This window comes from Mycobacteroides chelonae, from assembly GCF_016767715.1.
Lineage (GTDB): Bacteria > Actinomycetota > Actinomycetes > Mycobacteriales > Mycobacteriaceae > Mycobacterium > Mycobacterium gwanakae.
In genome coordinates this window covers 3,035,561-3,093,231 of sequence record NZ_CP050145.1, presented here as the reverse complement: position 1 = coordinate 3,093,231, position 57,671 = coordinate 3,035,561, and the positions used below count along the sequence as shown (strand labels likewise).

Sequence of the window (57,671 nt, the reverse complement as noted above, 5' to 3'; positions counted from 1 at the left end):
CGAACAGACCGGCATCACATCGAAAGTGGAATCCGTTGCACCGCTGTATTTTTCGGCAACCGCAGATCCGGTCGACAGAGTCACTCTGGACGACGAGGTACGAGGCGCCCTCTGGGAGGTATTACGAGCGCTCAGTCCCGGCGAGCGGGTCGCGTTCGTCTTGCATGACGTATTCGGAGTCCCGTTCGAGGAGATCGCGTCTACGGTGGGCCGCCCGGTGGGCACGTGCCGTCAGCTTGCCCGGCGCGCCCGGATCAGGTTCCAGCAGTCCCCATCGCGCACCGGTGATGTCACCGGTGCCGAGCACCGGGAACTGATCGAAAAGTTCGTGACCGCCTGTGCCAACGGCGATCTGTCCGGGCTGATGGGGGTGCTGGATTCCAGCGTCTGGGGGGTCGGCACCATCATCGGAGACTCCGCACCGGCGCCGCAGGTCAACCACGGACGCACCGATGTCGCCACGAATCTGCTCATGTACCTGGGTCATGGCGCCACCCTGGTGGGTGGGCCGTTCGGGCAACCAGTTCTGCTGGCCTTCATGCAGCGCAGGCTCTTCGCGGTCGTCACCTTGACGGTGCGTGACGGCCTGGTGCTCAAGATCGAGGCCACGGCCGACCCGGCGGCACGAGGACTCTGACTCAAATATCGCTCAGCGCACCGACGCAGGCCTGCCCCAGGCAGGACGGGTCCGCGCCCAGCTGATCGAGGGTGAATGTGCGCAGTGCGCCGCGCGGTGCCCAGGACGCCCAGTCCTGGCCGACAGCGAGGGGATGTATCGGATCATCGGTGGCCGCCGCCACCGCCAGCGGCACGGCCAATCCGCGGATGTCGTCGGCAGTCGGGTTCACAAAGGCCGACACCGCATCCATGGCGTTGGGCAGGCCGGGCCACTGGGCGGCCCATGAGCGGGCGAGCTCAGCGCCCAGCCAGGCGGGGCTGCTGGCCTGCATTGCGGCTGTCACCGCCGTCAACCCGTCGGCGCGCAGCGATTCCGCGGTGACCCGGGCGGACACCGAAGCAGGCGAGTTTTCCGGCTTGCCCGTCCACGCGGGCATCGCCGCCAGCACCGCCACCGTGGCCCCGGGGTTTTGCAGCGCCCACGTCAGGGCCACGGCGGTGCCGATGGACATCCCGCCGACAACGATCGGGCCTTTGCGGGCTGCCCGATCAAGTACCCGCAGGTAGCCGTTGACCAGGTCATTCGGCTCCGGACGTACCGCGATCAGGGCGGCACCCGCGTCGCTGAGCGCGGGGCCGAACGCCCGGGTGATGAAGTCGTCGTCGGAGCCGGTGCCGGGCATGAGAACCGCCGTGTGGCCCTGAAGTTCGGGGGATAGGCCGCGTGCGGCAATACCGTTGATGGGCGTCACGCACCTGATCTTGCCCGGTGTGCGGGACACCCCGGGGGCCGCCTGGCATCGGGGCGTGCAAAGGTCTACCGTGGCGGTTGCACCGATGAGCTGCTTGCGCCAAAGCAGCTCCACGAGCGATCACACGATCGGGCATGTTGAGAGGCCAGGACGACAAGTGGCTACCACAGGCGGTTATCTGCGTCGACTAACTCGTCGGCTGACAGAGGACCTGGAGCAAGTAGACGCCGAGAAAATCGGTGACGACGCCGCCGCCACCGGTGCTCAGCGCGTCATCGATTGTCAGCGTGGCCAAGAGGTCACCATGTGTGGGACGTTGCGCACGGTGGAAACCAACTCCAAGGGCTGCGTGGCCGGCGTAAAGGCCGAGCTGTTCGACGGCACCGACACCGTGACGCTGGTCTGGCTGGGCCAGCGCCGCATTCCGGGGATCGAGTCGGGCCGCACCCTGCTGGTGCGCGGCCGGCTCGGCAAGCTCGAGAACGGCGGCAAGGTGATTCACAACCCGTACTACGAGATTCAGCGCTAAGTGCCGGAGACCCCATCACACGAGCCTGAGGAAGGCTCGGCTGATTCCGACGCGCACGAGGGCCCGCATCTGAGGATCAGCGTGCCCGGGACCAAGCCCGAGGAGCCGGGAAGCTCACCGCTGCACGAAATGTGGCATCAGGCCGGGGGTTGGCAGGGAATCGTCTACTCGTCGATTCCGGTCATCGTTTTCGTTGTCGCGGTCAGCGTTTCCTCGCTGATGCCCGCGATCGTCTCGGCCCTGGTCGCGGCGACCCTGATCCTGATCTGGCGCCTGATCCGGCGCGAGTCACTGCAACCGGCGTTCTCCGGGTTCATCAGCGTTGGTATCAGCGCGCTGATCGCCTACCTGCTCGGAGAAGCAAAGGGCTACTTCCTCATTGGGATCTGGGCCAACTTCTTCTGGGGCACGGTCTTCCTGGTGTCGGTCATCATTCGCCGACCGATCGTCGGCTATGCGTACAGCTGGGCGACCGGCGGTGACATGTCGTGGCGCGCGAACCGGCGCATCGTGATGGCCTTCGATATCGCCACGGTGTCGTGGATCGTGTTGTTCGCCACTCGATTTGTGGTGCAGCAGTGGCTGTACCTCGCGGGTAACACGGCCTGGCTGGGCGGCACCAAGATCGCGATGGGCTGGCCACTGACGGCCGTCGGCGCATTGATCACGCTGTTGGTGATCCGTTATGTGCGCCGCCACACCGACAACGCGCTCGAGGAATCCCCGAGCAGCCCCTAACCGAGTACGACGCGGTGGAGCTCGTCCTCGATATCCGCGGTAGCGACCAGGATCAGCTCATCGCCGCCTTCGAGGGGCTCGTCGGGCTGTACCGGAATGACCCGTGACCCGCGCAGAATCGCCACCAGCACCGCGTCGCGGGGGAGTTCCAGTTTTCGCACCGGCTTACCGGCCCACGGGGTGTCATCGGGGAGGGTGATCTCCACCAGATTGGCCTGCCCGCGCCGGAACTCCATGAGGCGCACAACGTCACCCACGGCGACGGCCTCCTCGACCAGGGAGGCCAGCATGCGCGGGGTGGACACCGCAACATCGACGCCCCAGGCATCGTCGAAGAGCCACTCGTTACGTGGATCGTTCACGCGGGCCACCACGCGCGGTACCGCGAACTCGGTCTTGGCGAGCAGGCTCAGCACCAGATTGGCCTTGTCGTCACCGGTCGCGGCGATCACCACATCAAAGGTGTGCAGCTCTTCGGCTTCCAGCAGGCTGATCTCGCAGGCGTCACCGAGCCGCCAATGGGCCTCGGGTACCGCCTCGGGGTCGATGTGCTCGGGGTTACGTTCCAGCAGGGTGACCTCGTGCCGGCTCTCGATGAGCTCACGCGCGATCGAGCGCCCGACGGCCCCTGCGCCTCCGATAGCGACCTTCATCGGGCACCCCCGTGGTCGTCGTCGGCATCCTCGCCGGGTGGCTGCGCCGCGATCGCCATCGCCTCGGCGGCCCGTCCCGACACCGCAGAGACGTACACCTCGTCGCTGTCCTGGATGACCGTCTTGGCGTCGGGAAGCAGGCCCGTGCCGAACCGGATGATGAAGGCCGCGCGCGCACCGGTGGCAGTCTCCAGCGCCGTGATGCGCTTACCGATCCATTCTTCGTGCAGAGCCAGTTCGGTGACCACGACCGAACCGGACGGATCACGCCACTTGGTGGTGTCGCTTTCCCTGGTGAGGGCGTGCAGCAGACGATCGGTCGTCCACGGCACGGTGGCGACGGTGGGGATGCCTAGCCGCTCGTAGACGGCGGCACGCTTGGCGTCGTAGATACGGGCCACCACACGCTCGACACCGAAGGTCTCACGGGCCGCCCGGGCCGAGATGATGTTCGAGTTGTCACCGGAGGAGACCGCGGCGAAGGCCTGTGCCCGCTCGATCCCTGCCCGTAATAGAACGTCGCGATCAAAACCCATGCCGACGATGCGTTCGCCGGTGAATTCGGGGCTGAGGCGGTTGAAGGCGGAGGCTTCCTTGTCGATGATCGCCACCTCGTGGCCGATTCTGGCCAGGCCTCCGGCCAACGCGGCGCCCACGCGCCCGCAGCCCATCACCACTACTCGCACCGGAAGACCTTTCTGGGTAGGCGTTCGTCTTAGTACCAGTCGCAATACTGAACGCCGCGTCACGGCACCCGACACAGCGATGTCAAGTGAGACCGTACCGCGATTGCTCGCGTGGCCTAATGTTGGCGTTCGTGTCTACGCTTTCCAAGCTGTCGACGGCGGCTCGGCGCCTGCTAATCGGCCGACCGTTTCGTAGCGACAGCCTTGGCCATACCCTGCTGCCGAAGCGCATCGCGCTACCGGTTTTCGCCTCCGACGCGCTGTCCTCGGTGGCGTACGCGCCCGAGGAAATCTTCCTGGTGTTGTCGGTCGCGGGGATGTCCGCCTATGCGATGACGCCGTGGATCGGGCTCGCGGTCGCCGCCGTCATGATGGTGGTGGTGGCGAGTTACCGGCAGAACGTGCACGCCTACCCGTCCGGTGGTGGTGACTATGAGGTGGTCACCACCAATCTGGGGCCTACCGCGGGCCTGACAGTCGGCAGCGCCCTACTGGTGGATTACGTGTTGACCGTTGCCGTTTCCATGTCCTCGGCGATGTCGAACATCGGTTCGGCCATTCCGCTTGTCGCGCAGCACAAGGTCACTTTCGCAGTGGTCGCCATCGTGATCCTGATGTCGATGAATCTGCGCGGAGTCCGCGAATCAGGCGCCGCGTTCGCGATTCCCACATACGCCTTCATGGTCAGCATGTACCTCATGTTGGGCTGGGGGCTGTTCCAGATCTACGTACTCGGCACCCCGCTGAAGGCGGAGTCGGCATCCTTTGAGATGCATGGCGAAGGCAGCGGCATCCTGGGCTTCGCGCTGGTCTTCCTTGTCGCGCGGGCTTTCTCGTCGGGTTGCGCGGCACTGACGGGTGTGGAAGCGATCAGCAATGGCGTGCCCGCCTTCCGGAAACCCAAGTCACGCAACGCGGCCACGACGCTGTTGCTCCTCGGCGGCATCGCCATCACCCTGTTTATGGGCATCATCCTGTTGGCCGAGCGCACCGGAGCCAAGATCGCCGAGGACCCTGCCACGCAATTGGTGGGTGCGCCAGCCAACTACCACCAGAAGACCCTGGTCGCCCAGCTGGCCGAGGCGGTGTTCGGTGACTTCCGGATCGGCTTCTTGTTCATCACCGTGGTGACGGCGCTCATCTTGGTGCTGGCCGCCAACACCGCATTCAACGGTTTCCCGGTGCTCGGATCGATTCTGGCGCAGGACCGTTACCTGCCGCGCCAGCTGCACACGCGCGGTGACCGGTTGGCGTTCTCCAACGGCATCATCTTCTTGTCGGCCGTCGCCATCCTGTTCGTGGTGGCGTTCAAGGCCGAGGTGACCGCCCTCATCCAGCTCTACATCGTCGGTGTCTTCGTGTCCTTCACGCTCAGCCAAATTGGCATGGTGCGGCACTGGACCCGGTTGCTCAAGACCGAGACCGACCCGGCGGTGCGCGGCAAGATGATCCGCTCGCGCATCATCAACACCATCGGTTTCATCATGACCGGGGCGGTGCTGCTGGTTGTCCTGGTCACCAAATTCCTTGCCGGAGCATGGATCGCCATCCTGGCGATGGGTCTGCTGTTCGTGCTCATGAAGATGATCCACAAGCACTACAACACGGTGGCGCGCGAGCTGGACAATCACGAGGGTGAGGTGGTGCTGCCCAGCCGCACCCATGCCGTCGTCCTCGTCTCCAAGGTGCATCAGCCGACGCTGCGCGCTTTGGCCTATGCGCGGGCCACTCGTCCCGACGCACTGGAAGCGGTCACCGTCAGCGTCGATGATCGAGACACCCGGGAGCTTGTCAGGGATTGGGAGACAAGCGATATCAGCACCCCGCTGAAAGTGATCGCGTCCCCGTACCGCGAAATCACCCGGCCGATCCTGGACTACGTCAAGCGCATCAGCAAGGAAGCGCCGCGCACAGTTGTCTGCATCTTCATCCCCGAGTATGTGGTGGGGCACTGGTGGGAGCAGGTGCTGCATAACCAAAGTGCGCTGCGACTCAAGGGCCGCTTGCTGTTCGTCCCCAATGTCATGGTGACATCCGTTCCGTGGCAGCTTGACTCGTCCGAACGTCGCCGCGAACTCGACAGGCAGTCCGCACCCGGCGACTCGCGGCGAGGGTTCGACTCCTAGATGGCAATCGGCGAAATTCTCGAAGTCCAGACTGGCGGGCCTGCTAACGGGGGCAGCGTGGTGGCCCGGCACGACGGGCGCGTCATCTTCGTCAGATACGCGTTACCGGGCGAGCGGGTACGTGTCCAGATCACCGATGATCGGCAAGCCAGCTTCTGGCATGGCGCCGCCATTGAGGTCCTCGACCCGTCACCGCACCGCATCGACCCGATATGTCCCATCGCGCACGGTAGTGGCGAATCTGGTTGCTGTGACCTATCTTTCGTCGACCCGGTGTATCTGCGTGAACTCAAGGGCGATGTGGTGAGCCAGCAGCTGGCGCGCCTGGGCAAGTACGAGTGGCAAGGCGTGGCCGAACAGCTGGGAGATGGAGATTCCACCGGCTGGCGGACTCGGGTGCGTTTGGATGTGAATGCCCTGGGCCAGCCCGGTTTTCACCGGTATCACAGTGACGAGCTGGTGACCGACCTGCGCTGTGCCCAGGTTGTGCCGGGGTTGCTCGATGGGCTCGATGAACCGGCTCTCGGCGCGGAGGGGCCGCTGCACGCGGTGATGGACGATCAGGGGCGCCGGCATGTTCTGCGTGGGCGTTCGGTGGTCGAGGGTGAAGACGTCGCGGTTCAGAAAGTGGGGGACCGGCACTGGTTGGTGCCGGTGACGGCTTTCTGGCAGGCGCACCGCGACGCGGCGAACACCTACAGCCAGCTGGTCTCGGAATGGGCCGAGCTGGAACCGGGCATGACCGCTTGGGATTTGTACGGTGGCGTCGGGGTTTTCGCCGCGTCACTGGGAGAAACAGTGGGATCCAAGGGGCGTGTGTTCAGCGTCGACACCTCCCGGCCGGCATTCCGCAGTGCCAAGAACGCTTTGGGAGATCTGCGACAGGTCAGCATGATCTGCGGATCGGTACGCCACGCCCTGCGTGACCTGGGTAAGGCCGATGTCGCGGTGCTGGACCCGCCCCGGGCGGGCGCCGGTCGTGACGTCATCGGGCGAATTGCCGAGGCGGGCGTACCCAGGGTTATCCATATCGGTTGTGAGGCAGCGGCATTCGCCCGCGATGTGGGTTTGTACCTGGAGCGTGGATATCAGGTGCGTGAGTTGCGGCTGTTCGATGCGTTCCCACTGACTCACCACATCGAAAGCTTTGCGCTGCTCACCCGCTGAGACAGCGGCAAGTGTAAAGATCTTATAAAGTAGGTCCCTAGGTGTGCCGGGAAGTCTGGTCGGCGGAACTTTGCCCTGCCACGAGGAACGGACACCGAGCCATGCGCCTGCGCCAACGCGTCTTCACCCGCGGATCGTGGGCGGAGTCCTCTCGGGCCGCGGAGATCCTGCGCAAGGAAACCGTCGGCGGTGTGCTGCTGGTGGTGGCCGCGGTGACCGCACTGCTGTGGGCCAACTCGCCGTGGAGCTCCTGGTACTACCGGCTGGGGGCCATCACGGTCGGGCCGGAGCGCTTGCACCTGAATCTCACCCTGGCGGGCTGGGCGACCGACGGGCTGTTGGCCATTTTCTTCTTCGTTGTGGGGGTCGAACTCAAACGCGAGTTCGTGGCGGGCGATCTACGCGACCCGGGACGAGCGGCCTTGCCGATCGTCGCGGCGGTCGGCGGCATGCTCGTTCCGGCCACCATCTATCTGGCGGTCAACGCACCGGGCGGTGGAGAGGCCGTGCGTGGCTGGGCGATACCGACCGCCACCGATATCGCCTTCGCGCTCGCTGTGCTCGCCGTGATTTCTACCCATCTGCCCTCGGCGCTGCGCACCTTCTTGCTCACCCTGGCGGTGGTTGACGACCTGCTGGCCGTCATCGTGATCGCGGTGTTCTACACCGATGAGCTGCACTGGGCGCCACTGGGCCTGGCGCTCATCCCGCTCGCGCTGTTCGCGGTGGCGGTGCAGCGCCGCCGCCGGGAATGGTGGCTGCTGGTACCGCTGGCGCTGGCGACCTGGGCGCTGGTACACGCCTCGGGGGTGCACGCGACGGTGGCGGGTGTGCTCTTGGGATTCACCGTTCCTGTCCTCAGGCGTGATGGCCGTACCGATGTACATGGGATGGCCGAGCGATTCGAGCATCGGATGCGACCGGTGTCCGCGGGTGTGGCGGTACCGGTGTTCGCATTCTTTGCCGCGGGTGTCACCCTGGGCGGCTTCGCCGGGCTGTGGCAGGCGCTGCGGGATCCGGTGGCGCTGGGCGTGGTGCTGGGCCTGGTGGTGGGTAAACCTATTGGCATCTTCCTCACCACCTACCTGCTGGCGCGGTTCACGCGCGCGAGTCTCGACGACGACCTCAGCTGGCTCGACATCGCCGGCGTGGCGCTGCTCGCGGGCATCGGATTCACGGTGTCCCTGCTCATCGGCGAACTGGCGTTCGGCACCGGGTCGGCTGCCGAGCACGTCAAGGTCGGTGTATTAGCCGGATCGTTGACCTCGGCGGCAGTCGCCTCCGTGGTGCTGCGGCTGCGTAACCGCGCGTATCGGCGGATCGAGGCCAAGGAGACCCTTGACGCAGATCACGATGGAGTACCCGATGTTTTTGGCTCCGCTCCAAGCGACCGAATCTGAATCGCTGCGTAGACTGTCCTGATGCTTGACGACATCAGAGGACCGGGTGACCTGCAGGGTCTCTCGAAGCGAGAGCTGGACTTACTCGCCGACGAGATCCGCGAGTTCCTGATCCATAAGGTCGCCGCGACCGGCGGCCACCTTGGACCCAACCTGGGCGTCGTCGAGCTGACTCTGGCCCTGCATCGCGTCTTCGAGTCCCCGTATGACCCGATTGTCTTCGACACCGGTCATCAGGCGTACGTGCACAAGATCCTCACCGGGCGTTCTGGTGACTTCGACACGCTGCGGCAGAAGGACGGCTTGTCCGGATATCCATCGCGTGCCGAAAGCGAGCACGACTGGGTGGAATCCAGCCACGCCTCGACCGCGCTGTCGTACGCCGATGGACTCGCGAAGGCATTCGAACTGACCGGCCAGCGCCGCCGACATGTGGTCGCGGTGGTCGGCGACGGCGCGCTCACCGGCGGCATGTGCTGGGAGGCCCTGAACAACATCGCCGCCGCCGCGCATCGGCGCATCATCATCGTCGTCAACGACAACGGGCGCAGTTATGCGCCGACCATCGGTGGGCTCGCCTCGCACCTGGCGGGGCTGCGGCTCACCCCCTCGTACGAGAAGGTGCTCGACGAGAGTAAGAAGCTGCTGCGCGGCATGCCGGTGGTCGGACCGCTGGCGTATGCGTTGATGCACAGCCTCAAGGTCGGGGTCAAGGACGCGGTGTCACCGCAGGTGATGTTCACCGATCTGGGCATCAAATACGTTGGGCCCGTTGATGGCCACGACGAGCAGGCGGTGGAGGACGCGCTGCGCCGCGCCCGTGGATACGGTGGCCCGGTCATCGTGCACGTGATCACCCGCAAGGGGATGGGGTATGCGCCGGCCGAGGACGACGAGGCCGAGCAGATGCACTCCACCGGCATCATCGACCCGAAAACCGGCCGCTCCATCAAGGCGTCGGCGCCAGGCTGGACATCGGTGTTCTCCGACTCACTCATCGAGGTGGCGAGCGAACACCGCAACATCGTGGCGATCACCGCGGCCATGCCGGGCCCGACGGGGCTCAGCAAGTTCGGTGAGCGTTTTCCCGATCGGCTGTTCGACGTCGGTATCGCCGAGCAGCACGCCGTCACCTCCGCGGCCGGGCTCGCGATGGGTGGCCTGCACCCCGTGGTCGCGATCTACTCCACCTTCCTGAACCGTGCGTTCGATCAGGTGATGATGGACGTTGCGCTGCACAAGCTTCCGGTGACGTTCGTACTGGACCGGGCCGGTATCACGGGAAGCGACGGGGCCAGCCACAACGGCATGTGGGACCTGTCGATTCTGAACGTGGTGCCCGGCATGCGGGTCGCGGCGCCGCGTGATGCGTCGCGGCTGCGTGAGGAGCTGACCGAGGCGCTGGCGATCGATGACGGACCGACCGCGCTGCGGTTCCCGAAAGGCGAAGTCGGGGAGGATATCCCGGCGGTCGAGCGACGCGATGGTGTCGACATACTTGCGCGGCCGCTTAGCGGATTACACGCCGATGTGCTGTTGGTGGCGGTCGGCTCGTTCGCCTCGACAGCGTTGGCGACGGCCGAGAGGCTCGGCAAGCAGGGAATCGGCGTGACCGTCGTCGATCCGCGCTGGGTGCTTCCGGTGCCCGGCCATGTGATCGAGCTGGCTCGCCAGCACCGGTTGGTGGTGACGCTGGAAGACAGCGGCGTGCACGGCGGAGCGGGTAGCGCGGTGGCTGCGGCGATGCAGGATGCCGATGTGGATATTCCGGCCCGCAATATTGGTGTGCCGCAACAGTTCCTGGATCACGCATCGCGCGGGCAGGTCCTTGAGCAGCTCGGTTTGACCGATCAGCACATTGCCCGCAAGATCACCGGTTGGGTGGCCGCGATGAGCCGCGAGATCGGGGAGAGCACCGTGAACCCGGCCACGCAGCAGGTCGACTAACTCTGAGTCCCGCCTTTCGGCGCGTTCAGCCGGTCAGTGCTTCGGTCAGTATCGGGACGGTCAGTTCCCGCTGCCATGGGCGGGCGCCGTGGCCGGCGAGTAGTTCCTCGACGTCTCCGTTGCCGTCCCAGTCCCAGCAGAGCCGCCGCACGATTTCCGGGGTGACGATGTTCTCCACGGGTACCGAGATCTGCTCGGAGAGCGCCGACAGGGCCGTGCGCGCGGCTTCCAGGCGGGCGTAGGCCTCGGGCTTGCGTCGCGACCACCGCGATACCGGCGGTGGCCCGGTGGTGGGTTCATTGACCGGCGGCGGGGCGTCCGCGTTGCGTGCCTTCGCCAGCGCTGCGAGCCATCGGTCGGCCTGCTGTTTCTGTCGGGGACCGCCGAAGACCGGGAGAGCGATCAGTTCGTTGCGTGTCTTCGGATCTGCCATGGCAGCTTCCACGATTGCCGAATCGGGCAGTGTACGTCCAGGGGCCACATCGCGTGCCCGGGCCAGTTCGTCACGGCTGAGCCATAATTCGCGTACCGCCGCCAACTGTCCGGGCTTGCGAACCTTGTGGATTCCGGAGGTGCGACGCCAGTTGTCCCGTCGGGTCGCCGAGGCCGGTGTGTGCGCCAGGTACTCGAATTCCTGCCGGGCCCACTCGGTCTTGTCTTGTTCGGCCAGAACCTCGGCGATCTTCTCGCGTAGCTCGACGAGCACCTCGACGTCCAGCGCCGCGTAGTTGAGCCAATCGTCCGGTAGCGGACGTTTAGACCAGTCGGCGGCGCCATGTCCCTTGGCCAGGCCCAGTCCCAGCAGTCGATGGACCATCGCGGCCAGGTTCACCTTCTCGAAACCGGCCAGCCGCCCGGCTAATTCGGTGTCATAGAGCGACGGCGGTCTCATTTCCAGTTCGGCCAGGCAGGGCAGATCCTGGTCGGCGGCGTGCAAGATCCACTCGTCGGCACCCAGCACCTCGACGATTGGCCCGAGTGCGTCCGGAACGTTGGTCGGATCCAGCAGCACGGTTCCGGCTCCGCGGCGGCGTATCTGGATCAGGTAGGCCCGGTTGGAGTACCGGAATCCCGAAGACCGCTCCGCGTCGACCGCAAATGCGCCCGTCCCGGATGCCAAACGTTTAGCCGCCATACGGATCTCATCCGTTGACGCGGTGATTGGCGGCACCCCTTCGGCGGGGCGAAGCAGTGGTGTCGGTTCGGGAAGCTCGGAGTCGTTGTCCATATCTGAGTCAGCAGCGTAGGCGCTAAGCGCGGTGGCGCGACCCCAGGTCGGTCACACCTACCGGTGGCAGGCCCGCCGCATGCTCCAGCACCTCGCAGAATGCCTCGACGTGGGTTTCGATATCGGTACCGGTGGCGGTCCAGGACGCCCGCAGCTCCAACTGGTGAGCGCGCCCCGGGCCGGCGATATCGCCGTAGCGGACCGAGGTGGTTGCGGTCACGGTTCCACCCAACGCCGTCAGATCTGTGGTGCGGGTGTTCAGGGCGTCCACGAGCCAGCTCCACGCAACTTCCGGTAGCAACGGGTCCACGGCCTCGGTGGCGTCCAGATCGGCCTGGATGTAGGCGACCAGCCGCATCGTGCCGTTCCACGCCTCATCACCCTCCGGGTCGTGCAGCAGGATTAGCCTGCCAAACGCATCACCTTCGGATTGTTCGGGCACGTTATCGGTGTCGAGGTGCTTGATTTCCGCGCCGAGCGCATAGCTGAACGGAGCCAATCGTTGCGGGGGACGAATAGTGCCCAGCTCGATCTCCGGACGCACGGTCACGGAGTTCATCGCGTCGACCGCCGCGCGGAACGGGGCTGGTTCGGCAGACGTCACAGCAATGGACGGTAGCGCGCTGGGCCGACATGCTCCCGCAGGCGCGCCGTGCAAGGTTGCCATGGCAGCATGGGCAGTGATGACCGGATTGAATGAAGATCGCGCGACGGAGGCAAAAACCCGTCGTGAGCTGCCGCTTTCTCCCTATCTGGCGGCTGCCGCCGGAAGAGCCCCCAGCCGCCCCCCGGTGTGGTTCATGCGGCAGGCCGGGCGTTCGCTGCCCGAGTACCGCGCGGTGCGCGCCGACCACGCCATGCTGGACGCTTGTTTTAATCCTGAACTGGTTTGCGAGATCACGCTCCAGCCGATCCGCCGGCACCAGGTTGATGCCGCCATCTTGTTCTCCGACATCGTGGTCCCGCTCAAGGCGGCCGGTATCGATCTGGACATCGTTCCCGATGTGGGGCCCGTGATCGCCAACCCGGTGCGCACCACCGCCGATGTGGCGAAGCTGCCCCGCCTGGAGCCCGGACAGGTCGAGGCCGTCAGTGATGCCGTGCGACTGCTGCTCGCCGAGCTGGGCGCGACGCCACTGATCGGTTTTGCCGGTGCCCCCTTCACGCTGGCCTCCTATCTGGTCGAGGGCGGCCCGAGTCGTCACCATCAGCGCACCAAGGCGCTGCTGCAGGGCGACCCGCAGACCTGGCATGCCTTGATGACCGCGTTGACCGATGTCACCATCGCCTTCCTGCGTGCACAGCTCGACGCCGGTGTGGACGCGCTGCAACTGTTCGACTCGTGGGCCGGTGCGTTATCGCTGGCCGACTACCGTTCAGCTGTGTTGCCGCACAGCACAAGGATTTTCGATGAATTCGCGCATGAGGGCGTACCCATGACGCACTTCGGAGTGGGCACCGCCGAGCTATTGGGCGCCATGGGAGAGGCCGGCGCTACCGTGGTCGGTGTGGACTGGCGCACCCCGCTGGATGTGGCGGCGGGTCGGGTCGGCGCTGGAAAAGCCTTGCAGGGCAACCTCGATCCTGCGGTACTGCTGGCCGGGTGGCCGGTGGTGGAGCGTGAGGTGCGCCGGATTGTCGCCGAGGGCCGCCAGGCAGTGGCTGACGGTGCCGCGGGACATATCTTCAATCTGGGACACGGCGTGCTGCCGGATACCGATCCGGTAGTCCTCACCGATGCGGTGGCGCTGGTGCATTCGTTGTGACCTCAGTGGCACGGTCGTCCTCATCCTCCATTGCCGTTGTGGGGGGCGGTATTTCGGGGTTGACGGCGGCATATCGGCTGCGGTGCGAACTCGGCGATGGTCCGCGCATCACCGTGTACGACCCCGCCGAGCAGCTTGGTGGAATTCTTCGCACCATCACCCTGGGTGAGCATCGAGTCGACATCGGCGCCGAGGCATTCATCACCCGGCGCCCCGAGGTACTGGATCTCCTGGATGAACTGGGACTGGCCGACCGCAAGATCGATACCACCGGTGCGCGGCCGCTCATCTACGCCGGCGGCAGTCTGCACCCGCTGCCCGCGCGAACAGTGAACGGCATCCCGGCCTCGGGGTCTTCGGTGGTGGGCCTCGTCGACGAGGAGACCGTGGCGCGCATCGACAGCGAGCCTGAGCGCGATATGCACTGGACCGTGGGCGCCGATCCCACCGTTGCCGACCTGGTCTCGCTGCGATTCGGGCCGCAGGTGGTCGCGCGGCTCGTCGACCCCCTGCTCGGTGGGGTGTACGCGGGTTCGGCCGCGACGACCGGCCTGCGGACCGCCGCGCCCGGGATAGCCCGGGCCCTCGACGAGGGGGCCGGCAGCCTGCTGGTCGCCGCCCGGCAAGCATTGCCGCCGATATCGGCCACCGGCATCTTCGGTGCCATCGACGGCGGCTACACGGTGCTGGTGGAAGAACTGTGGCGCCGCGCCCGCGCCGAACACCGGCGGCTCGCGGTGACTGGCATCGCGCGTGACGGTGAGAGTTGGGCGGTCACCGGCGACGGCGCATCTGAGCACGCGGACGTGGTCGTTGTCGCGGTCCCCGCGCCTCGCGCCGCGGATATCCTCGATGCGGTGGCACCCGAATCGGCGGAGGCTGCGCGCGCCGTCTCGGTGGCGTCCTCGGTGGTCGTGGCACTGACGTTGCCCGGCGACGCCCCCATTCCGGCCAACTCCGGCGTGCTCGTCGCATCCGGAGAAGCCTTACACACCAAGGCCTTGACGTTCTCGACCGGCAAGTGGGGGATGCGCGGACGAAGCACCCAGGTGGTGCGTTTGTCCTACGGGCGTTTTGGCGACACCGTGGCGCGAGCCACCAGCGACGAGCAGCTGCTGCACTGGGCCGTCACCGACCTCGAAACCGTGCTGGGCGCGTCGGTGACGCCCATCGATACGGCGCTGGCCCGCTGGATCGACGCCATGCCGCAGTACGGACCCGGCCACGCTGACGTCGCCGACGCCATCCGCGGCGGGTTGCCGCCGGGGATCGCCGTGGCTGGCTCGTACCTGGACGGAATTGGAGTACCGGCTTGTGTGTCCTCCGCCTCTCGAGCGGCACAGGACAGCGTGGCACGATGGGGGCATGGCTAGCCTCGATTTCGACACCCTCAACTCGACCATTCGCTACCTGATGTTCTCGGTGTTCCAGGTGCGCGAAGGAGGGTTGGGCGAGGACCGCGACGGTGCCGCCGACGAGGTGGCCACCCTGATCAAACGGCATGAGGACGATGGTGTCGTGGTTCGCGGCATCTACGACGTGGCAGGCCTGCGCGCCGACGCCGACTTCATGATCTGGTCGCACGCCGAGTCCATCGAGAAGCTGCAGGCGCTGTACAGCGATTTCCGTCGCACCACCGCCCTGGGCCGGGCCAGCACCCCGGTATGGAGCAATGCGGCCCTGCACCGGCCGGCCGAGTTCAACAAGAGCCACATCCCGGCGTTTCTCGCGGGGGAGGAGCCCGGCGCCTACATCTGCGTGTATCCCTTTGTGCGGTCCTACGATTGGTACCTGCTGCCCGATGAGGAGCGGCGCAAGATGCTCGCCGATCACGGTATCGCCGCGCGTGCTTACAAGGATGTGCGTGCCAACACCGTGCCCGCCTTCGCGCTCGGCGACTACGAGTGGCTGCTGGCCTTCGAGGCACCCGAGCTGTATCGCATCGTCGACCTGATGCGCGATTTGCGTGCCACCGAGGCCCGGTTGCACGTGCGCGAGGAGACGCCGTTCTTTACCGGCCCGCGGGTCTCTGCCGAGGAACTCGTCGCCCGGCTTCCCTAGACCATTTCGCCGAGACCGAGGTTATGGCGAATTTGTGCGAGACGAAACCGCCACAACCTAGGTTTCGGCGGGCTGCAGGCGCAGAGAGATCGAGTTAATGCAGTAGCGCTGATCGGTAGGCGTGGGATAGCCCTCGCCCTCGAACACGTGCCCTAGGTGGCTGTGGCAGTTGGCGCACAGCACCTCGACCCGGCGCATGCCCAGCGACTTGTCCGGCTTCAGGATCACCGCATCCGAGTTGGCCGGGTCGAAGAACGACGGCCAGCCGCAATGGGATTCGAACTTCTCGGTGCTGCGGAACAGTTCGGCCCCGCATGCTCGGCAGGCGTACACGCCCTCGGTCTTGGTGTCGGTGTACTCACCGACGAAAGGGCGTTCGGTGCCGGCCCGGCGCAGCACCGCGAACTCGTCAGGAGTCAGTCGCTCCCGCCACTGTTCGTCGGTCAGATTCACCTTCGGGTCGTTCGATGTCGTCATCGTCCGCTGACTCCTTAGTGCCTATCGCCGCGCCCATCCAGTCTGGATCTAGCCCGCTATCCAGTGTGCCAGCGGCCTTGGCATCCCGATACCGAAGCACCAGCACCATCATCACGACGATGAGCAGCAGGCACCATCCGTAGGTGATCTTCAGATACTCCAGGGCGCGACCCGTGGTGGGCCAATGCACCAGCAGCCAGCGGTCCATGGAGAAGAACCCGTAGATCGCCAGCCAGGCCGGCCAATTCCGCAACACCGAATTGGGCAGCACGATCGTCATCACGAACGGGAACAGCGCCATCGAGTAGTAGCCCTGTCCCAGCCCCAGCAGCAGGAACGAGGCCGTCAGCACCACACCACCGGTGGTCAGCGCCCAGAACCGGGGGTCGCGGCGGCGGTAGTACTTGTAGAGGAGCCACACACTCGCCAGGGCGATCAGTAGGAACGCGATGCGCAGCACGGCGGTCAATGGTGCGGGAAGCCCGTAGTACACGGCGTTTCCGGCGATGGAGCTGTTGAAGTAATCGCGGGTTTCGCCCAGGTATTTCACGGTGCGCCGCAAGTAGTCCCAGCCGTCGACGATCCTGACCTTGTGCGGGCCGAACATCGCGACCGCGTTGAAGAACGCGGGGATGCCGAAAGCGGCGACGAACACCCGCCACTGCCGGTTGAGTAGCGGCAACAACAACAGCGGTAACAGCAGCGGTTTGATCACCAGTGTCAGCCCGATCGCGACACCGGCCAGCCAATCGGACTTCGCGTTCCCATTGAGCAGCCAGCGGAAGAACAGCACCTCGAGCAGCAGCATCACACCGTTGATGTTGGTGAAAACCAGTGTGTTGGTGACACTCTCGGTGCAGAACATGGCCAGCAGCAGCGCGGGCGCGGCGACCGAGGTCAGTGTGAAGTTGAACAGCCGCAGCAGGAAGTAGGCCGCGATCACGATGGCGACGGCGTTGATGCTGATGAACCAGTACCGCGACGCGTCAACGGGCAGATACCCGAACGGGGAGAGCAGCAGCGTGCCGCCGGGCGGATAGATGTAATGCGGATCGACGTAGCTGAAGTTCTCGTTGTACACCGGCTGGTGCCGTTTGAAGGCGATGACGGCCCGGTACACCGGCCCGAAGTCGTCGGTGATGTAGCCGTTGGTGCCCAGCACGTAGGCGCGGTGAATGATCGACATGATCGCGACGGGCCACAGCACCGACCGCAGGATCGTCGCGACCGATGGCGGTGCGGTCGGAGGTTTCAACGAGTTCTTGAAGCCCGAAATGAACGTATCGACTGACACCACGCAGGCACCGTACCTTGAGCGCCCGGTGCAGTTCCGGCAAGTACGACTAGGCCGGGCAGAACGTGTCGGTCTCGGGGAGCTTTCCGTCGTTGAGATATGCCAGGGCGGGTGGCTGCGCGCATCCGGTGTAGACAATCGCGCCGTGGCCGATGCCCTGCCACATGACGCGCTTGCTGGCCGCCTTGGCGTTGATGATCACCGCGGCGGTCGCCGAGACGCCCTCGCTACCGGAGATCGGGTCGTGTTGTCCGCCCAGGATGAGCACGTTGATTTTCAGGTCCTGTGGAGGGTTCGGCTTGGATCCGCTGGGCCATTGCAGGCAGTTCACCAGTTCTAGGGCGGACGTGCGCCCGAACAGCGGGTACTGCTTGCCCCAGGCCACCACCAGCTCGCGTACCCGGTCGGGGGTGGGCCGTGCCAGCGAGTCACTGCACGAGTTCACGAACTGTCCGTCGGAATCGCGCAGCGCGTTGGCCCGGTCCACCAGCGGGGTGAGCGCGCCGCTATCGGGACCGCGCGCCGCGTTCAGCGCATTCGCGAGGTTCTGCACGACGGCGGTGCCGTCGCCGACCGGATATGCCAGCGCGGTGGTGATCGCCCTGACAACCGTCGCCCGCGACCACGGCAGTCCGCCGTTCTGAGCGCGGTTCAGCAGGTCGCCGACGGCACCCGCGGGATCGGGTCCCAGTGGGCAGTTGTTCGCCACACACTGGGCCGCGAATGCGTCGAATGCGGATTGCTGGCCCTTGAGTCGCTGCTCGGCGGCGGCCTCGGCGGTGATGTCGGCGGCCACCGGCGAGTCGAGCATCAGCCGGGCGACCTTGTTGGGATGGGATCCCGCGTACGCCAGTGCGACTCGGGCACCGCTGCCGATGCCGAGGAGCGCCAGGTTGGGCACATCCCATTGGGCGCGGAGCGCCTCCAGGTCTTCTGCGGCGTGCGCGTCGTTGTAGGCGGAGTCGCCGGGGGAGATGGTGTCGGTGCAGTTGGTGGTCGCGGTCTCGACGATCTTGCCCAGGCTCGCTACCGGATCGTCTCCGCCACGGTTTTGCGCCAAGTCCCGCATATCCCGCAGATCCCAGGTGTCACGGCACGTGATGGCATCGGATCGTCCGATACCGCGGCGATCGACCGCGACGACGGGACGTTGCCTGAGCACCTGTGCGCCGGGCCCGTTGAGCCATGTCGCCAGCTGCACCGAGGAGGGGAGATCCGAGCCGGTGGTGAACACCAGCGGGCCCGCGTCGGCAGGTGTCTGCGAGGTCTTGGCACGCACCGCGCCCAGGGTCACGCTGCCCGGTGCGCCGTTGATCGGATCCAGCGGGGCCTTGTACTCGGCGCATTCGAGCGTGAATGTCGGCGACGTGGTGATGTTGGCGCTGCCGAGCACCTCACGGGTGCAGTCCTGCCAGGACAGGTCGACCTTCGGTTTGTCGATGGACGGCGGGCCGTCCGGCGGTGCTGTGGTGGCGGGGCCGACATTTCCGTGGCCCTCGTCCATGGCGAAATGCGGTCCCGCCGAGGGGCCGGGAGCACACCCAGCCAGTATCACGGCAACCGCCATCGCCCCCGTCAGCCGTGCACGCATGCCGACCACAGTATCGGGTGAATGTTCCTCAAGCCCGGACGTGCCGCGTGAAGAGGTAGCCGTCCGCATCCGCGAGCAGCAACACCCGCCGCCATGACGTGAGTACTTCGGTGGGGCTGGACACGATCCGGGCCCCACCGCCGCCGACCGTGGTGGGCGCCACCGTCAGGCACAGCTCGTCGACGAGATCGGCCGCGAGCAGGGTGCCGAGCAATGACGGGCCGCCCTCACACAGCACCCGGGACAGACCGCGACGGTGCAGCTCTGCCAACGCGGCGCGCAGATCGACCTTCCCGGCATGCTCGGCGACGAGGACCTGTGCATCGGACACGCGGGAGGCGACGTTCGCTGCCCCGGCCGCTGTGGTCACCACGATGGGCGCGACCTCCGACTCGGTGAACAGGGGAGTGCTTGGGTCTACCGTTCCCGACCCCGTGACCACGGCAATCACCGGAACCTCACCCTGTCCACGGGCCTGGCGGCGCTGGCGCAGCCCGACCGGCAGATGCGCGCCGTGATAGCGCTCGGCCCGCACGGTGCCCGCCCCGACGAGAATCACATCGGCGTTGGCGCGCATGGCCGCGAACACCGCGCGATCGCCGTCGCCGCCAAGTCCACCGGACAATCCGGTCACCGTCGCCGCGCCGTCCAGGCTGCCAATCATGTTGGCGCGCACGCAAAGTGCATTGCCGTTGGGGTAGTCGTACAGGTTGGCCAGCTCGCTGGGATCCTCGGGTGTACCGGTGGTCAGCTGTGTGAGCTGTATCCCAGCTGGGCCCCGAATCGCCTCTTCACCGTCACTGTCGGCCACAAAGAGATCTCAACACGCCGTTACGCTGCCCGTGTGACTGATCCGCAATCCGGTGCCGCTCCGGGCCATTTCCCGTCGCTTCGCTCGCCCGGGAACCCCCAGCACCTTGCTGACCGGCACCCCACCGTCTCCAACGAGCGGCTGATTGCCCAGCTGGTGCCGCCTCCGACGTTCACTTCGGTGAGTTTCGACTCGTACCGGCCCGACCCCAACGAGCCGACGCAGGCCGCGGCGGTGGAATCGTGCCGCGCTTTCGCTCAGGAGGCGACGACCCGCCGTGCGGGTAAGAAGAAGCTGTTCGGCAAGCGCGAGGTACTGCCCGGGGTCGGGATCTATCTCGACGGCGGGTTCGGTGTCGGTAAGACGCACCTTTTGGCGTCGATCTATCACACCGTTCCCGGCCCCAAGGCGTTCGCGAGCTTCGGAGAATTGACGCAGGTAGCAGGAGTCTTCGGCTTCCTGGAGTGCATCGAGCTGCTGTCGGACTACACGGTGGTGTGCATCGACGAGTTCGAGCTGGATGACCCGGGCAACACCACGCTGGTGTCGCGGCTGCTCTCGGAGCTGGTGGCGCGCGGAGTGTCGATTGCCGCGACCTCCAACACGCTGCCCGAGCAGCTCGGTGAGGGTCGCTTCGCGGCACAGGACTTCCTGCGCGAGATCAACACGCTGTCGGCGATCTTCAACACCGTGCGGGTCGAGGGGCCCGATTACCGGCACCGCGACCTACCACCGGCTCCCGAGCCGCACACCGATGACGAGCTTCGTGGGCTGGCGGCATCTATTGATGGCGCTACCTTCGACCAGTTCGACGATCTATGCCGGCACTTGGCGAGCATGCATCCGTCGCGGTATCTGACGCTGATCGAAGGGGTGACAGCGGTGTTCATCGCGGGCGTGGAGCAGGTGCACGATCAGGCGGTGGCGCTGCGGATCGTTGCCCTGACGGATCGCCTGTACGACGCGGGCATCCCGGTCGAGGCCTCGGGGGCGAAGCTGGACACGATCTTCGATGACGAGATGGTGGCCGGCGGTTTCCGCAAGAAATACTTGCGCGCCACCTCACGGCTACTGGCGCTCAGCGCGGCGCCGCTACCGAGTTCTCTATGACCCGCTGCATCACGTAGTCGTTCTCCAGACGCTCGCCCACCTGGAATGTTTTGGTACCGCTGCGGTTGAAGCCGTGCTTGGCGTAAAAGCGCTGTGCGCGTTCATTTTCCTGGTTGACGCCCAGCCAGACTCCCGTCGCGCCGCGCGCGGCGGCTTCGGCAAGGGCCGCGTCCATCAGCGCGCCCGCCACCCCTGCCTGATGGAATTCGGGCAGCACATACATCTTGGAGAGCTGCATCGCGGGCCGCAGGGTGACGGCCCGCTGCACGTCGGGATCCTCGGCGACGCCTTCCACGAGCATCGCGTACCCGACGATGACGCCGTTCTCACGTGCTGCCAGTACCCGGTGCTCTCGGATGTACTCGTCGAAGTTGCTCGTGCTGAGGTTGGCGGCGATGAATGCCGCGATGTCCTCCGGCGTTGAGGAGGGTGGACATGCGAGTGGGAAGGTGCGGGCGGCGACGGCCGCGACTTCTGCGCTGTCGGCAGCCGTCGCGGTGCTGACCTGAATCGGCATGACCGGCACGCTACCTATACTTGGCGCGGTTCCGAGACTGCGACCCATGTTGATGACCAACCCTGAGGAGCACCATATGACGCGGCGCGTGACGGCCTTCGGCGAGATTCGTGACGCCGTGGTGGGGCAGGGCCTGCGCACACTCGCCCGCACCACACCCTGGGTGGAAACCGAGCTGGTGGGTATCGCGCAGGTGGTCAAGCCCGGGGATGTGTGCCTGGACGTGGGTGCGGCTGCCGGTTTCTATACGGCGGAGCTGGCGCGTCTGGTGGGTGCCGACGGTCTGGTGTACAGCCTGGAGCCGCTGCGGTTTGCCCACGCCACCTCGTCGGCGGCCCTGGGTCTGCGCAGTGCGCAGAACGTGCGCCGGCACGCCGTGGCGCTGGGTACCAATCCTGGTGAACAGGTCATGAGCGTTCCGCTGCGCAACGGCAAGCCCATTACTGGCCGGTCCTTTGTCGATGCCGGGGCCGACGGGCTGGGCTCAAACGCCGAGTTCGATGAGCACATCCGGGTGGTTGTCGACACCGAGACGTTCGACGGGTTCTGTGACCGGCTGAGCATCAAGCGGATCGATTTCGTGAAGATCGATGTCGAGGGCGCCGAACTCGACGTTCTGGTCAGCGGCGAGAAGACCCTTGAGCGCACCCGACCGGCAATGATGCTGGAGGTCGAAGATCGCCACATGGAGCGGTTCGGGCGCACCGCCGAGGACATTGTCGCGTGGTTCACGGCGCGGGATTACCGGATGTCGGTGTGGAGCGCCGACTCCTGGCGGCCCGTGGACAAGGTCACTGAGACCTTCCGGAATTACCTGTTCCAGCCCCGCTGAGCAGCTCGCGCGCGATGTCTCAGAGGTCCCACTGGGCCAGGTGAACCTGGGTTTGAGCCGACCGCAGCACGATGTGGCGCACCGGCCCGCGGTAGACATCCCAGTACACCGCTCCGCTCACGGTCGAACCCTGCGGGGCGTTGCGCAGCGCGTAGTTCAGATCGTCAGGCTCATCGGTGCGCTGCGGCTCGTAGGCATCGCCGGTCTCCGGTGAGATGCCGCCCAGCTTGAGTGCCATCAGCAACGCGTACGCGTTGGGCACCTTGGTCGGCCGGATGGTGACGTACGCCTTCCAGATAATGCCGCGCGGGGGAGCCATTCCGGCAGGAATACCGGTGGGTTCGATGTTGTGCACGGTGACGTCGGCGCCGATGGTGCCGTAATCGAAATGCAGCGTCTCGCCGATGTGCCCGATGGGCGCCACGCGCTCGGGTTGCGCAGTCGCGGCCGGTGCCCAGGCCATGGCGATGGCGGCGAGGACGGCGAGGAGCTGGAGAGCGGGGCGTAGACGCACCCAGCGATCTTGGCACACGCCGTACCGGGGACGGTGCCACATGGCTCTTCCGTATTCGCCCGGTAGGAAGTCGCCGACGACCTACCATGTCCTGATTGGAGCGGTCCGCCAAGCCATGAGGGGACGTGAGGATGCGCGTATTGGTCACGGGCGGTACCGGATTCGTGGGCGGATGGACGGCGAAGGCTATTGCAGATGCCGGGCATCAGGTCCGTTTTCTGGTGCGTAAGGAAGCCCGGTTGCACACCACGGTGGCGATGCTGGGGGTCGACGTATCCGACTACACCGTCGGCGATATCACCGACCGGGAGTCGGTCGAGACCGCGCTCGACGGGTGCGATGCGGTGCTGCACAGCGCCGCCATGGTCAGCACCGATCCCACCGAGGCCGATCGGATGATGGCCATCAATCTGGAGGGCACCCAGAACGTTCTTGGCACGGCTGTTGATCGTGGTCTGGACCCGATAGTGCACGTTTCGAGCATCACCGCGCTGTTCCGGCCCGGTCTGCGGACGTTCGCGGCCGACCTGCCCGCGGCGGGAGGCAGCGACGGATACGGGCAGTCCAAGGCGCGGGTCGAGCTCTATGTGCGCGAGCTGCAGGCCGCTGGCGCACCGGTGACCATCACCTACCCGGGCATGGTGCTCGGCCCTCCCGCCGGGGATCAGTTCGGCGAGGCGGCCGAGGGCGTGCGCTGGGCCCTGTTGATGAGGTCGGTCCCGGGACGCAGTGCGGCATGGTTGGTGGTCGACGTCCGGGACCTGGCCGCGTTGCACGCCGCTCTGTTGGAGACCGGGCACGGCCCCCGGCGCTATACCGCGGGGGGCTATCGGCTGGAGGTGGATGAGCTGGTGAATCTGTTGACCGAGGCGGCAGGCAGCACGGTGCTGGCCGTTCCGGTGCCTGATTCCGTGCTGCGTGTGGCGGGAACGGTGATGGATCAGCTCGGCCGGTATGTGCCGCTGGGTACCCCGATGACCGAGGCAGGCATGCAGTACTACACACAGATGCCCGCGTCTGACGACTCGCCCAGCGAGCGTGAACTCGGGATAACCTACCGCGATCCGGGAGAAACTTTGGCGGACACCATCATTGCGTTGCGCAGACAGAAGGCCACCTCGAAGTTGTTTGGCTTATGGCCCTTCTCCGAATAGAGCGCACCACCGCGCTGCCCGTCGCCGAAGCGTTCGCGCGTATCACCGACTGGCCGCGGCATAGCGAGCACATCCCGCTGACAACGGTGTCGGTGACGAGCGATCCGCCGGCGCGGGTCGGCACCACATTTGTGGGGCGAACAGGGCTAGGGGCCATAGGTTTTGACGACCCGATGACAGTTACCCGATGGGAGCCGCCGCGCTCGGGGAGTCCCGGCCGTTGCCGATTGGAGAAGACGGGGAGCCTTATCCTGGGGTGGGCCGAGATCGAGGTACGTGCCCAGGGCAGTGGTGCACGCGTGATCTGGACCGAGGGTGTGAACATTCGAGGTCTGCCCCGGGTCTTCGACCGATTGGCGAAGATGGGCGGGCAGTGGATGTTCGGCCGCGCGATCGACGGATTGTTGCGCTAACGCTCGGCGCGCCACTTGGCGATGGCGGTTCCGATCTCCGTGGCGGGTGGCTCGCCGTAGATCCATTCGCGGGCGATGCGATGCCAGTTGCCGGTGACATTGAGCTGTCCGAGTACGCCGAAGGTGTAGAAATCCGCACGGCGCGAGAAGATGTGCTCGGGAGGCAGGTTTTGGCGGCGCATTCCGGAGAACTCGCCGGAACGCGGGTCGACGGCGAGAATCATTGCACTGGAGGCAATTTCCGGGGTAATGGTCATCTCCTCGTCGACGAGGTTCCACCCCGAAGCCGCGTGGCAGTACTCCAGACAGTCCTGAGGGCTGACGTCTGCATGCGGGTCGATGATCCCGCGCGCCACCATCGCCTGATACATGTCCTCGGCGCGGCCCTCGGTGGCGGCGCGCATGATGTGTCGTTCGAAGTCAACGTGTTCGGGGTTCATCCGGTTGTACAAGCCGAAGTCCACAAATCCCAGGGTGCCGTTGGCCGCCCGCAGGATGTTCCCCGGGTGCGGGTCGCCACAGAAGTCGTTGTCCTGGAACAGCGATCCGATATAGAACCGGAAAATCAGCTCACCGATCCGGTTGCGCTCGTCGTCGGGGAGCGTCTGCAGGACAGGGAACGACTGGCCGTCCAGGAACTCCGTCACGAGAACCTGTGATGTGCACAATTCGGAGACACAGTCGGGGATCACGATGAAGGGGTGTCCGCGATAGCGTTCGGCGATCTCGTGTTGCGTGCGTGCCTCTCGCAGGTAATCGAGTTCGCTTTCCAAATTCATGGAGATCTCTTCCATGAAGGCCGAATTCGACAGCGTCGGTACCGCTTTGCGCCAGAACTTGGTAAAGAGTGCAAGATTCTGCATGTCTGCGCGTACCGCGTCGTCCACGCCAGGGTACTTGACTTTCACCGCGACCTCGCGGTCGTCGTGCAGCACTGCCCTGTATACCTGGCCGATGGACGCCGCGGCGACCGGAGTCTCGTCGAAATCGCGGAAGTTCTTGTTCAGCTTGCCCAGATTGGACTCGATGATCGGCAGCATCACCGTGAAGGGCTCACGTGGAGCCTGATCGCGCAGCCGGGCCAATTTCTGCCGGAAGCGTTCGCGATGGGCCTCCGGCACCATGTCGACTTCCAGCATCGAAAGCAGCTGGCCGAGCTTCATCGCCGAACCTTTGAGGCTGCCGAGCACGGTTACGAGCTGATCGGCAGCCTGCAGGGTGGATCGTTCCGCGAGCAGCGCGCGCGCCTTTTCGGATCGCCCGATCATGGAGATGCGATTGCTTGCGGTACGCACCGCCTGCCCGGCCGCCAGCTTGCCCAGCGCCCGGCCGCGGGTGATGCGTGCCAGGGGTACCCCGTCGGTCATGCGGTGCCCCCGCGTGTGCTGGTGAATGCCAGATGTAGCGGCTGGTCCGGATCAAGCGTCAGGCCGTTGAACTCGGCGATGGAGGCGGCCAGTCCGGACAGCACGGTGGTCAGGTACTCCACGAACCTCTCGATAGGCATTGGTTCGGCACGTTGCTGATTGGGGCCCAGGAACCATTCGGTGGCGGTGCCGATGGCGCCCGCGGCAGAGGTGACTGCAAGGTCGGCATCGTCGATGTCCACCGTCTCGTCGTCGATCGCGTTCGACAGTATCTCCGCGATGTCGTGCGTCATCTGCTGCGCGGTCTCCACCAGACGCTCGGTGCCGTCACTGGAATTGACGAAGTGACCATGCACGATGAAGCGCAACACGTTCGGGTGATCGGAGATCATTCGGGCGTACTCGTTGGCACCATGCTCAACCAACTCGCGAGCCGAGTCGGTCATCAGATTGATCCGGTCCATGGCCGCGTTCCACACCATGTCCTGCACGCGTTCCAGTACGGCGCTGTGCAGATCGGCCTTGTCTTCGAAGTACCGATACAGCTTGGGTTTGGCGACTCCGGCCTCGCGGGCGATATCGTCCATGCTGACGGTGGAGCCGGTCGCGTCGATGGCGCGAAAAGCGGCGTCTAACAACTCTTCTCGGGCAACCTTGCGGCGGTCGCCACGCCGCGCGGCGCCGGGGCCGACTTTCGACGCGATGGCTGTACTCACACTCTCCACGCCTCTCATCACCAGTGATGGTACGTGTGCCAGGCCCGTGGTTCGCCGGTTCGGACGACACGCGTCTGCTGCCTATTGTGCTCACGCGGTGCGATATGGATACTACCAGTAGTACTCAGAGTACTATCGTGAATCGCCAGGTCAGACGTCAATGGAGACGTCTCAGGAAGGAGTTCCGTCATGGCTGTTGTCGAGCAGGGCCGGCGAGGTGTCGCGGCGCGCGAGTTGCCCAAGGTGCGCCGGATGAACTTCCGGTTCGGTGAGCCGGTTCCCATGAAGAAGCACTATGTCGAGGGCGACATCGTCTTCAGTCACTTGGTTTCGCTGCTTTCCGGTGCGTTTCCTCCCGGCGAGGAATCCTTCATCAGGTCCGTGCGCAACTACGCCGATCAGATCACCGACCCGGTGTTGAAGAAGCGGGTCGCGGGCTTCATCGGGCAGGAGGCCATGCACGGCCGTGAACATCGCAAGCTCAACGAGAAGATCATCGATATGGGCTACCCCTTGGTTCGGATCATGAATTTCGAGGAGGGCAGCCGGCGCGAGAAGTTCCTCATCGCGCTGGAGAAACGCGCACCCAAAATTGCGCACCTGGCCATGACGGCGGCCGCCGAGCACTACACGGCGGTATTGGCTCAGCGGGTGCTTTCCAGTGCTGAGCTACAAGAGATTCCGATGTCCGAAGAGATTCACCACCTGCTGAACTGGCACGCCATGGAGGAGATGGAGCATAAGTCGGTCGCCTTCGATGTGTATCGCTCGGTGGGTGGCCCGGAGTCGGTACGCATCGGTGTGATGTCACTGATCTGGGCGGGCACGCTGCCCTTGATGACGCTGGCCGTTCTGGCATCGATCCTCACCGATCCGAGTGGATGGAAGCCGTTGGCGGTGCTGCGGCAGACCATCGATGTGTACCGCGGCCCGCTGGTCAAGGGCTTGATGCGGGATATTGCCGAATACATGCGGCCTGGATTCCATCCGGACGATGTGGATACCGAGGAGCTGCTCGAGAAGTGGCAGGGAATCCTTTTCGGTTCTGAGGGTGAGCTGAATGATCGACTGCCGGGTCGTCGCGCGGTGGGCCAGTGACGGCCGAAGCGATCCGAGTCGCCAGTAGCGATGTCGCCGGGAGCACCGTCCTGGAGGTCGAAATCTACGGCAGTACACACGTTCTGGACTGGCCGCCGGGTAAGAAGCTGCTCGACGTGTTGCTGGATGCGGGCATCGACGCGCCGTACGTGTGTCGCGAATCCGCCTGCGCCACCTGCATGTGCTCGGTGCGATCGGGCAAGACGAGGATGCTGATGAACGAGTCTCTCATCGACAGCGAGGTGGCCGAGGGGTTCACGCTGGCGTGCCAGACGCTCCCGGAATCCGATCGGGTGCACATCTTCTTCGATGCGTGAGCAAGGGCCTCGCGCGTTGTGGCGCACCCGCGAAGGCGCAGCCGGGCCTTCACGGGTGGGCATGAATCAGCAGGGATAAGCTGAGGACCTGCTGATCGGATGAGGTGGATCGACTATGGCGACATTTGACCTGCTGGTACGCGGGGGCCTGGTGTTCGACGGGACGGGTGCGCCTGGCCAAGTGCTGGACGTCGGGGTGCGCGGCGGCAAAGTGGTGGCCATGGCACCAGATCTTTCGAGTGCCGAGGTCGGCGAGGTCATCGATGCCAACGGCAAGTGGGTCATTCCCGGTATGGTCGACGTGCACACCCACTACGACGCCGAGGTGCTGGTCAGTCCGGGACTGGGCGAGTCGGTGCGGCACGGTGTCACCTCTGTCATCTACGGCAACTGCTCCATGTCCGCGGTGTACGCCGATCCCGAGGATGTCGCAGATCTATTCGCCCGGGTGGAGGCCCTGCCGTGGGACGCGGTTCACTCGGCGCTCAAGGAGCACAAGGATTGGGACGGGCCACGCGGCTACCGCACGTTCATCGAGTCACTTCCGTTGGGCGCCAATGTCGCAACGCTGATCGGACACTCTGATATCCGTGCCGCGGTGATGGGACTTGCGCGGGCAACCGATTACGACGAGCGTCCCACATCCGAGGAACTGGCGCGGATGCGCACGATGGTGACCGATGCGCTCGACGCGGGTTTCGTCGGCCTGTCCACCGACCGGCTGCGCTTCTCCAAGCTGGAGGGCACCCGGTTTGCCGGTCGGCAATTGCCGTCTACCTACGCGACCTGGCGCGAGTATGGCGCACTGTATGACGTGGTGCGCCGGCGTGGCGCCGTGGTGCAGTCGAATCTCGACGTGGAGAAGCGCCCCGAGACCGTCATGCACTTCCTGCTCAGCGGTGCGCGCCCGTGGCGTCGTTCGCTCAAGACCACGCTTCTGGCGGCCTTCGATCTGAAGAGCAACAGGTCGGTGATCAAGCTTCTCAAGGCGGCCACCGGTGGCCTCAACCCGCTGCTGCGCTCCCAGGTGAACTTCCAGCTCCTGGCGGTGCCTTTCCATCTGTATTCCGACGGTATGGATTTGGTGATCTTTGAGGAGTTCGCCTCGGGCACGGCGGCATTGGATATTCGTGATCAGCTCCAGCGGGTCGACCTGATCAAGGATGAGGGATATCGTCGCCGGTTCCGCAAGGAGATGGCCCAGAAATACGGAGTGGTGGCCTGGAACCGCGACATGTACGACACCGAGATCGTCGGGTGCCCCGATGAATCTGTGGTGGGCAAGTCGTTCGGTCAGGTGGCCGACGCGCGCGGGGTGCAGCCGGTCGACGCCTTCCTGGACCTGGTGTCCGAGTACCCCGGAAAGGTGCGCTGGCACACCACGATCGCCAATGACCGAACCGATGTGCTCAACGAGGCCATCAAATACCGCTATTTCCAGCTGGGTAACAACGACTCCGGGGCGCACCTGCGCAACATGTCCTTTTACAACGCGGGGCTGCGGTTACTCAAGCGTGTCAAAGAGGCCCGAGAGGCGGGTGCTCCGTTCATGCCGCTGGAAGCCGCGGTGCATCGGCTTACCGGCGAACTCGGTGAATGGTATGGACTGGACGCCGGGCGCCTGCGTATCGGCGACACCGCCGATATCGCGGTGATTGATCCTGCGGGCCTTGATGATTCGCTGGAGGATTACCACGAACAGTATATGGAGGAGTTCGGAGTGTCCCGGCAGGTGTGCCGCAACGACAAGGCGATCGCGGCCACGGTTGTCGGTGGCCAGCGGGTGTACTCCTACGGCACGTTCGTAGACGGCTTCGGCAGCACGGTCAAGGCGGGCAGGTTCCTGGCCACGAGCTAGCCGAGCCAGCCCATGTTCTTCCCGAAGGTCTGGGCGGCGGGGGACAACGAACCCAGCTCGCTGCTGCGCTGCACGTAACCCTGGATCGCTGTCATGAACTGCATCGGGTTGTAGACATCTTCCTCGTTGGCCCACTGGTTGTCGCCGGCATAGCGAAAGATGCTGATATTTGTTGCTTCCCAGATACTTCCGTCGCCGGGGTCTCGCATCCGGTTGACCAGCTCGCAGATGACCCAGCCGTGTTCCTCGTCGACGACATGCCAGTTGGAGAAGTAGTGCGGCATCTCAGCCCCGGGGAACTCCGACATGGTCTTGACCATGGACTCGCGGATGGCTTCCCGGCCCTCGAAGGTGCCATAGGTCGGTTCGATGTAACTGGCGTCCTCGGCGAAAAGATCCGCGTACTTGGCCCACTCGCCCTTGGGGCCGATCTCATCGACCACCCGAAGGTGATGGTCGAACATGCTCTGCAGCTCGTTGCGTGACCACTGTCCCATGGCGGGACCCTAACACCGCGGTTCATTCTGGATCCGGGCTTTCGGCGGTATCAAGCCGGAATTGAAAGCGGCGCACAGAAATTCGTGCGTCTACAGCAGTCCGAGCTGCCGCAGATCCGTGGCGTACTTGACGATGAGATCCCGGGTGAGGTGGGGAATGTCGGTGTTCTGGGCGGCCTGAACACCCTCGCGGAACCTAATGGCGGGGAGGAATGCACCGTTGTGTGCGTGCTGCGGATACCGGTACGCGTGCAGTAGTGGCAGCAGGGAGTGCTGTTTCTGTTTTTCGGGCAGGCCGCGGATGGCGGTGTCGAAGCGGTCGAACCAGTCGCCGTAGTTGTCGATGCGCTGGATGGGGTATCCGGCGTCGATGAGCCAGTCGACGAAGTTGTCCAGCGAGATGCCGTCGGAGTGTGGGTTCACCGAGTCGTACGTGTGGAAGCTTTCCGACGCGGCGACCGCGATGCCGAGGAAGGTAATCGCCGATGCCGTGAAATCGGCGGGTAGCCCGTCATAGTGGGCAAGTGGGCGATCGCCCGTCGCCTGTGGCTGATAGAAGGAGCCGGGTGCGATGCCGGTGGCGATCAGGCTCAGGATGAGGCGGGTGAATTGGTCGGGGACGTTGAGCTGGCCGGTGTAGTGGCTGTGGGCCAGGATCATGTCGGAGCGGAATACCGCGACCGGCAGGCCGCACAGGTCGTGTGCTTCCCGCAGTAGTACCTCGCCGGCCCACTTGGCATTGCCGTATCCGTTGGCGTATCCGTCGTCGAGGGGCCTGATCGCACTGATGGTGCGGATGTCGGAGTCCTCGTCGAACACCTTGGGGTCCACCGAGATCGCCACGGCGACGGTGGACAGGTAGGTGACGGGTTTGATCTTGGTGGTCAGTGCCAGTTTGATGATTTCCGCGGTGCCAACGACATTGGGGCCGAACAGCTGGTTGTAGGGGAGCACGTGGTTCACCAGGGCCGCCGGGTGCACGATGACGTCGACCGTGTCGGCCAGGCGTTGCCAGGTGTCGGCATCCAGTCCCAGGTTCGGGTCACCGATATCGCCGGCGAGCACCTCCAGGTGCTTGTCGGCCAGTGCGCGGAAATGCGTCAGCAGTCCGGCGTCGCCACTATCGAATGCTTCTTCCAGGCGCCGGTAGGCGGCGTCGGAGTCCTTGCCGCGGATGACAGCGATGAGCTTGCCGCCGGTTTTATCCAGGCGCTCAAGCCATTCCAGGGCCAGGAACCGTCCTAGATAGCCATTGGCTCCGGTCAGTAACACGGTCTGCGGGGCCCCCGTCGACCTCGGGAGTGCGGGGGCGGCACGCAGGGTAGCCTCGTCGATGAACTTGTCCAGGGTCAGGTCAGCGGCACGGATCTCAGTGTGCCCGGCGCCGTGCACGGACTCGGCGGTGGGCCGGAGTGATCCCGAGTCGCGGTGCCTTTCGACGATGTTCGCGATGGCCGCCACATCGTTGGCGGCACTGACGATGACGCCGACGGGAATCTCGACACCGAAGATGTCCCGCAGTAGATCTGAGAAGGACAGGGCCGAAAGGGAATCGCCGCCGAGGTCGATGAAGTGCGAGTCCGGGTCCACCTCGGCTACGGATAGGCCCAGCAATGCTGTGACCGCACGTTGCACGGTCTCAAGGACCGGCTTGCCCTCGTGTCCGGCGGCGTGAAGGGCTTGTAGTTCGAGCGCCTGGGCACTCGCGATATCGGAATACAGCTGTTCCAAACGGGCGCCGTACTTCTCGTGCAACTTCGGCCGGGCCAGCTTGGCGATACCGGTCAATAGGCCGTTGGCGGCGGTGAACGGTTCGGTCTCCACCAGGAAGTCGCGCGGTACCTCGTACGGTTGCAGCTCGGCTTCGCGGGCGACCTGCTGTAGCGACTCGGCAATCAGGCGTTTGAGTAGTTCGTCATCTCCATGACTTTGCTCGAAAGCCTCGGCGGTAGGTACCACCACGGCCAGCAGGTAGGATCGCTCGCTGCTTCCGTAGACACAAATCTGTTGCACCAGTGGACTGTTGGCGTACTCGGCTTCGAGGTTGGCGATCGCGACGAACTCGCCTTGGGAAAGCTTGATCACGTTGTTGCGCCGGTCGACGATCTGGATCTTGTCGGGTTCCAGCTCGGCGACAATATCCCCGGTCTTGTAGTAACCGTCCGGGTCGAACACATCGGCGGTGACGTCGGGGCGCTTGAAATAGCCACCGAACACGGACTCGGCCTTCACCAGCAGCTCACCTCGCGGGTACGGCTTGTCGGTGGAGAAGTAGCCCAGCTCGGGCACATCGACCAGCTTGTAGTCGATGACGGGGGGACGCTGGATGCGTCCGTTCCGGACGATGACCCCGGCCTCGGTGGAGCCGTAGCCGTCGGTGATGCGGGCGTCCAGGCAGGATTCGATGAATGCCGCCAGTTCTTCGGATAATGGTGCCGATCCGCAGACGATTGTCAAAACGCGTCCGCCGAAAAGGTTTTCACGGATATCGCTCTTGACTTCGGCATCGAGGGCGGCCAGGTCGGCCGCGGAGTCCAGCCCCGCACGGCGTTCGACTTCGTTGCGGTATCGCTGAAAGAGCATGTCGCACACGCGGGGAACGAGCGTCACCACCGTGGGCCGGGTGAGGGTGATGTCTTCGAACAGGGTGGACATATCGCTGGATGCCGCGAAGTACGCCAGACCACCACAGGCCAGGGCCGTGACCAGGCTGCCGCGTCCCATCACATGGCTCATCGGCATGAAGTTGAGGTTGATCAACGGAATCTCGGCCTTGGAGCTCAGGGTGTCGGCCCTTAGCCATGGTTTGGCGACCATCTTCTCGGTGTATGTCGCGCCCTTGGGGGTGCCCGTGCTTCCAGAGGTATAGATCACCAGCGCCAACGGGTCGGTGCCGTCCTCGGCGGTGAACAACGGCGCCTCGGGAAGGGCACGACCGTGCCCGATCACCGCGGACATCACCTCGACCGAGATCTGTAGGCCGGCCTCGGCTATCCGGTGTTGCGCCGACTCGACACTGTCGCGCTGCGCATCGACACCGGGGTGGTAATCGAAGACCGTGATATGCCGCAGCGACGGCGTGACGAGCGCTGATTCTATTGCCGCATCCAATAACTCGGCGCTCACCGCCAGTACCGAAGGCTCTGATTCGGCGAGGATTGCGGTCCAGTTCGATGCGGCCGCGCTGGTCTGCAGCGGTACCGCCACCGCGCCAAGATGGATGCACGCGAGATCGACCGCGGTGTAGTCGACGCTCGTGAAGCCGAGCATCGCGACGAAGTCGCCCGCGCACACCGGAGTACTCGGGTCGTGATGCCACGCCGAAGCCAGTGCGCGGGCCATGCCCCACAGTTCCCCGTAGGTGATGGTCTCGAACTCAGGTAGGGGACGAAGTGCCGACCGACCTGTCTCATCGGTGATGAGTTCCTGCACCCGGTGCCCGAGGGCCGGCCGATCGGCGTATCCATCCATGATGGTGGCGACTACCTGAGCGAGCCGCAGACCGGGCGCGGCGACCGCGGCGTCTACCGCAGTATCGGGTTTGGCGGCCCGGAACTGTGGATCCTCGGTGAAGAGCCGCCTGACACGGTCAACCAACCGCTGACGACGTGCTTCCTTGGTATTGGCAGCGGTGGCTTCGATCGTCATATCGGGCAGCTTACGAAACCCTGGATTCTGTAAGTGCGCGGGCTCACCTGGACCTACAGGAGCCCGAGCTGTTCCAGGTCCGTGGCGTACTTGACGATCAACTGCTGCGACAGATGCGGAATATCCGTGGTGCCGTCTTGCCCGACCGGACCGATTCCGGCGGCTTGCACCGCGTGCTGGAAACGCTTGGCCGGAACCACGCCGTGGTCTTCGGCACCGGAGGGCTGCTCGAACGCGTGCAGTAGTGGCAGCAGGGAGTGCTGTTTCTGTTTTTCGGGCAGGCCGCGGATGGCGGTGTCGAAGCGGTCGAACCAGTCGCTGTAGTTGTCGATGCGCTGGATGGGGTATCCGGCGTCGATGAGCCAGTCGACGAAGTTGTCCAGCGAGATGCCGTCGGAATGCGGATTGACGCAGTCGTAGGTCACATACGCCTCCGGGCCTTCCGGCACCTGAGTGCCCAGCGTGGTGATCGCCTCGGCAGTGAAGTCACCCGGTAGCCCGTCATAGTGCGCGCGTGGGCGATCGCCCGTTGCCTGTGCTTGGTAGAACGAGCCGGGTGCGATGCCGGTGGCGATCAGGCTCAGGATCAGTCGGGTGAATTGGTCGGGGACGTTGAGCTGGCCGGTGTAGTGGCTGTGGGCCAGGATCATGTCGGAGCGGAATACCGCGACCGGCAGGCCACACAGGTCGTGTGCCTCTCGCAGCAGGACCTCGCCGGCCCACTTGCTGTTGCCATATCCGTTCGCATAGAGCTCGTCCACGGGGCGCACCGCGCTGATGAGCCGGATGTCGGACTCTTCATCGAAGGTGCTCGGATCGACGTACGCCGCGACCGCCACCGTCGACAGGTAGGTGACGGGTTTGATCTTGGTGGTCAGTGCCAGTTTGATGATTTCCGCGGTGCCAACGACATTGGGGCCGAATAGCTGCCGGTAGGGCAGCACGTGGTTCACCAGAGCTGCCGGATGCACGATGACGTCGACCGTGTCGGCCAGGCGTTGCCAGGTGTCGGCATCCAGTCCCAGGTTCGAGTCACCGATATCGCCGGCGAGCACCTCCAGGTGCTTGTCGGCCAGTGCGCGGAAATGCGTCAGCAGTCCGGCGTCGCCGGTGTCGAACGCTTCTTCCAGGCGGCGGTACGCGGCGTCGGAATCCTTTCCGCGAACGATGACGATCAGCTTGCCGTCTGTTTTGTCCAGGCGCTCAAGCCATTCCAGGGCCAGATAGTGGCCCAGGTAACCGTTCGAGCCGGTGAGCAGCACGGTCTGTGGGGTTCCGGTCGCCCTGGGGAGCGCGGGGGCGGCACGCAGGGTGGCCTCGTCGATGAACTTGTCCAGGGTCAGGTCGGCGGCGCGGATCTCAGTGTGCCCGGCACCGTGCACCGTGTCGGCGGTGGGACGTGTACCGCCTGAATGACGTTGTTCGTCAATGAATTGCGCGACACTGCCGAGGTCGTTGGCGGCACTGACGATGACGCCGACGGGAACCTCGACACCGAAGATGTCCCGCAGTAGATCTGAGAAGGACAGCGCCGAGAGCGAATCGCCACCCAGATCGGTGAAATGCGCGTCCGCGGCCAGCTCGGCCGACGAGGCGCCGAGCAAGGCCTGCGCGGCCTTGAGTACTGTTTCCAGCGCAGGCTTGTCGGGATCGACGCTGTGCAGCTCGCGCAACTCGGCGGCCTGCTGTTCGGCGATGTCGGCGTACATCTGTTCCAGACGATCGCCGTAGTGTGCCTTGAGGTTCGGGCGAGCCAGCTTGGCGATACCGGTCAGCAGTCCGTTGCCCTGGGTGAACGGCTGCGGCTCGATGATGAAGTCGCGCGGGATCTCGTAGGACTGCAACTGCAGCTCTCTGGCGATGTCCTGCAGGGATTCGGCGATGGTCGCCCTGAGTGCCGTCTCGTCACCCTTGGCGGCGGCGACGGCCTGAGGTGTCGGTACGACGACCGCCAGCAGGTAGGACCGCTCGCTGCTGCCGTACACGTAGATCTGATGCACCACTGGACTGTTGGCGTACTCGGCTTCCAGGGTCGCGACCGCGACGAACTCGCCCTGGGACAGCTTGAGAACGTTGTTGCGGCGATCGACAATCCGGATGTTGTCATGTGCGAGCTCGGTGACGATATCGCCGGTCATGTAGAAACCGTTCTCGTCGAAGACGCCCGCGGTGACCTCGGGGCGCTTGTAGTACCCGAGGAACATGCCGTCCGTCTTCAGCAGCAGCTCGCCCCGTGGATGCGGCTGGTCGGTGGAGAAGTAGCCCAGCTCGGGCACATCGACGAGCTTGTACTCGATGACCGGGGGCCGTTGCACAATTCCATCGCGGAACACCATGCCGGCTTCGGTGGATCCATAACCGTCGGTCAGATGAAGTTCGAAGCAGGACTCGATGAACTCGCCCAGCTCATCGGACAGTGGCGCAGAGCCCACCATGACCGCCAGCACGCGGCCACCAAAGAGGCCGTTGCGGATCTCGGCCTTGACCTCGGCGGCCACCGCATCCGCATCGGCGGTGCGATCACCGGCCAGGCGACGGTCCACCTCTGTCTGGAACCGCTGGAAGACCATGTCGCAGACCCGGGGGACCAGGGCAAGAGCGGTGGGACGAATCAGCTCCATGTCTTCGAAAAGTGTTGACATGTCGCTGGATGCGGCGAAATAGCCGAGGCCACCGGTGGACAGGGTGGAGGTAAGTGTTCCGCGGCCCATGATGTGACTCATCGGCATGAAGTTCAGGCCGATCATGGGCAGGTTTTCGGTGCCAGCCATGACGTCTTCGCGAATCCACCAGCGGCGCACGATGTTTTCACTGTGCATGGCGCCCTTCGGGGCCCCGGTGCTTCCGGAGGTGTAAATGAGCAGTGCCAGCGGATCGTCGCCGGGGGATGGCGCGTAGAGCGGGGCCGCGGGAAGATCGGAGCCGCGGGCGATCACCGCTTCGAGTGTTTCGATGGCGATACCGGTTCCCGCAAGCCGTGCCCCGGCGGCCTCGTAGGCCTCGCGTTGCGCATCGATTTCAGGGGTGTAGTCGAACACCACGACCTGTTTGATCGAGGGGGTCGCGAGTACGGATTCCAGTGCCACGCCGATCAATTCGACGCTGACGGCGAGGGTGTTGGGTTCGGCCTCGGCAAGGATGGTGGTCCACTGTGAAGCCGGCGCGCTGGTCTGCAGTGGCACTGCCACTCCGCCGAGAATCATGATCGCCAGATCCAGCACGGTGTAGTCGATGCTGGTGAATCCCAGGGTCGCCACCAGATCGGCACCCTTGACCGGGTGGGCTGGGTCATGGTGCCACGACGCGGCGACAGATGTTGTCCGGGACCATAATTCACCGTATGTGGTGGTTTCGAAACGGGGGAGCAGACGCTGGATGGTCCGGCCGTCATGGTCGGTGACCAATTCACGTGCCCGCTCGCCCAGTGCGGGGCGCGCGGCATATCCGGTCATCAAGGTTGCGATGGCCTCGGAGAGGTGTAGGCCTGGGCGCAACACCTGCTGGGCGACCGCGGGGTCGGGCAGGGTGTCGCGGAACTGGGGATCGCTCTCGCGCAGATTCTCGATACGACGGGTCAGCTGCTCCAGCTGCGGGTCGGTGTCGTTGTTCACGGTCATGGGCAGCCTCACATCAACAGAGTGTTCTTAGGAAGTCTAAAAAGTAGATTACCTAAACTAACGATATATCCAGATATGGTATTCCTCACAATCGTCCGCCATCGTCGGGGGCGCAAACTCGTCAGATGAGTTGACCGTGAGGCGGTTGCACGGGAAGTGTGCGATGCGTGGCATGACCGTGCGCTACCTGCCAGGGAAGGTGGCATGGTTGCGCGGATGGTGGTTGCTGCCAGAGAAGCGTGCGGAGGCGGCTGCTAGCGCTCGGTACGGGTGAACTCCACGATGTCGCGCCACCGGCTTCCGGTAGCCGAGGCGAAGTCGAAGCCCTCCGGTTCGGCCAGGGTCCGCAGCTCGGAGATGCCGAGGCGATCGGGGTCGAGGAAGATTTCCTGGAAGATCAGCCGCCCGCCGGGTTTGAGTGCCTTGTGCAGTGAGCGGATGCACGCCGTCTTGTCGGGGACTTCGCCGATCACGCTGGCGAGGAACGCAACGTCAAAAGACTTGTCCGGGAAAGGAAGTCCATTGCTGGCGTCGCCCGAGTGAAATTCCGCGTTCCGGTACCCGGCCCGGTCGAGTTTGTGTTTGACCTTGTCGAGCATCTCGGGCTGTACGTCGAACAGGTCGAGGTGGCCGGCGGGGAGTCGCGGGGCTATCTGCACACTGAAGATCCCCGGACCAGGGCCGATCTCCAGCACCCGTTCGTCGCCCCGTAGTGCCAGCCGCTCGGCCACGGCTGCCGGATTGACGAACTTGCGATGAATCGGATTGTCGAGAATGAATGCCGCCTGGTGCGGAAACGGAAAGTCGCCAACCCGGCGCACCTGGCGTACCACGGTGTCCATCCATGTCGTAGGCATGAACTAAGGGTACCCTTACTTGGGTGGCGATGGGGCTCTCGCTAGTGGTGGCCACCACCACTACCGCTGCCACTACTACTGCCACCGCCGTATCCGCCACCCGCACTGGGTGCTTGCGTTGGAGTGCTGTAGGTCGGTGCCTCCCGTGTGGGCGCTTCGCGGGTGGGTGCCACGGTTTCTGGGGCCGATGCGCGCGACGGCTGCGTTTCGCGCTCGACGGGTGTCTGCTTCGCCGGCGCCTCGGCGGTTGGCTGCGGGGCGGGCTCTGTCGTCCGCGGGGCAGGTGCCTCGGACGATGGAGCTTCGTACGTCGGCGTGCTGCGTTGCTTGGTGGGCTCGGGCGCGGCGGACGGTTCGGCCGTCGCCGATGGTTGCGGTGTCGAGACGGTTTGGCGTGGCGTAGAAGTCGCCGGTGTCTCGTGGGTCGGAGTGGCCGGCGTGCTCGCCGGTGCGGAGGTCTCGTCCTTCGGGGTGGTGGGCGCCGGAGCCACAGATGTGGTGGAGGGGGCCGGTGCACTGGTCGTGGCGCCGCCCGGGGGCCCCGATGTCGGCGTCGGTTCGTGTGACGGTTCGGTCGAGGGTGCCGGGCTCGTCGTACCGGAGGTCGCACGCGGCTCCGAGGAGGGTGCAGGAGTCAGGGGCGGGACCGTAGGCAGCGACGGGGGAGTGAAGTCCTCGGGCACCAGCTTGGGTGGTGCGGTAGGTGCGGGCACCGTCAGTACCGGTGGAGCGGAAGGCTTTACGTCGACGGGTGATGTCGATGTCGGTGACTTCTCGGGAGCCGGCGCCGGGGCTGCGAGCTCCTTACTGAAGTTTCGGACCGACTTGGTCGAGAGGTCCTTGATGAGATCTTGCGACGGGCGGGCGGACTTGTCCTCGGTCAGGAATTGCGCCAGGGACGCATCGAGGTTCACGACGGGCTCGGCCAGGGCCGGGCGATCGGTGATGCGGGCAACGGGCGACCAGTCACGCTCCAAGGGGTTGTCCCAGCCGCGATTGAGATTCCAATCGCGGTACTCAGCGGGGTTGATTCCATGGGACTGGTCCCAGAGATTGCGGCTGTACACCGGGTTGGTGTTCTGGAATTTCCAATCGTAGTACTGCCGATACGGGTGGTACCTGTCGTACCAAGCCTGGTCACGGGGGTCGTCGTCGCGGAACTGGCCCCACTCGTTGCGCCCGTCACGATCGCGACCGTCACGGTTGTAGCCCGACCAGTTGTAGCCATCCCAGTTGTAGCCCGCTCGGTCATACCCCCATCGGTCATAGCCCCACCGGTCATAACCCCAACGGTCGAACCCCATGAAGTCATATCCGTATCGGTTGAAGCCGGATAGCCCCCAGTTGAACCAGTCCAGGACGTTGTATCCGTACAGCAGCGACCACGATGGGTCGTAGCCGCCCAGATCGAGCAGGTTGGGAGTCAGGGGCGGGGCGACGGGAGCCGGCCAGTCGGCGACGGAATCGACCGGAATCCCGGGAGGCGGCGGAGTGGAGTAAGACTGCGGCGCATTGGGAACGGGTGCGCTCGCTGCGGCCGCATATCCCCAACTCGGCGGCGATGATGCCGGTGCGGCGGGTCCCACGTTGGCGGCCAGATTCGCGTCGGTGTTCACCTCCGGAGGCGCGGGCAGCGCGGGAAGCTGCTGGGCCTGTTCGGGGGTGTACTGGCGTAGCTGCTGCGTCAGTTGCAGATAGAGGTTCTGCAGAGTGGTGCGCTCATTGGAGGCGGAGATGAATTCCATTCCCTGTTTGGCCTCGTTGAGCGAGGTTCGGGCGTCGGTGAGTTGATCGGGCGAGGGTTGCTTGCCGGTGCTCAGGATGTCCTGAGCGTTCTTGAGTGGGGCGACCACGGCACGTATCGCGACGTCTTGGGAGTGGCCGGTGAAGACGGTTTTGTTCAGCGCCCACAGTGAATCGCCGGGCTCGGCGCCGTAGGCCGCGCCCATAAGCACCGCGACCAGCAGGCCGATCAGTGTCCCGAAGGCTGCCGCGCGCAGCTGTGGTTCGCCGGGCACGTACTTGCCCCACCGGTCGTCCGGTTCGGGATGTTCCTCGGGGTTCTCCCAAGCCCGCATCGCCGTGTCCTCGACGGGAGGCGGAACAATCGTCATGTCAACCCTCTGCACTACCGGCGTCCCTGTCACGTCGGGCAGGGACAACTATCAGCACTAATAGATACCGAACTCTAGGTATTCCATCGCCAGGGTAGTCATGGTCGTTACCGATTCTCAGTAGTACTGCATGTCTGCCGTCAGCGATGTTGGGACGCAATCAGTCTCGGTACATCGCCCACAGGGTGGGGCCGTCGGACACCGGTTTGATCTCATCGACGACCTTGAATCCGAAGCGTTCGTAGAGCGGGTTGTTGCGGATGTTCGAGCTCTCCAGATACGCGGGCCCCTCGAGCTGGTCGATCTGGTGTTTGAGGAGTTCGGACCCAATGCCTTTGCCGGGGATGGCGGCGCCGATGGTCGCCAGATACCAGTGCGGGTGTGTGGGACGGACGGCGGCAGCGGCGCGCGCGAGGGCAACACCACGCACCACGCCCAGCCGGATCGCTCCGAGCAGCAGCGGGATGGCCCGCATCCGCTGTGCGGCGGGCGGCTCCCAGCTGGGAGGGTCCCAATGGGCAGCTCCGACCGCCACGCCGTCTTCGTAGAGCAGGTACTCGCCCTGACCGGAGCCGTGCAGCGCCAGTGAGATGCCACGGAAGATGGCCACGTCTCGTCGGGGGTCGGAGTTCACCCATCGGACCACGGGATCCTCTGCGAATGCCGTGGCGATCACGCGGTGGGCAACGGCTTCATTGGTGGAGTCGATGTCTCGGATCTCGCGGGTCATATGTGTTCTACGAGCCCGGGGCGCCGAAGGTTCCCGATCAGGTGTCGGTGTGACGCATCACGAGGGCTGCCGCGAGCGCGGTGGCGACCAGGAGCAGCGTCGACACCCCGGCGACCGCATGGATTCCGTCCGTCCATCCGGTTCTGGCGAGTTCGGCCGCGGTGGCGCCGGCCTCGCCGCCGAGATCCTTGGCGCGCGCCATGGCCTGCCCGAGTGTCTCGTGCATGTGGGTGCGTGCGGCGAATATCGCCGAGGCGAGGGCGCCGAACAGCGCGAGCCCGAAGGCGGTCCCGAGTTCAAAGCTCATCTCCGAGATGCCCGTGGCCTGCCCGGCGCGCTCGGTCGGGGCGGCATTCAGCGCCACCGCCGAAACGAAGGTGAACATGACGCCGGCTCCGGCGCCGACGATCACCGTTGCCGCGATGTAGACGCCGACCGGCCCATGGGGGCCCAGCGCGAGCAGTACCGCGTTGCCCACGGCCATGGCCAGCAGAGACGTCACGAATGTCCAACGCTCGCCGAGTAGCCGCTCGATGCGTGCGGCGTCCATCGAGAAGTAGGCGACGGTCAGCGCCATCGGCAGTCCCAGGAACGCGGCGGCCAGCACGTCGAAACCGAGCACCGACTGCAGGTAGAGCCCGGTGAGGTAGGTGGTCGCACCGAAGGTGGCCATCGCGGCGATGGTGCCGACGATTGCCACGGTGAAGGTCCGATTGCGGAACAAGTCGAGTGCCAACAGGGGATGAGGATTCCGCATCTGCTGGCGGACGAATGCCGCGAGCGTCAGTACGCCGATAGCTCCGGTGATCGCCACCGCAGGTGAAAAGCCATGTGTGGCCATGACTTTCACGGCGTAGACAAAGGCCATGATGCCAACCATGGACAACGCGACGCCGGCGAGGTCGAACGGCTCCAGCACAGGGTTTCGGTATTCGGGAATGAGTGCGTTCGCGGTGAGCAGCAGCACGATCAGCACCGGGACGTTGATGAGGAATACCGAGCCCCACCAGTAGTGATGCAACAGCAGGCCACCGATGACGGGGCCGACCGCCGCACCGAAGGAGAACGCTGCGGCCCAGATGCCGACCGCGAGCGCCTTCTGGCGCGCATTGGGGAACATGACACCGATGAGCGCCAGGCTGGCAGGCAGCAGGGTGGCTCCGCCGATACCCATCAGGGCGCGGGCCGCGATCAGGGTCAGCGGTGTGGGTGCGAACGCCGCGATCACCGATGCGAGACCAAAAAGCGTCGCCCCCCACAGCATGAGGCGCCGCCGGCCCCACCGGTCACCCAGATTGCCCATGGTGATCAGCAGACCTGCGAGCAGGAATCCGTACACGTCCAGGATCCAGAGCTGCTCGGCCGCGGTCGGGTTGAGTGACTCGGACAGCCGTGGCATCGCCAGGAACAGCACCGAGACATCCATGGAGACCAGGAAGACCGGTAGTAGCAGGGTCGCGAGCCCGAACCAGGTACGGCGTCCAGCGCGGGCGCCTTCAGGCGTCGCGTTTTCGGTCGCTGTGCTCTTGCAGCTGGTCATGGGGTATCGCTCCGGATGATATTTGTGTGCGTACGGCGTACGCAGTAGACTGGGTACACTGTACGCAAATTGGCGAAGGTGGTCAATCGAGTTATGACAGGAGTGCCGTGACCGATCCGCGTCTAACGCTGGAATCGATTGTTGCCCAGGCTATTACGATCGCCGACTCGGATGGCTTGGCCGGTGTCTCCATGCGCAAGATCGCCGATGCCCTCGGGGTGGGGGCGATGTCGCTATACCGTCACGTGGCCGACAAGGATGCGCTGCTGGTCGAGATGACCGCTGAGGTCACCCGGCGATTCGCCTATCCCCAAGAGATGATGGGCGACCCGGACTGGCGTACACGGGTACGCGTCGCCGTCGAGTACGACTTCAATCTGTACAGCACTCACCCCTGGGTGCTGTTGGCGTACGCGGTGCCGCGCAACGGCATGCAACCCGAAACTCTGGTGTGTTTCGATTGGTTGCTGGAGACCTTCAGCCACCTCGGGGTCCCCGTGCCCGAGGCGGCGGAATTGGCGTTTCAGGTGTGGAGCTATTCGCAGGGTGTCGGCCTGGGCGCGGTTGGCGGGCAGCTTGTCTCCCCGGGCGCCCGTACGGACTTTTCGGGTTTGTCGGAGCTGATCGATGGCAACGTCGGTGTGCCGGAGTCCCCGCGACTGGCCGCGCTGGTGGGGGTGGGTGACCTGCCGCAGGTGACCAATCCGCGCGAGGTGATCGTCAAGGGTGTCGAGATCCTGTGCGACGGCATTGCCAGGCGCTACGCATCGGCTACAGATAGCCGGCGATAACGGCGGCTTCCTCACGCAGTTGCTCCGCTGCCCCGGCCTGGCCGAGCATCTCGTAGCGTGCGGCTTCGGTGGCCCGGTCTTCGATCTGTGAGTGCAGAATCGCGCGAACATCTGCGGGGGAGAGCACCCTACGGGCCGCCTCCGCTGATCCGAGACCGCTTGCCGCGCCGGCGATATGAGTGTTGTTCTGCACTGTCTGTGTGGCACCGTCCACCGACTCGGCGTTGTCGATCGCGGCGATCGCCGTCCGCAGTGCGCTGACGGCCAGGCTGTCGCGGGTCTTCATCGCTACGGAGAGATCTGCGCGCATGGTCGCGCGCAGCACGTAGGGGTCGTGGGTCGATGTCATGAGGTCTGGAGCCTATGGGGTGGCGAACGGTATCGGCCACCGAATAACCGGCGGCGCCACTGTGGTCAAGCGAGGCCGACACCGTCCTCGTACTCCACGATGTCGACTGTCGAGACCGCGCCATCGGGCATCGCCAGGATCCATCGTTCACCCGAAGCGGTGCTGGGATCCTCGATGTCGAAGAGCACCCGCTGACGTAGTTCACGAGCGATGGCCTGCGCCACCGCCTCGTGAGACCGAGTCACCGGCACATCGGGCGCCGCGATGATGCACAGCCCCATCCTGAATCCATCCGTGTACTCGGTGATCTGCACGTATCCCTGCGGGTCATCGATGGTATGGCCGTCTGACTCCAGTGCACATCCGCTTGCCCTGGTGCAGGCCGCCACCACCGCCGCATCAGATGCGGCTCGCTCCACGAAAAAGTTCATGTAGCTCGGGTCGTTCACGGTTGATGCCCGAGGTCAGGCGTCGCCATCGCGTGGCTCGTCGTCGGAGTTGTTGCGCCACTCCGAAAATCGGCGGCGCACGTCGCTGGCGACATCGGTGACCCCTTGTCCGACGACGTTCACGACGCCGTCAAGGGTGGACCCGAAGTTGCGTAGTGCGGAGATCAGCGGATCGGTCGAGGAGTCGAAATTGTCTTTGTATGACCTTGCCGCGGAACGGAAATCAGAACCCAAATCGGACTGTGCGTCGTCTTCGCGCCGCGGGTAGTTTCCGCCGAGTATCGCGCCATATTCGCCGCGGTCGATCCACTTGCTCAGTTCGGCGGCCCGCAGCACCGAGAAGGGGTGCGATTGCAATTCCAGGTTCAGCAATTTGAGCACGCCGTCACGCATGTCCCCGGTGCGCTCGTACTCGGCGGCCTGCGCCAGGAAGCGTTGCGTATCCATCTCGTCGAGGCGTGACCCGCCGGCCAGCTTCATCTCCACGCGGATGGCGGTATCCACGTCCTGCCCGCAGAGCATTCCGGCGCGGTCGCCGGAGAGTTCGGACTTGCGCTGCCATTCCATGAGCGCGGCGACGACGGCGCGCAGCGCCCACCCGCCGATCGGCATCCAGCCGAGATTCCCGGCCAGCCGCATCAGGTGCAGCAGCATTGTGCGATACACGGCATGCCCGGACAGTGCGTGCCCGAGTTCGTGGCCGACGACGAAGCGCAGCTCCTGTTCATTCATCAGGTCCAATAGGCCGGAGGTGAGCACGATGAACGGCCGGTCCATCCCGATGGTGAACGCGTTGGCGTACGGCCCTTGAATGACGTACAGCTCGGGGATTTCGGGGGCGTCGAGGATGCGGGCGCAATCATTGAGGGTGTCGTTGAGCGAGCTGAACTGACGGTCGTCGACGCGGATGGCGGTGGCCAGGTACATCAGCCGATGCTGGCGTTCGCGCAACAGTGCGGCCAGCGCCTTGAGGACGGTGTCGAAGCCCTTGAGACTACGCAGTGTTTGCAGAGCGGCCCGGTCCGCGGGGTGCTCCCAGGCGCGGGTGCTAATTCCGGGAAACTCGATATAGGTACGAGTGGGCAGATCGGACATGACATTCAACCTATCTGGTTACCTTGTTGAGCGCGCGGAACCGGCGAGATCAGGATACGCAGCAGCTGTTAGCGGATGCCGCGCAGGCAACGCCGGTGCCGATGTCATGTGTCCCCCCCGGATGTGCTTCTTGTTAGGTCAGACGATTGCGCATTCGTTTTGGTTCCCGCCGTCCTATTCGTTCATGCTCCGCAGCTCTTTCTGGTACCACTCCGACTTACTTCTCACTGCGTCCATCAACGTCGGGTACTGGCCGATCCCGTTGGGGCCGTCACCGCCAAGTTCGAAGACGGTGCCGGGTTCGTCGCTGAAGTATGAGTGGGCAACGGCGATGGTCATGACGTAATCGTCCTCAGTGCCGAGGACGGGAATCAGTTGGTTGAAGGAGTGGGCACCGAAGTATTCGGGAGTCAGCGACGCGCCCTCGATGTACGCCTTCATGCCCTCCCAGTTCTTCGAGCCGGGCATCGAGTCCGCGAATGAGAACAAGTCATCGAAGCCGCAGAAGAAGCGCAGGCCGTCGGAAATCTGGAGCAGTTCCCGGTGATCGGCGTCGAGATACAGGCCCCGCTGGCGTTCCTGCGCGCGGATGTCCTTGCGTGTTGCCGGCTGGAGCGGGCCAGGAAGGCCGTATAGAGGGTCCTTCTCGTGCAGGGCCTTCTGCTGGTCGGCGAGCATCGCCACGAGTGAGGACCATTGGTCGTGCCGGGCTGAGCTACTGGGGGACACGCAGGCGCACAGGAGTGCCGCGAGGAGAAAGACTGTCGCGCTGAATCGCATACGACCCCTAGGGCTGGCACCTATCAGAAACGATAGCAAACAATACGACGGCGGGATGCCGAAACTGGCCAGGCGGAGGCAATCTTGACAACGGACGATGTCAACATGATCATTGCCCTGGGCCGAAACGCCGCGGTCTCTTGGCGTAACGCGAAACAGTCAGCAGCACACGAGTTATGGGAGACCCGATGCGGGCGGTCAGGCATGTCATCAATGTTCTTACTAAGCCCGTCAGGGTCAGCTACCCGTGGACTCCCTCGCTGACCGAGCGTGTGAGCGGCCGGACGGTGTTGATCACCGGCGCCTCCAGCGGGATCGGGCGGCGACTGGCGGAAAGGGTCGCAGATGCCGGGGGACTGCGATTGTCACCGCACGCCGGGCCGACGAGCTCGACGCCGTCGTGCGGGGAATCACCGCGCGAGGCGGGGCCGCCTACGCCGTATCCGGCGATTTGTCGACGGGCGAGGGCGCGGGAGCGGTGGCCACCGAGGTGCTGGAACGCTTTGGGGCGCCGGATATCTTGGTGCTGAATGCCGGGCGGTCGATCATGCGGTCGCTCGCGGAGTCCGAACACCGGCTGCACGACTACGAGCGGACGGTGGCGATCAACTACCTCGGCGGTGTGGGCCTGGTGCTGCGCCTGATGCCGGGCATGCGCGCCCGTGGCTCAGGGCATATCGTGCACAGCTCGTCGATCGGCGTGCTAGGTAATCTCCCCGAATTCTCCGCTTATGTCGGATCGAAGGCGGCCATGGACGCGGTGCTGCGCATCGCGGGCATCGAAAGCCGGGCCGACGGAGTGCGGGTCACCAACATCCACCTACCGCTTGTCGCAACGGACATGATCGCTCCGACCGACTGGAGTCAATACGCGTCGCTGACTTTGGAGGAGGGCGTCGACATGGTCGTCGATGCGATCCGGCGGCGGAGCCGCGAGGTGAACAACCCGCTGGGCATCTTGTACCGGGATTCGTACCGAATTCTGCCCGGGATCGTCAGCCGGGTGCAGAGCGATTACTACCGTTGGTATTCCGGTGGTGGCAGGAGGGCGGATATCTCTGCCGAAGTGGTATCGGGCGCGTTGGCGGTAGACCCCAACTGAGTCCGCCGCGTCGATATACTCGCCGACTTATGGACAGCGTGCCTACGACCCTCGGTGCGCCGAGCGGGCCTGCCGAGCGGCCAGATGTAGAGGCGCCCGCCCATCCCGACAAGCTGGACGCCTCGCTGCTCCGGATCGCCGGCATATGCGGTCTGGCCAGTGTGATGGCCTTCTTGGACAGCACGGCCGTCACCGTCGCCCAACGCACGTTCGTCACCCAATTCGGGGCCAGTCAGGCCATGGTCTCCTGGACCATCGCCGGCTACATGCTCGCCTTCGCGACAGTGATCCCGATGAGTGGCTGGGCAGCCGACAGATACGGCACCAAGCGGCTGTTCCTGGGCGCGGTCCTGGTGTTCACGGTTGGCTCGCTGCTGTGCGCAGTAGCGCCGAATATATTGCTGCTCATCATCTTCCGTGTGATCCAGGGAGTTGGCGGCGGCATGTTGATGCCGTTGAGCTTCATGATCCTGACCCGAGAAGCGGGCCCGAAACGTCTTGGCCGCGTTATCGCGATAGGCGCTGTTCCCTTCTTGCTCGGCCCGATCGGTGGGCCGATCCTGGGAGGATGGCTGATCGGCACCTATGGCTGGGAATGGATCTTCCTGATCAATCTGCCGATCGGATTGAGCGCTTTTCTGTTGGCGGCGCTCATGTTCCCGAAAGACCGTCCCGAGCCTTCCGAGAAACTCGACGTCGTCGGCGCGCTGTTGCTCTCACCTGGCGTGGCCACGTTGCTTGCCGGCATGTTGGCGATACCCGGGCGTGACAGCCTCGCCGACCCGCATGTCCTGCTACCTATAGCTATCGGCGCCGCATTGATTTTCGCCTTCGTGGTGCACACCAGAAACCGTGCGTCCCACCCGCTCATCGACCTGGGGCTGTTCGAAAACCCGGTGGTGCGGTGGGCCAACATCACCCAGTTCGCCTTCGCCGCCACATTTGTGGGGGCCGGGTTGCTTGTGCCGAGCTACTTTCAGGTGGCTCTGCATCAGACGCCGATGCAGTCGGGGATGTCCATGGTGGCCATGGGAATCGGTCTCGTACTGACCGTGCCCCTGGCAGGGGTGTTCATGGACAAGCGCGGTCCGGGCACGATCGTCTTGATCGGGCTGCCCCTGATCGCGGTGGGCCTGGGGGTATTCGCGTACGGAGTTGCGCGGCCCGAGGCTCACTCGGCGATATTGCTGATCGGATTACTGATCATGGGCATGGGTGTTGGCTGCACGTCGACGCCGCTTTCAGCGGCGTGCGTCCAGTCGCTGGCACCTGCGCGGGTGGCGCGGGGTACCACGCTGTTGAGTGTCAACGACCAGGTAGGGGGTTCGGTTGGGGCCGCGTTGATGGCAATGTTGTTGACCACTCAGTTCAACCGTGTCGGGGGCGGAATTGAGCCGGATCCGACGGCGGTATCGGGTGGCGAAACCGGTGCCGCCGGAATGGCGGGTGGCTCGCCGATGAACTCGTATTCAGATTTTGCGGGTGATACATCTCAATTGCTGTCACATGCGTACACAACGGTATTTCTTGTCGCCGTCGCATTAGCGGTAGTTACCGTTATCCCGGCGATTTTTCTACCGCGGGCAGTGGTGGTAAATATCAACCCCTGAGGTGTGCGGCGCTTCTTGTTCACCCGCGGGCAATTGGGCGGCCAGCGACGGGATGCTAGGGTCCTTGCGCGGCTTAGGGAAGGCTTGCATAACCTGAGAAAACCCTTAAGCTGATCTGCCAGTGGTGTTCAATTGTGGGCTCAAGCCCCTGACCAGCGCTTAAAAGCTAAGGGGTCGTGTAATGCGCGTCGTGTCGTTCGGGTATCAGGTCTGGGGTTATCGGACTTTGCAGGCGTTGATCGATCTGGGGCATGAGGTGGTGCTGGCGGTTACGCATCCTTCTAGTGAGGAAGCGTATAAGGCGATTTGGTCGGCGCCGGTTGATGAGCTTGCGCGTGAGCACGGTATTCCGGTGCATTTGGCGACGCGGGTGGATGCTGAAACCATCGAATTGGTTAAGGGTGCTGAGCCTGATGTCATTGTGGTTAATAGTTGGTATAACCGGATGCCGGTGGAGCTTTATGATTTCCCGCCGCATGGCACGCTGAATTTTCATGATTCGTTGCTGCCGAAATTTACTGGGTTCTCGCCTGTTTTGTGGTCGTTGATCAGTGGTGAGTCCGAGTTCGGGTTGACGGTGCATCGTATGGATAGCGGTTTGGATACCGGTGACATTTTGGTGCAGCATTCGCTGCCGATCGGTCCGGCTGATACCGGCACCGAGTTGGTGTTGCGGGGGATGGATCTGATTCCGGGGGTGTTGGCTGAGGCGCTGGGTGCGTTGGAGTCCGGTGAGGCGCTGTGGCGGCCGCAGAACAAGGCGGAGCGCACGTACTGCCATAAGCGTTCTGAGCGTGACAGTGCGATCGATTGGGGTTGGCCGGCCGAGGATCTGGAGCGGTTTGTGCGGGCGTTGTCGGATCCGTATCCGCGGGCGTTCACTTTCTATGACGGCGGGCGTATTGAGGTTTTGGAGGCGCGGATTTCCGAGGCCCGCTATGGCGGTACGCCGGGGCGGGTGATCGTGCAAGAAGAAGGCGGGGTCGTGGTGTGTGGCGCTGATGCCTACCGCGTGGGTAACCGCGGGCTGGTGATCACCCGCATCCGAGACGCCGACGGCAACGAGCACAGCGGCCACGAGTACTTCCGGCGCGGGGGATATCTCAACAGCCACACCTGATCCCCAGGCTGCTCGGCAGGCTCGCAGCGCCGTCGCGCTCAGATCGTGATGATGAGGAAAATCGATGCAAACCAACCCCTTTGACGATGACAATGGCAGTTTTATCGTTCTGGTCAACGACCAGGAGCAGCACAGTCTGTGGCCGTCCTTCGCCGATGCGCCGGCGGGCTGGCGCGTGGTCTACGGCGACGCGGGCCGCGCGGCATGTCTTGAATACATCGATGAACACTGGCCCGATATCCGGCCGAAGGACCTGCGCCAACGACTCGCGTAGAGGACGTGTCCGCCCAGCGCGACAAGTCATCTCAACGCTGACATTTCAGACGCCAGTTTGCAGGCCCAAGTAGGGAGTTCGTCGTCCTCATGCTCAATTACGGAACGCAGACAGAAGTTCTCGGACCCCTGACAGCCGCGCAACGGTCGATATGGGTTGCCCAACAACTGCGGCCCGAGGTTCCCTACAACTTCGCCGGATTTGTCACGATCAACCATGACGTAGACGCCGAAAGGCTCATGGTCGCCTGCGAATCGATGGCCGCGCGATTCGGCACTCCCTGTGCGCGGCTGGCCCTTGAGGACGGTGAACCGGTCTTTGTGGTGGACCGTTCGTTCCCGCAGACCATGCATTGCATCGATCTGCGAGCCGAGCCCGATGCTGCCGCTGCCGCTCGTCGTTGGATGGACGAGGAATACCGCCGGCCCATCGACTTACTCAGCGAACGGCTCACGCACTTCACCTTATTGCGGATTGCCGACGATCTGTCGTACTTCTACATGCGTACACATCACGTTCTCCTGGATGGGTACGCCACCAACAATCTGCTGAGGCATATCGCAGATGTGTACTCGGGATCGGTCGCACCGCAGACCGATGTCGATTTCTCGGAGTTCTCCGTGATTCGCGACGCCGACCAGAAGTATCAGCAGTCCGCGCGCAGCGATGCGGATTTCGAGTACTGGAAGAAGGTCTTGGCCGAGCCCGTGGAGACGGCCGACCTTGCGGGCATGGAACGTGTGGTCACGCCGCGCCACCCCCAGGTGCGCGATTTGGTTTGCGACGAGCTGTTGTCGCAGAACGGACTTGGCCAGATCGAGGTAGCCAGAGTCATCGCAACGCTGGCCACTTTCATCGCGAAAACAACCGGACGCCAGAATGTTTCGCTGTCGCTGCCGGTATCGGGGCGCACGACGGCGGCGCTGAAAAGATGCGGTGGCATGGTGTCCAACCTGGTGCCGTTGTCCGTCACCGTCGATGCCGCGGACACCATCGGAGCGCTCGACGGCCAGGTCGCCAGAGCCGTCGTGGGCGCGTTGCGGCACCAACAGTTCCGGCGCTGGCCGGAGCTGGTGGCCGATGCGGGTCGCCGCGACACCAACATCGAGTTCGGTCAGGTCATCAACGTCTTCGATTTCGCGGATGTGTTCTTCTTCGGGCCGTCGGAGGCGGTGGTCAATGTGCTGACCACCTTCCCGGTCCAGGACATCGCGATCAACATCTATCCGCGACCAGGTGGTGGCACCTCACGCATCCAGTTCGCGTGGAACCCCGACAGGTACACGACCGCCGAGATCGACAGGCACATAACCCGTTTGGAATCACTCCTGGGGCGTCTGCTGGGTGCCGACCCCGCGGTGGTGGTTAGTGAGCTGCCGCTGCTGGACCAGCGGGAGCACGATCTGGTGCAGTCACAGTGGTCCGGTGCGGGAGCGCAGGCGCAGGTTGGGGTGGCGCCGCAATTGCTGGCCGCGGCAGCAGCCAGCAGGCCGGATGCAGTGGCCGTGGTCGACGGCGCCCGGGAGCTGACCTACCGCGAACTCGATGAATGGTCGACGCGGTGGGCGCGGGTGTTGATCGAGAACGGGGTCGGCCCGGAACGTGCGGTGGGTGTGGCGATGGATCGCTGCGCCGAGCTGGTGGTGGCGTGGTGGGCCGTGGCCAAGGCCGGCGGCGTATACGTGCCGGTGGACGGCGCTCATCCGGTCGAGCGGATCGCCACGGTGCTGGATTCGGTGGCAGCGGTGTGCGTTGTGACCCGTGGCACCGAAGAGGTTTCCTGGGCTGGCGCGCGCCCCGTGCTGCGTATCGATGGCTACGACGTGTCTGGGCAGTCGTCCGAACCTATCGCCGATGCCGATCGGTCAGCGGCGCTGCGGGCCGAGAACACCGCATACGTAATTTTCACATCGGGCTCCACCGGTACCCCCAAGGGCGTGGCCGTTGGTCACGCGGGGTTGCCGGGAGTTGCTGCAGCACAACGTGATCTGCTGAAACTGGGCGGCGATGCGCGGGTGCTGATGGTGGCCTCGCCGACATTCGACGCCTCGGTCTTCGAGATGGTGTGGGCAGTGAGTGCGGGTGCAGCGCTGGTGGTGGCACCGCGTGACGTCTACGCCGCAGACGCCTTGACTGAGTTTTTACAGACTCAGCACGTCACCGCCGCGGTGTTGACCCCGACGGTGTTGTCATCGCTGGACCGGACGCGGTTGTCGGCGGTACGTACGGTGGTCACCGCGGGTGAGGACTGCCCGCGTGAGCTGGTGGACGCGTGGGCACCTGATCGGCGGTTGATCAACGCGTACGGCCCCAGCGAGGCGACCATCTGGGCAACCTCTGCACCGACGACAGCCGGGCAGCCGGTGGGTATCGGTGCCCCGATTCCGGGCATGCAAACCCTGGTGCTGGACGCGGGGCTGAACGCGGCGCCCATCGGCGTGGTGGGCGAGCTGTATCTAGCCGGTCCGGCACTCGCATCCGGCTATGTGGGCCGCGCGGTGTTGACGGCGGAACGGTTCGTGGCCAACCCGTACGGTCCGACCGGGCAGCGGATGTATCGCACGGGGGACCTGGTGCGCTGGAACGCCGATGGCGCGCTGCAGTACATGGGCCGGTCGGACGAGCAGGTCAAGATCCGCGGTAACCGCATCGAACTCGGCGAAGTACAAGCAGTACTCGCCGATGTACACGGCGTGGAGCAGGCCGTGGTCACCGTTCGCCAGGACCGTCCCGGCGATCGGCGCCTGGTGGGCTACGTCACCGGCGCCGTCGATCCCGCCCAGGCCCGCGCGGCGCTCGGTGATCGGTTGCCTGCCTACATGATTCCGTCCGCGATCATCGTCCTGGATGCGCTTCCGCTCACCCCCAACGGCAAGCTCGACATCCGGGCACTCCCAGCGCCTGAGCTCACGGCCGGCGCGTACCGAGCACCATCAGACGAGGTCGAGCTGACGCTCGCTGCTATCTACGCACAGGTCCTCGGGCTCCCGCGGGTCGGCGTGGACGATTCGTTCTTCGATCTCGGCGGAGACAGCATCATGTCGATGCAGGTGGTGTCGCGTGCACGAGCTGCCGGGGTGCTGTGCCGACCGCGCGATGTCTTCGTCGAGCAGACCGTGGCACGGCTGGCCCGCGTGGCCACCCTGGTCACCGGGGATGAGGATGCGGCCGATGACGGGGTGGGCGAGGTGCTCGCGACGCCGGTCATGCGATGGCTGCAGGGCGTGCAGGGTGAAACCGGCCACTTCAATCAGACAATGGTCGTGTCGGTCCCGGCCGCGGTGACCGAAGCCGATGTGACGGTGGTGCTGCAAGCGCTACTGGACCACCACGCGATGTTGCGGCTGCGTGCCGAGGACACCGGTGCGGATGAGTGGTCATTGACAGTCCCCGAGGCGGGGGCGGTGGACGCGCGCGACTGCCTGCGCTGCGTGGACGCCTTGTCCGACGAGGCATTGTTGCAGGCCCGAGACCGGCTGAATCCGGCCACCGGGACGATGCTGAGCGCACTGTGGGTGCGCTCCACAGCGCAGCTGGCATTGGTTGTGCACCACCTCGCCGTGGACGGAGTGTCTTGGCGAATCCTGCTGGAAGACATCAATATCGGTTGGGCTCAGCATCACGCCGGGCAACCGGTGGCTCTACCGTCGACTGGCACGTCCTTCGCCCGGTGGGCGGCGCTGATCGATCGGCACGCGCGCACCACCGAGGTGGCTGGACATGCCGAGGCGTGGACGAGGGTGCAGACGACCCCTGCGCTGCTGCCTGCCGTGCAGCCGGAGGTTGATACCTACGCGACCGCCCACACGATGTCGGTGTCTCTGGACGCCGACACCACCCGCATCTTGCTGGGTGAGGCCCCTGCGGCGTTCCACGCCGGGGTGGGCGACATCTTGTTGATCGCGTTCGGGCTGGCAGTCGCGCAGCTGACGGGTAACACCGGTGCGCCGGTCGGTATCGACGTGGAAGGCCATGGGCGCCAGGAGGACTTGGATCCCAGTGTGACCGCACGGGTCGATCTGTCGCGCACTGTCGGGTGGTTCACCAGTAAATACCCGGTGGCCCTGAGCCTTGGCAGGCTGGACTGGGTGCAGGTGAGCGCCGGCGATGCCGCGTTGGGTGCGGTGATCAAGGCAGCCAAGGAGCAGCTGCGTGCGCTGCCCGACGGCATCACCTACGGTCTGCTGCGATACCTGAACCCCGAGGTGGATCTCGCTGGGGCAGAACCGGTTATCGGGTTCAACTACCTGGGGCGTCTGGGCGGTGTCGGCGATCAGGGCGGCGAGCTGTGGCTGCCGAGCACCGACGCCGTCGCTGCGGCCGCGGTGACCGCTGCTGTGCCGCTGGCATTGGCTCATACCGTGACCCTGAACGCGGGTGTTTGGGAAACGGGCACCGGCACCGAGCCTCGTCTGCAGGCCAACTGGACCTGGGTGTCCTCGATGGACGATGCGCAGATCGGCCGATTGAGCCAGCTCTGGATCGAGGCGCTGACAGGTATCTGCGCACATGTGCGTTGCGGCGGAGGGGGATTGACGCCGACCGATATCCTGCCCGCATCCCTCACTCAACATCAGATCGACGAGCTGGAGCGCCAGCACCGAGTTGCCGATGTGCTGCCGCTGACGCCGCTGCAGCAGGGGTTGCTCTTCCATGCCACCGCCCATGCCAACAGCGATGATGTGTATGCGGTGCAACTGGACCTCACTCTTGCGGGTGCGCTCGATGCGCAGGGGCTGCGCGACGCGGTGGATACGGTCATCGCCCGACATCCCAACCTCGCGGCCCGCTTCCACCCACAGTTCGATCCGCCGGTGCAGATCATCCCCGCCGATCCTGAAACCCCTTGGCAGTACATAGAACTTGGCGGGATCGATATCGACGACCAGATCGATCAGGTGTGTGCGGCCGAACGCGCAGCGGTCTGCGATCTGACCAGCCCGCCCCTGTTCCGGGTGGCGTTGATCCGGATCGGACACGACCAACACCGCTTTGTGCTCACCAGCCACCACAGTGTGCTCGACGGTTGGTCGTTGCCCATCCTGTTGCAAGAGGTCTTCGCGACTCTGGGCGGGCACGCGCTGCCGCCGGCCGTCCCATTCCGCAGGTTCGTGACATGGCTGACCGAACAGGATCATGACGCCGCACTCGCCGCGTGGCAGGACGCGCTGGCCGGGTTCGAGACGCCCGCGCTGGTGGGCCCGTCGCACAAGCTGGGATCGGGGCGCCGCGAGACTCAATCACTGCGACTGTCCGAGCCGGCCACGCGCGCACTGACCGACCTTGCACGCACACATCACACCACCGTCAACACCGTCCTGCAGGCAGGCTGGGCGCAGCTGCTGGTCTGGTTGACCGGCCAGCACGACGTGGCATTCGGGGCCGCCGTCTCCGGCCGTCCTGCCGAGGTGGCAGGCGCGGAATCGATGGTGGGCCTGTTGATCAACACGGTCCCGGTGCGCGCACGCATTACCGCGACCACCACCACCGCCGGGCTGCTGGAGCAGCTGCAGAGCCAGTCCAATCGCACCCTGGACCACCAACACGTCGCGCTTCCCGAGATTCACCGCGTCACCGGGCAGGACCAGCTCTTCGACACCTTGTTCGTCTACGAGAACTACCCGATCGACCCGGCGGCATTCGAGACGATCATGGGGACAGGCGAATTGGCCATCGCGGGGTTCTCCAGCCGGGAAGCCACCCACTACCCGCTGGCACTACAGGTGACACCCGGTCGGGAACTGGCGCTGACCATCGAACATGACACCGAAGTGTTCGATGCCGCGAGCGCCGAGATCTTGGTTCGCCGACTCGAACTCGTCTTGGCGGCAATGGCCGCCGATCCATCGCAGAGATTGTCCGCGGTGGACGTGCTGGGAGCCGACGAGCGTGAACGTCTGGACGCGATGGGCAACCGGGCAGTGCTGCTCCGCCCGGCGACGGGGACGTCGATTCCGGCGTTGTTCGCGGGACAGGTGGCGCGGACCTCCGATGCGGCCGCGCTGACCTGCAGAGGCCGGTCGTGGACGTACGGTGAGATTGATCGGGATTCGAATCAGCTGGCGCACTATCTGATTGGCTTAGGTGCTGGCCCAGGCCGGTGCGTTGCGGTGATGTTCCCGCGCTCGGCGCAGGGCATCATCGCGATCTTGGCGGTGCTCAAGACCGGGGCGGCATACGTGCCGATTGACCCGGCGGTGCCCGACGCCCGGATCGATTTCGTGATCGGCGATGCGGGGCCGGTGGCCGTGGTTACCACTGCCGAATTGGCGAGCCGGTTCGCGGCGCAGAATGTCGTGGTCGTCGACGTCGATGACCCGGTGATCGGCGAACAGTCCGATGCATCGCTGCCGTCGCCCGCCTCTGACGACGTCGCGCATGTCATCTACACCTCGGGCACTACGGGTATTCCCAAGGGAGTGGCGACAACTCACCACAACGTCACGCAGTTGTTGGAGTCGTTGCACGTCGGTTTGCCGTCGGGGCCGGGGCAGGTGTGGTCTCAGTGGTACTCGTACGCCTTTGATGCCTCGGTGGAAGAGATCTGGGGTGCGCTGTTCCACGGTTCGCGGCTACTGGTCATACCGGAGTCGATCGGTCCGGATGAGTTCCAGGCCTTGCTGATTGACGAACATGTCACCGTGCTGCACCAGACCCCGTCGGCGGTGTCGGCGCTGTCCGTGGAGGCACTCGATTCGGTGGCACTGGTGGTGGCCGCCGAGGCATGTTCGGCCGAGCTGGTGGATCGTTGGGCACCAGGGCGAGTGATGACGAACGCCTACGGGCCCACCGAGACCACGATGTGCGTGACGGTCAGCAAGCCGTTGGCCGCGGGTTCTGGGACGCCGACGATCGGTGGCCCGGTGCCCGGAGCCGCACTGTTTGTGCTCGATGCCTGGCTGCGGCCGGTGCCGGTCGGTGTGGTCGGCGAGTTGTATGTGTCGGGGCTCGGCCTTGGACTCGGTTATGTGAGCCGCTCGTCGTTGACCGCCTCGCGGTTTGTGGCGTGCCCCTTCGGCGGCCCGGGCCAGCGTATGTACCGCACTGGCGATTTGGTGCGGTGGCGTGCCGATGGAAACCTGCAGTACCTGGGCCGCGCTGATGCGCAGGTCAAGATCCGCGGCTATCGCATCGAACTCGGCGAGATCCAGGCGGCCCTTGCCGACGTCGTAGGTGTCGACCAGGCGGTGGTGATCGTGCGCGAGGATCGGCCGGGCGATAAGCGTTTGGTCGGTTACGTCACCGAGTCGGTAGCCGGACTGGTCGATACCGCCGGCGCGCGTGTGGTGCTGGGTGAGCGCCTGCCGCCGTACATGGTGCCGGCCGCGATCGTGGCGGTAGACGCTTTGCCGTTGACG

Annotated in this window: 46 protein-coding genes and 1 pseudogene (2 of these 47 running past the window's edge); 23 read left to right on the top strand and 24 right to left on the bottom strand. The window is 64.8% G+C overall.

Going from position 1 to position 57,671, the window contains the following annotated elements; genetic code table 11:
• Nucleotides 1–637 carry the 3' portion of an RNA polymerase sigma factor SigI gene (gene sigI, locus HBA99_RS15115; RefSeq protein WP_070952704.1) on the top strand. It extends 242 nt beyond the left edge of the window, so only the last 637 of its 879 coding nucleotides appear in the window; the start codon falls outside the window, past its left edge; the stop codon is at nt 635–637.
• Between the two features lies 1 nt (nt 638).
• Here the strand turns inward: sigI and HBA99_RS15110 are convergent, their stop codons facing one another.
• Complete coding sequence (locus tag HBA99_RS15110) at nt 639–1,301, bottom strand: hypothetical protein (protein ID WP_070949649.1); 663 nt, start codon at nt 1,299–1,301, stop codon at nt 639–641.
• 226 nt (nt 1,302–1,527) lie between these two features.
• On the opposite strand from HBA99_RS15110, the gene HBA99_RS15105 reads away from it, so the two are divergent.
• Complete coding sequence (locus HBA99_RS15105; protein WP_030093774.1) at nt 1,528–1,899, top strand: OB-fold nucleic acid binding domain-containing protein; 372 nt, start codon at nt 1,528–1,530, stop codon at nt 1,897–1,899.
• Complete coding sequence (locus tag HBA99_RS15100) at nt 1,900–2,637, top strand: DUF3159 domain-containing protein (protein ID WP_057966727.1); 738 nt, start codon at nt 1,900–1,902, stop codon at nt 2,635–2,637.
• Here HBA99_RS15100 and HBA99_RS15095 read toward each other — a convergent pair.
• Both HBA99_RS15095 and HBA99_RS15090 read right to left on the bottom strand, forming a co-directional pair.
• Complete coding sequence (locus tag HBA99_RS15095; RefSeq protein ID WP_030093772.1) at nt 2,634–3,290, bottom strand: potassium channel family protein; 657 nt, start codon at nt 3,288–3,290, stop codon at nt 2,634–2,636. The two genes, HBA99_RS15100 and HBA99_RS15095, sit on opposite strands and share 4 nt — an antisense overlap.
• Nucleotides 3,287–3,976, bottom strand: coding sequence for a potassium channel family protein (locus HBA99_RS15090; protein ID WP_030093771.1), 690 nt, complete (start codon nt 3,974–3,976; stop codon nt 3,287–3,289). The genes HBA99_RS15095 and HBA99_RS15090 overlap by 4 nt, the downstream gene beginning before the upstream one ends.
• A gap of 131 nt (nt 3,977–4,107) precedes the next feature.
• Here HBA99_RS15090 and HBA99_RS15085 point away from each other — a divergent pair, with 131 nt between their 5' ends.
• The 4 genes from HBA99_RS15085 (at nt 4,108) to dxs (ending at nt 10,616) form a co-directional block, all read left to right on the top strand.
• Complete coding sequence (locus HBA99_RS15085) at nt 4,108–6,102, top strand: APC family permease (protein WP_198541555.1); 1,995 nt, start codon at nt 4,108–4,110, stop codon at nt 6,100–6,102.
• A complete protein-coding gene (locus HBA99_RS15080) occupies nt 6,103–7,269 on the top strand; it encodes a class I SAM-dependent RNA methyltransferase (protein WP_070952706.1) in 1,167 nt (388 codons plus the stop codon). It abuts the gene before it with no gap.
• Nucleotides 7,270–7,370: 101 nt separating this feature from the next.
• Complete coding sequence (gene nhaA / locus HBA99_RS15075; protein WP_070952707.1) at nt 7,371–8,669, top strand: Na+/H+ antiporter NhaA; 1,299 nt, start codon at nt 7,371–7,373, stop codon at nt 8,667–8,669.
• A gap of 21 nt (nt 8,670–8,690) precedes the next feature.
• On the top strand, nt 8,691–10,616 hold the full coding sequence (gene dxs / locus HBA99_RS15070; protein ID WP_070952708.1) for a 1-deoxy-D-xylulose-5-phosphate synthase: 1,926 nt from the start codon (nt 8,691–8,693) through the stop codon (nt 10,614–10,616).
• A 25-nt stretch (nt 10,617–10,641) separates the two neighbouring features.
• Here the strand turns inward: dxs and HBA99_RS15065 are convergent, their stop codons facing one another.
• Together HBA99_RS15065 and HBA99_RS15060 are read right to left on the bottom strand one after the other, a co-directional pair.
• Nucleotides 10,642–11,844 carry an HRDC domain-containing protein gene (locus HBA99_RS15065; RefSeq protein WP_070952709.1) on the bottom strand — a complete coding sequence of 401 codons (1,203 nt, stop codon included), beginning with the start codon at nt 11,842–11,844 and terminating at the stop codon, nt 10,642–10,644.
• Nucleotides 11,845–11,866: 22 nt separating this feature from the next.
• Nucleotides 11,867–12,403 (bottom strand): DUF3000 domain-containing protein, encoded by a 537-nt coding sequence (locus HBA99_RS15060; RefSeq protein ID WP_030093765.1) that lies wholly within the window; start codon nt 12,401–12,403, stop codon nt 11,867–11,869.
• 106 nt (nt 12,404–12,509) lie between these two features.
• On the opposite strand from HBA99_RS15060, the gene hemE reads away from it, so the two are divergent.
• From hemE to hemQ, 3 genes are read left to right on the top strand one after another with little or no spacing between them, the layout of a single operon-like run.
• Nucleotides 12,510–13,610: a uroporphyrinogen decarboxylase gene (gene hemE / locus HBA99_RS15055; protein ID WP_165615264.1), complete on the top strand. Its 1,101-nt coding sequence runs from the start codon at nt 12,510–12,512 to the stop codon at nt 13,608–13,610.
• A gap of 5 nt (nt 13,611–13,615) precedes the next feature.
• Nucleotides 13,616–14,983 (top strand): protoporphyrinogen oxidase, encoded by a 1,368-nt coding sequence (locus HBA99_RS15050; RefSeq protein ID WP_070952737.1) that lies wholly within the window; start codon nt 13,616–13,618, stop codon nt 14,981–14,983.
• Complete coding sequence (hemQ, locus tag HBA99_RS15045; protein ID WP_030093762.1) at nt 14,976–15,671, top strand: hydrogen peroxide-dependent heme synthase; 696 nt, start codon at nt 14,976–14,978, stop codon at nt 15,669–15,671. Before HBA99_RS15050 ends, hemQ begins: the two co-directional genes overlap by 8 nt.
• 57 nt (nt 15,672–15,728) lie before the next feature.
• On the opposite strand, the gene msrB is transcribed toward hemQ, so the two are convergent.
• From msrB to HBA99_RS15025, 4 genes are read right to left on the bottom strand one after another with little or no spacing between them, the layout of a single operon-like run.
• Nucleotides 15,729–16,124, bottom strand: coding sequence for a peptide-methionine (R)-S-oxide reductase MsrB (msrB, locus tag HBA99_RS15040; RefSeq protein WP_198528396.1), 396 nt, complete (start codon nt 16,122–16,124; stop codon nt 15,729–15,731).
• A complete protein-coding gene (locus HBA99_RS15035) occupies nt 16,081–17,445 on the bottom strand; it encodes a glycosyltransferase family 87 protein (protein WP_057966716.1) in 1,365 nt (454 codons plus the stop codon). The genes msrB and HBA99_RS15035 overlap by 44 nt, the downstream gene beginning before the upstream one ends.
• Nucleotides 17,446–17,491: 46 nt before the next feature.
• A complete protein-coding gene (locus tag HBA99_RS15030; protein WP_057966721.1) occupies nt 17,492–19,033 on the bottom strand; it encodes an alpha/beta hydrolase in 1,542 nt (513 codons plus the stop codon).
• A gap of 28 nt (nt 19,034–19,061) precedes the next feature.
• Nucleotides 19,062–19,844 (bottom strand): pyrimidine reductase family protein, encoded by a 783-nt coding sequence (locus HBA99_RS15025; protein WP_070952710.1) that lies wholly within the window; start codon nt 19,842–19,844, stop codon nt 19,062–19,064.
• Nucleotides 19,845–19,985: 141 nt separating this feature from the next.
• On the opposite strand from HBA99_RS15025, the gene zapE reads away from it, so the two are divergent.
• The gene (gene zapE, locus HBA99_RS15020) at nt 19,986–20,954 is read left to right on the top strand and encodes a cell division protein ZapE (RefSeq protein WP_371258618.1); all 969 of its coding nucleotides are present in this window, start codon (nt 19,986–19,988) and stop codon (nt 20,952–20,954) included.
• Here zapE and HBA99_RS15015 read toward each other — a convergent pair.
• Nucleotides 20,923–21,471 carry a GNAT family N-acetyltransferase gene (locus HBA99_RS15015; RefSeq protein ID WP_070952738.1) on the bottom strand — a complete coding sequence of 183 codons (549 nt, stop codon included), beginning with the start codon at nt 21,469–21,471 and terminating at the stop codon, nt 20,923–20,925. The genes zapE and HBA99_RS15015 overlap by 32 nt on opposite strands.
• A 76-nt stretch (nt 21,472–21,547) precedes the next feature.
• Here HBA99_RS15015 and HBA99_RS15010 point away from each other — a divergent pair, with 76 nt between their 5' ends.
• Nucleotides 21,548–22,303, top strand: coding sequence for an FkbM family methyltransferase (locus tag HBA99_RS15010; protein WP_030093755.1), 756 nt, complete (start codon nt 21,548–21,550; stop codon nt 22,301–22,303).
• Nucleotides 22,304–22,322: 19 nt separating this feature from the next.
• Here the strand turns inward: HBA99_RS15010 and HBA99_RS15005 are convergent, their stop codons facing one another.
• Entirely contained in the window at nt 22,323–22,817 is a 495-nt protein-coding gene (locus tag HBA99_RS15005) for a DUF1942 domain-containing protein (protein WP_109398783.1), read from the bottom strand.
• Between the two features lie 131 nt (nt 22,818–22,948).
• Between HBA99_RS15005 and HBA99_RS15000 the strand changes: the two genes are divergently transcribed.
• Nucleotides 22,949–23,971 (top strand): SDR family NAD(P)-dependent oxidoreductase, encoded by a 1,023-nt coding sequence (locus tag HBA99_RS15000; RefSeq protein WP_070952711.1) that lies wholly within the window; start codon nt 22,949–22,951, stop codon nt 23,969–23,971.
• Nucleotides 23,953–24,384: an SRPBCC family protein gene (locus HBA99_RS14995; RefSeq protein ID WP_070952712.1), complete on the top strand. Its 432-nt coding sequence runs from the start codon at nt 23,953–23,955 to the stop codon at nt 24,382–24,384. The genes HBA99_RS15000 and HBA99_RS14995 overlap by 19 nt, the downstream gene beginning before the upstream one ends.
• Here HBA99_RS14995 and HBA99_RS14990 read toward each other — a convergent pair.
• Nucleotides 24,381–25,751, bottom strand: a complete 1,371-nt coding sequence (locus HBA99_RS14990) for an ABC1 kinase family protein (protein ID WP_070952713.1) — start codon at nt 25,749–25,751, stop codon at nt 24,381–24,383. The two genes, HBA99_RS14995 and HBA99_RS14990, sit on opposite strands and share 4 nt — an antisense overlap.
• Nucleotides 25,748–26,476 (bottom strand): TetR/AcrR family transcriptional regulator, encoded by a 729-nt coding sequence (locus HBA99_RS14985; protein ID WP_030093748.1) that lies wholly within the window; start codon nt 26,474–26,476, stop codon nt 25,748–25,750. Before HBA99_RS14985 ends, HBA99_RS14990 begins: the two co-directional genes overlap by 4 nt.
• Before the next feature lie 180 nt (nt 26,477–26,656).
• Here HBA99_RS14985 and HBA99_RS14980 point away from each other — a divergent pair, with 180 nt between their 5' ends.
• From HBA99_RS14980 to HBA99_RS14970, 3 genes are all read left to right on the top strand, one after another.
• Nucleotides 26,657–27,565, top strand: coding sequence for a metal-dependent hydrolase (locus HBA99_RS14980; RefSeq protein WP_030093747.1), 909 nt, complete (start codon nt 26,657–26,659; stop codon nt 27,563–27,565).
• Complete coding sequence (locus HBA99_RS14975; RefSeq protein WP_030093746.1) at nt 27,562–27,882, top strand: 2Fe-2S iron-sulfur cluster-binding protein; 321 nt, start codon at nt 27,562–27,564, stop codon at nt 27,880–27,882. The genes HBA99_RS14980 and HBA99_RS14975 overlap by 4 nt, the downstream gene beginning before the upstream one ends.
• 115 nt (nt 27,883–27,997) lie before the next feature.
• Complete coding sequence (locus HBA99_RS14970; protein WP_070952714.1) at nt 27,998–29,740, top strand: N-acyl-D-amino-acid deacylase family protein; 1,743 nt, start codon at nt 27,998–28,000, stop codon at nt 29,738–29,740.
• On the opposite strand, the gene HBA99_RS14965 is transcribed toward HBA99_RS14970, so the two are convergent.
• The 7 genes from HBA99_RS14965 to HBA99_RS14935 form a co-directional block, all read right to left on the bottom strand.
• The gene (locus HBA99_RS14965) at nt 29,737–30,237 is read right to left on the bottom strand and encodes a nuclear transport factor 2 family protein (RefSeq protein ID WP_070952715.1); all 501 of its coding nucleotides are present in this window, start codon (nt 30,235–30,237) and stop codon (nt 29,737–29,739) included. The genes HBA99_RS14970 and HBA99_RS14965 overlap by 4 nt on opposite strands.
• Before the next feature lie 90 nt (nt 30,238–30,327).
• Nucleotides 30,328–33,885, bottom strand: a complete 3,558-nt coding sequence (gene car, locus HBA99_RS14960) for a carboxylic acid reductase (protein ID WP_070952716.1) — start codon at nt 33,883–33,885, stop codon at nt 30,328–30,330.
• A gap of 53 nt (nt 33,886–33,938) precedes the next feature.
• Complete coding sequence (car, locus tag HBA99_RS14955; RefSeq protein ID WP_070952717.1) at nt 33,939–37,502, bottom strand: carboxylic acid reductase; 3,564 nt, start codon at nt 37,500–37,502, stop codon at nt 33,939–33,941.
• 254 nt (nt 37,503–37,756) lie between these two features.
• Nucleotides 37,757–38,344 (bottom strand): class I SAM-dependent methyltransferase, encoded by a 588-nt coding sequence (locus tag HBA99_RS14950; RefSeq protein WP_070952718.1) that lies wholly within the window; start codon nt 38,342–38,344, stop codon nt 37,757–37,759.
• Nucleotides 38,345–38,400: 56 nt separating this feature from the next.
• Complete coding sequence (locus HBA99_RS14945; protein WP_070952719.1) at nt 38,401–40,473, bottom strand: hypothetical protein; 2,073 nt, start codon at nt 40,471–40,473, stop codon at nt 38,401–38,403.
• 160 nt (nt 40,474–40,633) lie between these two features.
• Nucleotides 40,634–41,203, bottom strand: coding sequence for a GNAT family N-acetyltransferase (locus tag HBA99_RS14940; protein WP_030093739.1), 570 nt, complete (start codon nt 41,201–41,203; stop codon nt 40,634–40,636).
• Nucleotides 41,204–41,240: 37 nt separating this feature from the next.
• The gene (locus HBA99_RS14935; protein WP_057966702.1) at nt 41,241–42,743 is read right to left on the bottom strand and encodes an MFS transporter; all 1,503 of its coding nucleotides are present in this window, start codon (nt 42,741–42,743) and stop codon (nt 41,241–41,243) included.
• A gap of 107 nt (nt 42,744–42,850) precedes the next feature.
• Between HBA99_RS14935 and HBA99_RS14930 the strand changes: the two genes are divergently transcribed.
• Nucleotides 42,851–43,534, top strand: a complete 684-nt coding sequence (locus HBA99_RS14930) for a TetR/AcrR family transcriptional regulator (protein WP_030093737.1) — start codon at nt 42,851–42,853, stop codon at nt 43,532–43,534.
• Here HBA99_RS14930 and HBA99_RS14925 read toward each other — a convergent pair.
• The 4 genes from HBA99_RS14925 to HBA99_RS14910 form a co-directional block, all read right to left on the bottom strand.
• Nucleotides 43,515–43,883 carry a GatB/YqeY domain-containing protein gene (locus tag HBA99_RS14925; RefSeq protein WP_057966701.1) on the bottom strand — a complete coding sequence of 123 codons (369 nt, stop codon included), beginning with the start codon at nt 43,881–43,883 and terminating at the stop codon, nt 43,515–43,517. The two genes, HBA99_RS14930 and HBA99_RS14925, sit on opposite strands and share 20 nt — an antisense overlap.
• 65 nt (nt 43,884–43,948) lie before the next feature.
• Nucleotides 43,949–44,332, bottom strand: a complete 384-nt coding sequence (locus HBA99_RS14920; protein WP_131822836.1) for a hypothetical protein — start codon at nt 44,330–44,332, stop codon at nt 43,949–43,951.
• 15 nt (nt 44,333–44,347) lie between these two features.
• A complete protein-coding gene (locus HBA99_RS14915) occupies nt 44,348–45,427 on the bottom strand; it encodes a M48 family metallopeptidase (RefSeq protein ID WP_057968164.1) in 1,080 nt (359 codons plus the stop codon).
• A 174-nt stretch (nt 45,428–45,601) separates the two neighbouring features.
• Entirely contained in the window at nt 45,602–46,111 is a 510-nt protein-coding gene (locus HBA99_RS14910) for an SMI1/KNR4 family protein (protein WP_198528395.1), read from the bottom strand.
• Between the two features lie 284 nt (nt 46,112–46,395).
• Here HBA99_RS14910 and HBA99_RS14905 point away from each other — a divergent pair.
• From HBA99_RS14905 to HBA99_RS14885, 5 genes and pseudogenes are all read left to right on the top strand, one after another.
• Nucleotides 46,396–47,309 (top strand): annotated as a pseudogene (locus tag HBA99_RS14905) (SDR family NAD(P)-dependent oxidoreductase).
• A gap of 29 nt (nt 47,310–47,338) precedes the next feature.
• Nucleotides 47,339–48,919 carry a DHA2 family efflux MFS transporter permease subunit gene (locus tag HBA99_RS14900; RefSeq protein ID WP_070952721.1) on the top strand — a complete coding sequence of 527 codons (1,581 nt, stop codon included), beginning with the start codon at nt 47,339–47,341 and terminating at the stop codon, nt 48,917–48,919.
• Nucleotides 48,920–49,100: 181 nt separating this feature from the next.
• Nucleotides 49,101–50,039 (top strand): methionyl-tRNA formyltransferase, encoded by a 939-nt coding sequence (locus HBA99_RS14895; RefSeq protein WP_070923615.1) that lies wholly within the window; start codon nt 49,101–49,103, stop codon nt 50,037–50,039.
• A gap of 64 nt (nt 50,040–50,103) precedes the next feature.
• A complete protein-coding gene (locus HBA99_RS14890; RefSeq protein ID WP_070926669.1) occupies nt 50,104–50,313 on the top strand; it encodes an MbtH family protein in 210 nt (69 codons plus the stop codon).
• Between the two features lie 89 nt (nt 50,314–50,402).
• Nucleotides 50,403–57,671, top strand: the 5' portion of a protein-coding gene (locus HBA99_RS14885; protein ID WP_070952722.1) for a non-ribosomal peptide synthetase. The gene runs 4,785 nt beyond the window's last position; 7,269 of the gene's 12,054 nt are visible here — the first part of the coding sequence; its start codon is at nt 50,403–50,405; its stop codon lies beyond the right edge, outside the window.

Bases quoted from the DNA above. Each gene is read 5' to 3' on its own strand.
- HBA99_RS14890 (WP_070926669.1), top strand. From the start codon at position 50,104: ATGCAAACCAACCCCTTTGACGATGACAATGGCAGTTTTATCGTTCTG.
- HBA99_RS14980 (WP_030093747.1), top strand. From the start codon at position 26,657: ATGGCTGTTGTCGAGCAGGGCCGGCGAGGTGTCGCGGCGCGCGAGTTG.
- HBA99_RS15010 (WP_030093755.1), top strand. From the start codon at position 21,548: ATGACGCGGCGCGTGACGGCCTTCGGCGAGATTCGTGACGCCGTGGTG.
- HBA99_RS14965 (WP_070952715.1), bottom strand. From the start codon at position 30,237: ATGGGACAGTGGTCACGCAACGAGCTGCAGAGCATGTTCGACCATCAC.
- HBA99_RS15080 (WP_070952706.1), top strand. From the start codon at position 6,103: ATGGCAATCGGCGAAATTCTCGAAGTCCAGACTGGCGGGCCTGCTAAC.
- HBA99_RS14970 (WP_070952714.1), top strand. From the start codon at position 27,998: ATGGCGACATTTGACCTGCTGGTACGCGGGGGCCTGGTGTTCGACGGG.
- HBA99_RS14935 (WP_057966702.1), bottom strand. From the start codon at position 42,743: ATGACCAGCTGCAAGAGCACAGCGACCGAAAACGCGACGCCTGAAGGC.
- HBA99_RS15060 (WP_030093765.1), bottom strand. From the start codon at position 12,403: ATGAACTCCGTGACCGTGCGTCCGGAGATCGAGCTGGGCACTATTCGT.
- HBA99_RS14915 (WP_057968164.1), bottom strand. From the start codon at position 45,427: ATGTCCGATCTGCCCACTCGTACCTATATCGAGTTTCCCGGAATTAGC.
- HBA99_RS15065 (WP_070952709.1), bottom strand. From the start codon at position 11,844: ATGGACAACGACTCCGAGCTTCCCGAACCGACACCACTGCTTCGCCCC.
- HBA99_RS15015 (WP_070952738.1), bottom strand. From the start codon at position 21,471: ATGCCGATTCAGGTCAGCACCGCGACGGCTGCCGACAGCGCAGAAGTC.
- HBA99_RS15000 (WP_070952711.1), top strand. From the start codon at position 22,949: ATGCGCGTATTGGTCACGGGCGGTACCGGATTCGTGGGCGGATGGACG.
- HBA99_RS14950 (WP_070952718.1), bottom strand. From the start codon at position 38,344: ATGGACACCGTGGTACGCCAGGTGCGCCGGGTTGGCGACTTTCCGTTT.
- HBA99_RS14940 (WP_030093739.1), bottom strand. From the start codon at position 41,203: ATGACCCGCGAGATCCGAGACATCGACTCCACCAATGAAGCCGTTGCC.
- car (WP_070952717.1), bottom strand. From the start codon at position 37,502: ATGACCGTGAACAACGACACCGACCCGCAGCTGGAGCAGCTGACCCGT.
- HBA99_RS14995 (WP_070952712.1), top strand. From the start codon at position 23,953: ATGGCCCTTCTCCGAATAGAGCGCACCACCGCGCTGCCCGTCGCCGAA.
- hemQ (WP_030093762.1), top strand. From the start codon at position 14,976: ATGGCTAGCCTCGATTTCGACACCCTCAACTCGACCATTCGCTACCTG.
- HBA99_RS15095 (WP_030093772.1), bottom strand. From the start codon at position 3,290: ATGAAGGTCGCTATCGGAGGCGCAGGGGCCGTCGGGCGCTCGATCGCG.
- HBA99_RS14945 (WP_070952719.1), bottom strand. From the start codon at position 40,473: ATGACGATTGTTCCGCCTCCCGTCGAGGACACGGCGATGCGGGCTTGG.
- HBA99_RS14895 (WP_070923615.1), top strand. From the start codon at position 49,101: ATGCGCGTCGTGTCGTTCGGGTATCAGGTCTGGGGTTATCGGACTTTG.
- nhaA (WP_070952707.1), top strand. From the start codon at position 7,371: ATGCGCCTGCGCCAACGCGTCTTCACCCGCGGATCGTGGGCGGAGTCC.
- HBA99_RS14925 (WP_057966701.1), bottom strand. From the start codon at position 43,883: ATGACATCGACCCACGACCCCTACGTGCTGCGCGCGACCATGCGCGCA.
- HBA99_RS14990 (WP_070952713.1), bottom strand. From the start codon at position 25,751: ATGACCGACGGGGTACCCCTGGCACGCATCACCCGCGGCCGGGCGCTG.
- hemE (WP_165615264.1), top strand. From the start codon at position 12,510: ATGGCAGCATGGGCAGTGATGACCGGATTGAATGAAGATCGCGCGACG.
- dxs (WP_070952708.1), top strand. From the start codon at position 8,691: ATGCTTGACGACATCAGAGGACCGGGTGACCTGCAGGGTCTCTCGAAG.
- HBA99_RS15110 (WP_070949649.1), bottom strand. From the start codon at position 1,301: ATGCCCGGCACCGGCTCCGACGACGACTTCATCACCCGGGCGTTCGGC.
- HBA99_RS15030 (WP_057966721.1), bottom strand. From the start codon at position 19,033: ATGCGTGCACGGCTGACGGGGGCGATGGCGGTTGCCGTGATACTGGCT.
- HBA99_RS14900 (WP_070952721.1), top strand. From the start codon at position 47,339: ATGGACAGCGTGCCTACGACCCTCGGTGCGCCGAGCGGGCCTGCCGAG.
- car (WP_070952716.1), bottom strand. From the start codon at position 33,885: ATGACGATCGAAGCCACCGCTGCCAATACCAAGGAAGCACGTCGTCAG.